The organism is Streptomyces lonarensis, from assembly GCF_012033735.1.
Classification (GTDB): domain Bacteria; phylum Actinomycetota; class Actinomycetes; order Streptomycetales; family Streptomycetaceae; genus Streptomyces; species Streptomyces lonarensis.
Window position 1 is genome coordinate 16,735 of record NZ_JAAVJD010000003.1, and the last position, 57,671, is coordinate 74,405.

A 57,671-nucleotide genomic window follows, 5' to 3' on the forward strand; every position below is an offset into this window, starting at 1 on the left:
GGCCGGGATCGACCCGGCCGCCGCGCCGCTGCCGTCCTCGCCCGGCTCCCCCGCACAGAGCTCCCCGACGGCCGGCACCGCCGCTCCGCACCGAGCGATCGGCTTCTTCATTCCGCCCGTCGGAGGCGCCTTCGAACACCCCGGAGCGTGATCGCCCTGGGCCGGGCCGACCGCAGCAAGCCTTCGATCCGGGCGCCGGTGTCACGATGCGGGCCGGTTTCGCCCCAGGGGTTTCCTCCCCAGACAATCAGTGGTCCGCCCCGTGCCGCACGGCGGCCCCCACGTCCCGCGACGGCGCCGACCGACGCTCTGCCCCGGGCCCTGCGCCATCCGCCCCGGCGAGGCGCACGGCAGACGATTCCACGAACTCCGGTTACCGGCACAATCGGTGGGACAGGTATGACCCGTAGCCACCGCGAAGCGGCCTCACCGCCGCAGTCGACCGTACAGCGCGAGAACCCACGCGGCGGTGCGCCCCGTCCCGGTCTCGGACACGGTCCGCGCCCTCGGGAAACGCTCCGGGGCCCGCAGCGAAGCTCGAGTCGGAAGGCAGGGCATGCCCGCACCCGGACCGTTCCAGCCGGACACGGAAGGCCCTCGTCCCGGTTCCGTCACCCTCCCTCTTCACACGTGGCGCCATTGGCTCAGCGACCCCTCGTTGAAGTCGACGAACTTCCCCGACGAGGCCCCCCAGCGGTACCCGGACGCCAGCTCCTTCGCCATCGGGCGGCCCTACGAGGAACTGTTCGACATCGCCGCAGTGCACCGGGACCTGGAGGAGTTCTGCCGGTACCTGGAGGCCGATCGGGGCCGGCGCCGGCCGGCCCGGCTGCGTGGGACGCTGACGGCCATGGTCGGCGACCCGGACCGCCCGCTCCCCGCCCTCACCCGGTTCCCCGAGCCGGGCTCGCGGGCGGGCGTGCCCGGAGCCACCGAGCCGTCCGGGAGCGGCACGTGGGGCGGTGCCGGATGACGGGGCCCGGAACCCCGGCCGGGGAAGGCGGCGGCACGGCGGCGCCGGCCACCCTGCGGGCCGGCCGTTTCCCCTACTTCGTCGCCGCGCGGGCGCTGTCGGTCTTCGGCGACATGGCAGCCGTCGCGGCCCTGGCCGTCCACGTCTTCCAGAGCACCGGCAGCGGCCTGGCACTGAGCGGACTCTTCCTCACCCGGCTGCTGCCCCGGCTCTTCGGCGCGTTCGCCGGGGCCCTGAGCGACCGGATGGACCTGCGGCAGTTGATCATCGGCTGCGACGTCCTGTCGGCGGCGCTGTTCCTGGTGATCGCGGTGGTCCAGCCCTCCTATCTGCTGCTCCTGCTGTTGCTGCTGATCTCGGAATCGGCCGCGACCATCGCGCTGCCGGCAGCCCGCACGATGGCGGTGCGGGCGCTGCCCGCCGAGGCCAGGACACGGGCCAACGGGGCGCTGATGGGCGGCATCACGGTGGGCTTCGCCCTGGGCTCCGCGTTCGGCGGTCTCGCGGTGGGGCTGTGGGGCTTCGAAGTGGCCATGTTCGTCAACGTGGCGACTTTTCTGGCCTCGGCCGGGCTCACCGCACTGATGCGGCGCACCCCGCCCCCGGCACGGGACGGAGCCGCACCCGGCGTCCTCGCCTCCACCGCACGGGGGCTCCGCACCCTGCGCTCGGACCGGCGGCTGCTCCTGCTTGCCACGGGCTTGGTGGTGGTGCCCTTCGGGGCCGGACTCGACCGGGCCGCGCTGGTGCAGCTGACCCAGCAGGACCTGTCGGCCGGTCCCCTCGGCTACGGGCTGTCGCTGGGTCTGATCGCCGCCGGGGCGCTGCTGGGCTCGGTACTGACCGGCCGCTGGCGAAAGCTGGACGCGACGGCGAAGGTCTTCCTCGGCGGCGTGGCCATCCAGGCGGTCGGCCACTTCGCGATCGGCGTCTCCCCCTGGTTCTCGGCGCTGGCGGTGGCCACTGTGATGGTGGGCTTCGGCAACGGCGTCGAGTCGGTCTGCGGTCTGACGCTGCTCCAGCAGCGCGCACCCGCCGAGATGGTCGGGGTGGTGATGGGCGTGGTGATGAGCGCGACCTTCCTCGCCGACGCCCTGGGGTCGATGGCCGGCGGCCCGCTCCTCGATCTCGTCGGGGCGCGCTGGACGTTCATGGCCGCCACCGGCGTCATGGTGCTCTGTCTGGCGATCATCGCCCGCTCCGGGCTGATGAGGGACGACGGGGACGATTCCCCGCCGCCGGCCGCAGCCACCGCAGAATCCGCCACCGGGACGGGCGGCCCCGGGAAGGGATGAACGGATCACCAGGTGGCCTGCAGAAGACAACTCCCCGGCGTGCAGCTGGCACCAGGCCGTCATGCGGACCCCGCTCGTCACGGAGCGGCGGTCCGAGCTTCGGCCTCGTCATGGTGTCGGTGGCGCCCGAGGCCTCCCCGTCGTCGGCCCAGCCGATGATGTGGCCACCGACAGACGCACCTGCCGTCAGGACATCCTCACGCTGACGCTCCGGCAACGAGGTGGCCGCCTTCACCCGCGAGAGGCGCCGCACGCCCCGCAGGCACGTGCCGCATCCGTCGTAGGGTCGTTCGATCGTGCTGAGGTCCGTGCCGCGGATGTTCTCTCCGTCCGAGCGAGCACCGTACGGAGAATCGGCGGCCACGCCCCCGCTGAACGATCTTGGTCATCCCAGGAAGCTGAGCCGCACCTGCCGGTCCGGGTTGTCGCCGTTGGTGTCGACGAGGCAGACGGACTGCCAGGTTCCGAGCGCCAGTCGGCCGCCCACGACGGGGAGGGTGGCGTGCGGCGGGACGAGGGCGGGGAGGACGTGGTCGCGGCCGTGGCCGCGGCTTCCGTGGCGGTGAATCCAGCGGTCGTCCGCCGGGAGCAGGTCACGGAGGGCGGCGAGCAGGTCGTCGTCGCTGCCGGCGCCGGTCTCGATGACGGCCACCCCCGCGGTGGCGTGCGGGACGAAGACGTTGAGCAGGCCGTCCTCGCCCGCCGCGACCTCGTCGAGGAAGCGGGCGCAGCGGTCGGTCAGGTCCACGACGACCTCCGAGCGGCCGGTCGTGACGTCCAGGACGGTGGTACGCAGGGCACTCATGCATCCAGGCTACGGGCGGCCCGGCGGTCACCGCTCGCGCGGGCCTGGCGGCGTGGCGGCGGTATCAGGGGGCTCAGGGGCATCGCGCCCCCTTCTGCCGCGGCCGGATCGCCGCTACCGTCCGTGGGAGCGCTCCCGCACGGTCCGCGGGGCGCCCGCCGTGCCGCGTCCCCGCGGCGGGGTGTGCCGTCGTCGTCCGGGCGGAACGTGGCGGCGGGGCCGGCTGAGCACCACGAGCACCATGAGCAGAACTCCCCCACGCCGAAGCAGGAAGAGGCATCTCGTGAAGAGCCGCTCACGCGCCTTACCGACCGCCCTGACCGCGCTGTTCGCCCTTCTGGGGCTCGCGGCGCTCCCTCAGGTCTCGCACGCCGCCCCACCGGCGGAGACCCTCCCGAAGAACCTCGCCGGCGGCGCCGTCGGCGCCACGACCGGCACGGCGACCGAGGCGGCGGACGCAACCGCCGCGTCCGTCGAGGACACCGTCGCGGCGATGCAGCCGGGGTGGAACCTCGGCAACACCCTCGACGCCACCGGCCCCGACGAGACGTCCTGGGGCAACCCGCGGGTCACCCGCGACCAGCTGCGCCAGATCCGCGACGACGGGTTCCGCTCCGTCCGCATCCCCGTGACCTGGACCCAGCACCAGGGGCCCGCCCCCGACCACACCGTCGACCCGGCGCACATGGCGCGGGTGGCCGAGGTCGTGGAGTGGGCCGTCGAGGAGGACCTGTACGTCCTGCTCAACGTGCACCACGACTCCTGGCAGTGGGTGATGGACATGCCGACCCAGCACGCTGCCGTCCTCAACCGCTTCACCGCCACCTGGGAGCAGATCGCGGAGGAGTTCCGCGACGCGCCCCAGGAGGTCCTCTTCGAGAGCATCAACGAGCCGTTCTTCGAGAACAGTTCGGGTGACGCGCAGAACGCGGCGCTGCTGCACGAGTTGAACTCGGTCTTCCACGGCCTGGTCCGGGACTCGGGCGGCGGGAACGCGACCCGGCCCCTGGTGCTGCCGACCCTGCACACCTCGCCGGAGCAGGCGCGGCTGGACGAGCTGGTCGAGACGTTCGACGAGCTGGACGATCCGGCGCTGATCGCCACGGTCCACTACTACGGCTACTGGCCGTTCAGCGTGAACGTCGCGGGCCACACCACGTTCGACGCGGTGGCGGAGTCCGATGTGGCGGACACCTTCGCCCGGTTGCGGGACACCTTCGTCGACCAGGGAATCCCGGTGATCCTCGGCGAGTACGGGCTCCTGGGCTTCGACCGGCACACGGGTGTCGTCCAACAGGGCGAGAAGCTGAAGTTCTTCGAGAGCTTCGGCTCCCACGCCCGCGCGTCAGGCGTGACCACCATGCTGTGGGACAACGGCCAGCACCTGGACCGCTCCGCACTGACCTGGCGGGACACCGCGCTCTTCGACCGTGTGGTCTCCAGTTGGACGACCGACTCCGCCACCGCCTCCAGCGACCAGGTGTTCGTGCCCAGCGGCGCGCCGGTCGAAGACGCGGAGCTGACGTTGCGGACGGCGGGTCACAGCCTGGTGGCGGTCCGGGAGGGCGGGCAGCCGCTGGCTCCGGGCACGGACTACGTGCTCTCCGGCGACCGGCTGACCCTGTCGGCGTCGTTGCTGTCCCGGCTGACGTCGGGCGGCACGGCGGGGGTGAACGCCGCGCTCTCCCTGGAGTTCTCCGGCGGGCTGCCGTGGGAGGTGCGGGTCCTGAGCAACGAAACGCCGGTGCTGTCCGCCGCGAGCGGGTCCACCGCGGGTCTCTCGGTGCCTGCCGCGTTCCACGGGGACCAGCTGGCGACGATGGAGGCGGTGTACGCGGACGGCGGCAACGCCGGGCCGCACGACTGGACCTCCTACAAGGAGTTCGGGGCGGCGTTCGACCCGGACCCGGGCGGGGGGACCATCACCCTCACCTCGGACTTCTTCGCCGAGGTCCGTGACGGCGCGACGGTCGTGCTGACCTTCCACTTCTGGAGCGGCGACACCGTCCGGTACGAGGTGACGCGCTCCGGTGGCGCGGTCTCGGGGGCGCCCCGCTGAGGTGGTGCGAGCCCGGCCCCGGCTCGGCCGTCAGCGGGTCCGCGGCGTAGGTGATCCGCACCACCCCGTCGGCGTGCCGCTCCACCCGCGCCGCCACGTGGAAGACCTCGGCCATCACGCGGGGGGTGAGGACGTCGAGCACCGGACCCGCTGCGTGGACCCGCCCCTCGTCGAGCACCACCAGCTGTTCGCAGAACCGGACGGCGAGTTCCAGGTCGTGCAGCACCGCCAGGGTCGTGACGCCGAGTCCCCGGATGAGGGCGAGCAGTTCGAACCGGGCGCGGATGTCGAGGTGGTTGGTGACCTCGTCGAGCACCAGCAGCTGGGGGTGCTGGGCGAGCGCCCGTGCGAGGAGCACCCGTTGGCGTTCACCGCCGGACAGCCCGGTGATGTCGCGCTCCGCGAGGTGCGCTGCCCCGGCACGTTCCAGGGATTCCGCGACCGCTTCGCGGTCCGCGGTACCGGGCCGGCCCAGCATGCCGTGGTGGGGGGTCCGGCCGAGGGTGACGATCTCGGCGACGGTGAGCCCTGCCGCCGTGGTGTCGCGCTCCTGGAGGACGGCTGCGGTGCGCCGGGCGGCCTCGCGGGCGCCGAGGCGCCAGACGTCGTCGCCGCCGACGGTCACGGTGCCCCGCTGGGGACGCAGCGAGCGGTAGACGGCCCGCAGCAGCGTGGATTTGCCGCTGCCGTTGGGCCCGACGAGCCCGACCAGCGCTCCGGGGGGCACGTCCAGCGTGACGTCGTGGACCACCGGGTGGTGGTCCAGGCAGACGGTGGCGCCGGCGACGGCGAGTCTCATGCGGTGTCCATTCCCTTGTTGCGGCGCAGCAGCCACAGGAAGAACGGGGCTCCCAGGAGTGCGGTGAGGATGCCCAGCGGTAGCTCGTTGGGCCGGTCGAGTGTCCGGGAGAGCAGGTCGACGAGGACCAGGTAGAGCGCGCCGGTGACGGCGGTGAGTGGGATGAGCCGCCGGTGGTCCGGGCCGGTGGCGAGTCGGACGAGGTGCGGGATCATCAGGCCGACGAAGCCGATCCCTCCGGCGACCGCGATGACCGTCCCCGTGATGAGGGCCGCGCAGACCAGGAGCGCCCCGCGCAGGCGGTGGACGTCGACACCCAGGGAGGTGGCCGACTCGTCGCCGGTGAGCAGGGTGTTGAGGAGTCCGCCGAGCAGGCTCAGGGTGACGGCGCCGGTGACCACGACGGTGGTGACCAGGGGCAGTTGGTCCCAGCTGGCGCCGGCGACGCTGCCGAGCATCCAGAACAGGACGGTCCGCAGCTCGGTCGGGGTGGCCCGCAGCTGCAGGTAGCTGGTGGCGGCGAGGAAGAGGTAGCCGATGGCGACGCCGGAGAGCACCAGGCGGGTGGGGGCCATCCGGCCGGCTTTGCGGCCCAGGGCGAAGACCATCGCGCCGGCGAGGAGCGCTCCGAGGAAGGCGGCGGTGGAGACGCCGACCCCACCGAGCACCGCACCGGAGGCAGTGGTCAGGGCGATGACCGCCCCGAGGGCCGCGCCGTGCGAGAACCCGAGCACCGTGGGGTCGGCCAGCGGGTTGGCGACGACCGCCTGGAGTGCGGCGCCCGCCACGGCGAGCCCGGCGCCCGCGACGGCGGCGAGCACGACGCGGGGCGCCCGGAACTCCCAGACGATCTGTTCGGTGGCGATGTCGGAGACGGGGCCGCCGCCGGTGAGCCGGGAGAGGACGATCCGCCAGACCTCGCCCGGCGGCACCTCGGCCGCGCCGATGCTGATGGCGGTGATCATCACGACCAGCAGCAGGGCGAGCAGGGGGAGCAGCAGCAGGAGGAGCGGGGGACGCGTCAGAAAGCGTCGGGGTGCAGCATGCGGGCGATCCGCTCGATCGCCTCGTCGTTGTCGGGACCGAGGTACGCGGAGTCCGACAGCACGGTGTACGTGTCGTTCTGGGCGGCCGGCCACTGGGGGAACTCCTTGAGCAGGTCCTGGGCGTAGGACTCGGCGTCGGGGTCGTTGAAGCTGATGACGACGAGAGCCTCGACGTCGGTGGCGGCGACGGTCTCGCGGCTGAGGTCGGCGAAGCTGCCGTCGGTGGTACCGGCGAAGACGTTGGTGCCGCCGGCGCTGGCGAGGATGTCGTCGTAGATGCCGTTGACGGCGACGGCGCTGAACTCATTGGCCCCCATCGACATGTTGGAGAAGAGCACCATGACGGCGGGGCGGTCCCGCCCCTCGACCGCGTTCTCCACGGTCGCGACGCGTTCGCGGGAGGCGGCGACGATCTCCTCGGCGGCTTCGGGCACGCCGAAGACGGCCCCGAGCTCGGTGAGCAGGGTGTAGCTGTCCTCGACCGTCATCGACGAGGTGTCCTGGTCGCACCCCTGGGGCGAGATGTAGGTGTCGGCCCCGACCGCGGCGAGGTCCTCGCGGGTGGCGAACCCGTTGGTGGAGTCGAAGCCGTAGGCGGTGGTGGAGAGGACGAGGTCGGGAGTGAGGCCGAGCATCGCCTCCCGGGGAATGTCGTGGGCGTCGTTGGTCTCCACTCCCCCGGTGGGGAGCCGGTCGATGGCCTCGGCCCGGCCGTCGATCTCGGACATGCCGTACGACTGCTGGTTGGAGACGATGCGGTCCTCCTGACCGAGGGCCAGGAGGGTGGACACCTCGGCGACGGACGCGCCGTCCATCACGACGACGCGTTCGGGCGGCTGCTCGAAGGTGAGGGTTGTCCCGCAGTTCTCCAGGGTGAGGGGGTACCCGCCGTCGGTGCGGGCCGCGTCGTCGTCGGCGGTGCTGCCCCCGGTGCCCGCGTCGTCGCTGCCGGCGCACGCGGTGCCCAGCAGGCAGAGGCCTGCGGCGAGCGCGACGAGGGGGTGGCGGGTTCTCACGGGGTGGCTCCTGACGGCCGGCGGGCTGGTACGCATTGGGTCGGCCCGCCGGGCCGTCTGGTTCCCGCGGGGGCGCCGGTTCCCTCGAAGGGGCCGGCCCCCCCGCGTCTCAGGGCGCGGACGGGGCCGGTAGCAGACCGCGGGCGACGCAGTGGTCCAGCTGACGGTGCACCAGTTCCCGGTCGACCGGGCGGTAGGGTGCGGCGGCCCCGGTGAACGCGCTGTGCAGCCGCTCGGTCAGCACGTGTCCGAGGCCGAGGTCGCCCCCGCTTTCGGCGGGGCCGCCGCCCTGCCTGCGGAGACCGCCGAGCGCGGCGCGCAGGGCGCGGGAGCGGTCGTCGTCCACCAGGCCGGGGGTGTCGAGCCAGTCGCCGATGCCGACCAGTTCGAGCGGGTGGCCGTAGGCGGTGGTCCACGCCGCGAGGTCCGCCAGTGCGAGCGGCCGGGTCGGGGCGTGGTGGTAGACCGCTCCCCCGCCGGGCGCGTCCCGCTCCAGGAGGGAGGCGATCGCGCGTGCCACGTCGTCGGCCGGTGTCCACACCTCGTGGGCGAAGAGCCGCGGCAGTTTCCCGGCCGGCACCGAGGCCCGCAGCACGCCGAAGAGGAAGTCCCGGGGGTTGACGGCGCCGGTGGCGGCGGCGCCGACCACCCGGCCGAGCCGGTGGACGGCGGCGGGCAGTCCCGCCTCGGCAGCCTGCCGCACCAGCTCCTCCGCGACCCACTTGGACTGCTGGTACCCGCCGGCGAGCCCGGGGTGCGCCGGCAGGAACCGCTCCGGAAGCTCGGCGGCGGCGGCCCGCGGCGGGGAGACCGAGAGCGTGGAGACGAGGTGGAACGGCACGCCCCGCGCGGCGGCGAGCCGCAGCAGCGAGCGGGTGGCCTCGACGTTCGGCCCGCGCAGCGCCCGGTACCCGCGCATCACGCTGACGTCGGCAGCGCTGTGCACCACGACGTCGAACGCACCGAACAGGTCGTCCGCCGGGCCGGACCGGCCGTCGGGATCGATCTGCTCCAGGTCGGCCGCGACCGGTGTGAGGCGCGCGCCCGCGGCGGGCAGCGGCAGCCCCAGCTCGGTGAGGACCGTGCGCAGCCGCTGCCCCGCGGCGGCGGCGTCAGGGGCGCGGACGGGGCAGACCACCTCGGCCGTGTCCCGGCGCAGCAGCTCGGCCAGCAGGTGGGCGCCGACGAAGCCGGTGGCCCCGGTGAGCAGGATTCGGCGGGCCGGAGCGGGTGGTCCTCCGCGCCCCTCGGACAGCAGGGCGGTGCCGGGTCCGGCCGCGACATCGGCGGTCGCCTCGGGCGGCAGCACGGGAGCGGGCGGCCGCTCCGCCGTGTCGGTCCCGGTGGGGGCGTCGGAGCGGCCGTTGCTCCCGTCCTCGGCATGCAGGAAGGCGGCGAGCGCCGCGGGGGTGGTGTGCTCGAAGAGCCACGGGACGCGGATCTCGCGCTCCAGCGCGGTGGAGAGCCGGTTGGCGGCGGCGATGGCCTGGAGCGAGTGGACCCCCAGGTCGAAGATGTCGGCGTCGATCGGCACCGGGGTGCCGCCGAGTACCTGCTGCCAGACCCCGGCGACGGCCCGGGCGAGCGGGGTTCCGCCGTCCGTCCCGCCCGCCGGAGGCGATCCGCCGGCAGCGGGCGCTGCCGGGTCGGTGGAACCGGCAGCGACCGAAGCGGCGGTCGCCTCGGTCGCCTGCCGGGCGGCGGCGCGGAGCGCGGCCCGGTCGATCTTGCCGTTGCGGTTGCGCGGCAGCCGGTCGGTGAGGTGGACAACGGAGGGGACGAGCGCGGCGGGCAGCGTGGCGCGCAGCAGCGCCCGCAGCTCCGCGGGGAGGCCGCCATGGCTCGTTCCGGCGGCGGGGACGACGTGGGCGGTCAGTCGGCGGCTGCCGTCGTCGAGGGTCTCCCCCACCGCCGCGGCCGCGCGGACCCGGTGGTCGGCGAGCAGCGCCGTCTCGACCTCGGCGGGCTGCACCCGGTGGCCGCTGATCTTGATCTCGTCGTCGGCGCGGCCGCGGTGGTGGAGGAGGCCGTCCTCACCCAGCTCGGCGAGGTCACCGGTGCGGTAGGCGCGGGGTGCGCCCGGAAGTTGCGTCAGCCGGGTGAAGCGGGCGTGGTCCGTGGCGGGGGCGTCGCCGTGGTAGCCGTCGGCGAGCCCGTCGCCGAGCAGGTACAGCTCGCCGTCGACGATCGCCGCGCTCACTCCGGGCAGCGGCAGGCCGATGGGGGCGCTCCCGGGCGGGCCGTGGTGCAGGTCGGCGACGGTGGCGACGACGGTCGCCTCGGTCGGGCCGTAGGTGTTGAGCAGCCGGACCGTGTCGGGCACCGCGGCGCGCCAGCGGTCCACCCGTTCGGGGAGGGCGGCCTCGCCGCCGATGACGACGGTCCGGACGGAGTCGGGCAGGTGCGCCTGGCCGGTGCTCAGGGTGTGGACCAGCTCGTGCCAGTAGGCGGTGGGCAGGTCCAGCACGGTGATCCGCAGCCGGCGGCAGGCGTCCATGAGGGACTGGACGGAGGACAGCATGGCGTCGGTGCGGATAACGACGGTGGCGCCGGCGCAGAGCGGGAGGACGATCTCCTCGACGCTGGTGTCGAAGTGGGGCGGTGCGAACTGGAGCAGGCGGTCCCCGGGGCGCAGGGCGTAGCGGTCGACGGCGCCGGCGGCGAAGGCGTCGAGCGCGCGCCGCGGGACGCTGACGGCCTTGGGGCGGCCGGTGGTCCCGGAGGTGTGCATCAGGTAGGCGGTCCCGGCGGCCGGGGGCGCGGCCGGCGCGGCGGCGGAGGGCGCCGCCCGCCAGTGCCCCGGGGTCAGGTGCTTGCCGGTGGCGGGGGCGGGGGCGTCGTCCGTGGTGACGGTGACCGCCGGGGCGAGGCCGTCGAGCATGGCGCGGAGCCGGGGCGCCGGGGCGGCGGGGTCCAGCGGGCAGTAGGCGGCGCCGGTCAGCAGGATGCCGAGCAGGGTGGTGACGGTGTCGGTCCCCCGGGGCAGCAGTACGGCCACGGTGGTGCCGGGCCCGGCGCCGTGGGCCGCGAGGGCGGCGGCCGCGGCGCGGGCGCGGTCGAGCAGTGCGCGGTAGCCGACCCGGTGGCCGTCGTGTTCCACGGCGACGGCGTCCCCGTCGGCCGCCGCACGGTCGGCGATCCGGTCGAGGATGCCGCGGGGCGCGGCCGGGTGGGGCGGGCCGTGCAGCACGGTGATGTCGTCGGCGGTCACGCCGCCGACCGCACGGTCGGGACGGGCGGGCAGCTCGGCGAGGAGCGCGCGGACGGCATTCGCCTGTGCCGCGAGCCGGTCGGTGTCGTAGAGCCGCGGGTTGGCGTCGACGGCGAGGCGGAGACCGCCGCCGTCGCCCCGGTCGTAGACGTTGAGCGCGAGGTCGTCCACCGGACCGGCGGAGACGTTGTGGGCGGTGCCGCGGTGGGCGCCGAACTTGAGGTCGTACCCGAACGGCATGATGTTGACGCCCGGCCCGGAGAGTCGGCGCTCCCCGCCGACCAGCCCGAGGTCGCGCCGCAGTTGCTCGTACGGGTAGCGCTGGTGGGGCAGGCAGGCGCGGATCTCGGCCGCGGTGCGGGCGGCGAGCTGCCGCAGCGTGTCGACGGGGGTCACGGCGATCCGCAGCGGGATCACGTTGCGGACCATGGCGGGGACCCGGAGCGCGGCCGTGCCGAGCCGGTTCATGACGGGCAGTCCGAGCACGACCTCGGGGGCGCCGGTCTCGCGGTGCAGGTGGGCCGCGAAGACCGCGGTCAGCACCTCCGGCCAGCCGATCGACAGCTCCGCGGCGAGGGCGCGCAGCTGTCGGGCGTCCGCGGCGGGCAGGTCGAACGTCTCGCGGAGGTGCCCGGGCGCGGGGAGTGCGGCGCGGTCAGCGGGGGTCGCGACGTGCGGCCGGTCGGCGAAGCGCTCCGTCCAGAACGCGCGGTCCCGCTCGCGGCGTTCGGACCGGCGGTAGGCGGCGTCCTCGGCGAGGACGGCCGCCAGGGGGCCGAACGGCGGGTCGGGCACGGGTTGGCCGGCTGCCAGCGCGGTGTACACGTCGGCGACGCGGCGTGCGACGAGGGAGAGACCGTAGCCGTCGAGGGCTATGTGGTGCACGCGGTGGTACCAGAGGAGCCGGTTCGGACCCAGGGTGAGCAGTGCGTGGCCGGAGAGCGGGCCGGTGGCCAGGTCGGCGGGGCGGCCGACGTCCCGGTCCATCCAGTCGTGGGCGGCGGCGAGCGGGTCGGGGGCCCCGCTCAGCTCCACGTGCACGACGGGGACCGGGGGGCCGTCGGCGACGGCCCGCGGGTCACCGGAACCGCCGGCGGGGTAGGTGGAGTGCAGCACCTCGGTCTCGTCGACCGCTCGGCGGATCGCCGAGCGCAGCAGTCCGACGTCGACGGACCCGTCGATGTCGATGTACTCGGCGGTGTTGTGGGCGGGGCTCGTCGGGTCGAGCTGCTGGCCGGCCCAGGTGCCTTCCTCGGCCGTCAGCAGGGGGCGTCCGGGGGGTGCCGCGGTCTCAGTCACGGGCCGGTCCGTCCTCGGCACCGTCGTGCGGCGCGACCAGGCGCCACCACGCCTCGAAGGAGGTGCCCTCGGCGAGGTCGAGGAAGGTGACGTCGGCACCCGCCGCGCGCCAGCGTTCGGCGAGGGTGTGGAGCCGCAGGGAGTCGAGGCCGGCGTCGAGGGGGTTCTCTGCGAGGTCGACCTCGTGCGGGTCCTGGTGGAGTTGTTCCGCGAGGTCGGCTCGGAAGGCGTCGAGGGTGAGGGGTGTGGTCACGGTGTCTCCGGTCCGGGTGGGGCGGTCGGTTCGTCAGTTGACCTTGCGGTCGGTGCCGGCCCAGAAGCGGTCGCGCAGCTGCCGGCGGAGGATCTTGCCGCTGGGGTTGCGCGGCACGCTGTCGACGAACTCGTAGCGGGCGGGCAGCTTGAAGGCCGCGAGCCGTCCGACGAGGTGCCGGTGGAGGTCCCGGCGGGCGGGTACGCCACCGGGTGCTGCGACGACGAAGGCGTGGACCGCCTCGCCCCAGCGGTCGTCGGGGACCCCCACGACGACAGCCTCGGCGACCCCGGGGTGGCTCTCCAGGGCGTCCTCGACCTCGGCCGGGTAGACGTTCTCACCCGCGACGATGACGGTGTCCTTGATGCGGTCCTGGATGTAGAGGTAGCCGTCCTCGTCGAGGTGGCCGGCGTCGCCGGTGTGAATCCAGCCGTCACGCAGGGTCTCCGCCGTACGGTCGGGCAGCCCGTGGTACCCGACCATCCGGGCGGGGGTGGCGAGGCAGACCTCCCCGACCCGGCCGGCCGGCAGCGGCGCGCCGGAGCCGTCGACGACGCGGACGCGCACCCCCGGGTAGGGGCGGCCGGCCGCCCGGGCCCGGCGGCGGCCGGGCAGGTGGTCCTCGGGCGGGAGGCAGATCGCGGTGTTGCCGGTCTCGGTGAGGCCGTAGATCTGGGCGAACTCGCAGCCCAGCAGCGCGAGGCTGTCGTCCAGCAGTGTCTCCGAGATGGGGGACCCGCCGTAGACCACCTTCCGCAGTGTCGTGAAGTCGTCCGCAGTGACCCCGGGATGGGTGGCCACCATACGCAGCATGGCGGGGACCACGCAGGCGGTGGTGACGCCGTGGTCCCGGATGCCGGCGACCGCCTCGCCGGGGGCGAAGGCGGGGAGCACGAGCAGCGTGGCTCCGGCGTCGAGGTTCTGCGCGGCCCACCACAGGCCGCCGATGTGGAAGCCGGGGATGCCGACCAGTGCGGTGTCCTCGGGGCGGGGGTCGATCCAGTGGATGCCGGCGCGGGCCATGGCGTCCTTGATCGCGAAAAAGCTGCGGTGCGCCAGCACCACGCCCTTGGGCAGGCCGGTCGTCCCGCTGGTGTACAGCTGGGCGACCGGGGTGTCGGGACCGACCGGCGGTGCGTCCTCGGGCGGCTGCGCGCCGCCCTCGCCTGCGGTGTTCTTCCAGTCGCCGTACTCGCCGTACTCGCCGCCGCTGCCGAGCCGGACGACCGACCCCCGGTAGGGGCTGGGCAGCCGGTCCAGGATGCCGGCGAAGGCGTCCTCGATCAGCAGCACCTCGCTGCCGGAGTCCGCGAGGATGTGGTGGACCTCGGGTCCGGTGAGCCGCCAGTTGACCGGCACGAGCACCGCCTGGGCACGGGCGCAGCCGAACAGGGTCTCGTAGTAGTGCTCCGACTCCTTGCCGAGGTAGGCGACGCGTGCGCCGGGCCGCAGCCCCGCGGCGCGCAGTGCGCGCGCCACGAGGCCGCTCTGGTGGTGGAGTTGTCCGTAGGTGAGGGTGCGGTCGGCGCAGCGGACTGCGGGGTGGTCGGGGCGGAGTCGCGCGTGGCGGGCGGTGAGGACGGCGAGGGTCCGGGCGGCGGGTGGTGCCGTGGTCGCTGTCATGTCGCGCTCCCGGTGCCGACGGCGACCCGGGAACGCCCGGCCTCCCGCGGCAGGTTGGTGAGGACGAGGGTGGCGGTGCCGTCGCACCGGCCGCCGGCCTCGTCGCGGTAGCGGTGGGACGTCGTGGCGAGGAGGAAGGGTGCGCCGCGGCCGGGGGTCTTCCGCTCGATCTTCTCGATGGTCAACTCGCCGGTGAAGCGGCGGGCGTCGACGGGTCGGCGGAAGTTGCCCGCGAACCGTGCGATGACGATGTCGGGCAGTTGGCGCTGCCAGAAGTCGTCGAGCGTCCACTCCGCGAGGGCGGGGTGGAGGTCTTCCTTGACGGCCTTCGCCACCAGGAAGTACATCATCTGGTTGTAGCAGATGTTGACCTCGACGGCGTTGAGGTGCCCGGTGTCGTCGATGTACCAGGACTCCGGGATCGACAACCGGGAGCGCACGGTGAGCGCTCCCTGCGCCTCGACCTCGACCTGTGCCGACTCGACGTACAGGCAGCGCCGCTTGTAGGGACGCAGCACCTGCTCCAGCAGTCCGTGGTCGGTCTCCCACTCCCCCACCCCGGCGGCCCCTCCGGTGACCGCCGGGGTGACCGCGGTGTGCGGGTGGTGTCCGACGGCGCTCACGCGGCGCCCAGGCCGTCGAACAGCGGCCGGCTGTCGTGGACGGTGACCCGGTGAGAGACGGTGGGTTCGGGGGCGGAGGTGTGGAGAGCCCGGTGGATGAGGCTGCGGTTGTCCCAGACGAGGAGGTCCCCCTTCTCGAACGTCTGGAGGTGGATGTTCTCGTCCCGGAAGGTCTCGTCGGTCTGGCCGGTCGCGGCGAAGAGCCGCGGCAGGAGGTCCTCGTCGAGCGGCCGGCCGTCCGCGTCCTCGATGCCGACGGTGAACCCCTCGCTCAGGTAGAGCACCGTCTCGCCGGTGAAGGGGTGGACGAAGGTCGCGGGCTGCACCACCGACGGGGTCTTGACCTCGACCTCCTCGATGATCTCCGACAGCGGCCGGTACACGTCGTGCGGCCGGATCTTGAAGTACTTGCGGACGGAGTGGCGGCAGCGGGCACCGGCGACGGCGTCCTTCAGCTCCTGCGGGAGCCGGCGGTGGGCGGCGCCCATGTCGATGAAGTAGGTGCCCCGGTTCTTCCTGGGGACCACCTGCGGGTGGATCAGCGTGATCCCGAAGGGGTCGGGCATGAACTGGTAGTCGGCGTGCCAGAACTTGCCCGTCCGGGGTACGCCTATCTGGCGGCCGCCCTCCGGCACGTTGGAGGAGACGAAGACCTCCGGGTGGTCCGGGTGGTGGTACATCGGCTCGTAGTAGGTCTCCGGGCGGCCGAGCCGCCGGCCGAGGGCGAGGAACTGCCCGGGGTCGAGGTGCTGGTTCTTCAGGACCGCGATCTTCCGGGTGTAGACCGCCTCCTTCAGCCGCTCGATGTCGCCCTCGGTGGCGGTGGTGTGGTCGAAACCGGTGACGTGGACGCCGAACAGGCCGGTCTGCTGCGGGGTGATCTCCATGAGCGGGCTTCCTTCCGGGGCGGGGTCAGCTGGCGGAGGCGGCGGTTTCGCCGGAGCGTGCGCGGTCGATCAGTTCGGCGGTGCCCGCGAGGGTGAGGTCGCCGTGGAGCTCGGCGTCGTCGATGTGGACGCCGAGGTTGCGTTCGACCCGCATCGCGAGTTCGACCAGCGTGAGCGAGTCGACGTCGAGGTCGTGGAGGGTGGCGCCGGGGGTCAGGTACTCCGTCGGCGCGTCGTGGATGCCGGTCAGGATGTCGACGAGGGCGTCGTAGGTGGTGCTCACGGGGTGCTCCTTCGGAGGTAGGGGCGGGGTGAGGGGGGGAGCTCCGGCCAGCGCAGCAGGCAGGAGCCCCAGGCGAGTCCGCCGCCGAACGCGGTCAGCAGAACGGTTTCTCCTGCGGCCAGTTCGCCGTGGGCGGCGGCGTCGGCGAGGGCCAGTGGCACGGAGGCGGCCCCGGTGTTGCCGATCTCGTGGAGGTTGCTGACCAGCCGGTCCGGCGGCACCCCCAGCTCGTCCGCGACGGACGCCAGGATGCGGAGGTTGGCCTGGTGCGGGACGAACCTGTCGACTGCGGCGGGAGCAACGCCCGCGGCGTCGAGGCTGGTACGGGCGGACCGGGTCAGGTGGGTCACCGCATGGCGGTAGACCTCGCGGCCGCGCATGGTGAAGTGGCCGTCGGCCCCGGCGACGGCCGCAGTGGCCGGGTGGCGACTGCCCCCCGCCGGGACGGTGATGAGGTCGCGGCCGGAACCGTCGCTGCCGAGGTCGAAGGCGGTGAGGGCGCCGGGTTCGCCGGGTTCGCCGGCGCGCAGCACCACCGCCCCCGCGCCGTCGCCGAAGATCGCCAGGTTGCCGCGGTCGTCGGGGCCGATGATCCGGGAGTAGGTGTCGGCACCGATCACCAGCACGCGGTCGGCGGCCCCGGCCGCGATGAGCCCGGCGGCGGTGGCCAGTGCGTAGACGAAGCCGGCGCAGACCGCGCCGATGTCGAAGGCGGCGGCCCCCGTGAGCCCCAGCCGGCCGGCCACGTCGGGCGCGGTCGCGGGGCAGGGGTGGTCGGGGGTGACGGTCGCCAGCAGCACGGTGTCGACCCCCGGGTCGCCGGAGTGCTCCAGCGCGGCGGCGCCGGCCCGTACCGCGAGGTCGGAGGTGGCGTCCTCGGGCGCGGCCACCCGGCGGCTGCCGATGCCGGTCCGGGTCCTGATCCAGTGGTCGCTGGTGTCCAGCCGGGCCGCCAGCTCGTCGTTGGTGACCACACGGTCCGGCACCCAGCCGCCCAGTCCGGCGAGGACCGCGGCACGGGCGGGGATGTCGGGGTTCACGAGAGCTCCTCGGTGTCGGGGGAAGCGGTCCGGACGCGCACCGCGCAGACCACCGCGAGCGCGACCAGGCAGCCGCCGGCCGTCAGCAGCGCGGCGGTGATCCCGGAGGACAGTGAGGTGGTGCCGGCGGCGGCGCCGGAGAGCCCGGCGACCGCGGTGAGCGCGGCGAGGCCGAGGGCGGTCCCGAGTTGCAGCGCGGTGGACGCCACCCCGGAGGCCGCCCCCTGCTGTGCGGCGTCGGCCCGGCGGGCCGCCGCCAACCACATGGCGGTCCACACCGCGCCCTGCCCGATGCTCAGCAGCACCAGCCCGGGGACGAGTCGGGCGTATCCGCCGTCGGCGGAGGCGGTGGCGGCCAGGGCCAGCGCGCCGACGGCACCCGCCAGCGCGCCGATGAGCAGCAGCGGCCGGACCCCCCAGCGGCCCGAGAGCCGGGCGGTGGCCTGGGTGGCGGCCGCGGTGACCAGGGCGGGGAGGAGGAAGGCGAGCCCGGTGGCGAGCGGGGTGAGTTCCTGCACCTGCTGGAAGTGGAGCGTGAGGAAGAAGGGGACCGCCCCGAAGCAGGCGCCGTACAGGGCGGTGACGGCCGCGACGGGAAGCAGCCCGCGGGAGCCGGCCAGCAGCCCCCTGGGGACGAGGGGGCGCGGGGAGCGGCGTTCGGCCAGGACGAACGCCGCGGCGCAGATCGCGGCGGCGGCGATCAGCACACCGGTGCCCGTCTGCCACCACCCGTGGTCGGCGCCCTGGGTGACGGCCAGGGTGGCGAGGGCGGCGGCGGCTGTGCCGCTGACGGCGGCGCGGGCGTCGAGCCCGCGTTCGGCGCGGGTCGGGGTGTCGGCGGGGAACGCCAGGACGGCGGCGGTCACGAGGAGCCCTGCCATGGGGAGGTTGACCCAGAAGACGGCCGGCCAGGAGAAGGCGTGCACGAGCACGCCCCCGAGCAGGGAGCCGCAGCAGAGGCCGGCCGCGCCCGCCGCCCCCCACATCCCGTGGGCGCGGGCGCGGGCCGGGCCGGAGAACGTGCCGTTGAGCAGGGCGAGGGCCGCGGGGAAGAGCAGCGCCCCGCCGATCCCCTGGACGGCGCGGACGGCCACCAGCACGCCCGCGTCACCGGCGAGGCCGCCGACGGCGGAGGAGGCTCCGTACAGCGCAGCGCCGAGGAGGAACATGCGGCGGGCACCGAGCAGGTCGGTCGCCCGGCCGCCGAGCAGCAGCAGGCCGCCGGTGGCGACGACGTAGGCGTTGACGATCCAGGTGAGTCCGGAAGGACCGACGGCCAGGTCGGCGCCGATCCCGGGGAGGGCTACGTAGACGATGCTGAAGTCCAGAGCGATCATCAGCTGTGCGCCGGCGAGCGCGGCCAGGGCGAGGCCGGGCCGGGTCGCTGTCCGTGCCGGTGGTGCCAGGGCGGTGCGCGTCATCAGGGTTCCCGGGGTCGGGGAGGACGCCGGCAGCGGCCGGCGCGGGTGGAGGCGTGGCACTCCGGGGGCGCCGGGGAACGGCGCACCGGGACGGGCCCTATTCCGTCGGGATCGGGGCCCGGGTCACGGGAGTAGATCGTGCTGCGCGGTTCCCGGGACAACAAGCAACGGTGACGCTTTTCGGACCGGTCGCGTCACCGCACCGCCGTGCGAGCTGTGGTCCGTACCAGCGGAATCGCGTTCACATCGCGTTCGAACGGAAGACGTATTCATCGCGCCGCCCCCACGGCGAAACGGTTCGGAAACATCGCGGGTGACGACGTATCCGTGGATAGCCCGAGAATTCCTACCGAACAACGACCTCGGCGCACCGGAACCGCGCGTTCCCACCCCGCGCGGATTGGCCGGAAAACGACCTGTACAGTGCACGGACATACCTGTCGGCACCACGCGACCATTCAACGACAGTCGCACGGGCACCGGGGTGAGTTCCCGTAGTCAGCTATGTCACAACTGGTTTGACGCCCGGGAAGAGAATACCCCGGGACCGCGCGCGGAGATCCCACTCGCGCGCCCCCGGAAAGCGACGCAGAACACCCCCGGACCCACTACGGGTCCGGGGGCGCCGGCGGTGCTGTCGGCCGTCAGCCGTCGCCCATGAGGGCGCGCACCTCCGTGACCAGGACCGTCAGCGCCTGACGCTCGGCCGGCGTGGTCTCGGGATGCCAGAGGTCGACGAGCAGGCACGTCCGGGTCCCGCCTCCGTCGTTGCGGGCGGAATGCCGGAACGAGTAGTCGAACAGCAGGCATCGCCCTTCCTCCCAGGCGCGCCGTTCACCGGCGACCGTGAGAGAGCAGCCCTCCGGAATGCTGACGGCGAGGTGAAGGTTGATGGAGAAGTTCCAGAGGTCGCAGTGGTCCGCGATCACGGTCCCGGGAAGCAGCGTGGAGAAATGACTTTCGAGGAGCGGGCACAGAACGCCTGCGTCGACACCGGCACGCTCGACCACCCGGTGCGCGGTCGGCACCAACTCCGCCGCGCCCTTCGCCATGGCGCCCTGCCGGAAGAGATAGACGGCGCGCCAGTCGTCCTGGTTACCCAGATAGTGGTCGTAGCGCCCGAAGCGGTCCCGGCGGGAAGCCCAGGATTCGGTGATCTCGCGCTTGATGTCCCCGTGCGCGGCTTCCAGTTCCCGTACCAGGGGCAGCAACTCCGGATATGCGTAGGGGTCGTGCCAGGGTTGCTGCGATATGCCGGGCAGCACCCAGCGGGCGTCCCGCTGCAGCGGGTGCCGGCCGGCGGTGCCGCCGCGCATCATCTCCTCGACGCGCGCCAGCGAAGCGGCGCCGTGCTCCGCCCTGATCGCGGCGAACGCCTCGTCGATCTCCGGGGTCATGCTCCGGTCCTCCTCAGTGGCCGCCGTCGGGGTGCCCCCGGCGAGGCGTCCCGTGGACAGAGAGTCGGACCGGCCCGCTGCCGGGTTCCCGGCGGCTTCCCGACTCCGCGTGAACGGTCGGCGAACGGGTGGAATGCGCGGTGGTGCGGGGCGTGCGGGGCGCGCGGCCGTGGCGGGCGCCCGGGGGTGCACCGCCGGGCGGACGGAGCGACGGCGGTCCGCGACCCGTCACGGCCGGCGGCGGCCGCCCGGTGTGGCGGTACAGGAAGCCGGGAAGAGTCGCGGCGTCACGGAGTGAGAACATGAGCGCACTATGCGACTGACCGGGGCGGTGCGAGGCGTCAGGGCAGCGGTGTTCGCCGGTGTCTGCGTGGTCCTCGCACTCGTCGGGCACGTCCACGCCTCCGGCGCGCCGGTACCCGTGCCGGTGGCTCTCGCGGCCTTCGCGGTGGTCGCCGGCGGGGCGTGGGCGGTGGCCGGCGCCCGCCGCGGGCCCTGGGCCGTCACGGCGGCGGCCGGCGGTGTGCAGCTCGCCCTCCACCTCGCCTTCTCCGCCGGACAGGGCGCGGCGCGGGCCCCGGCCCCTGGCTCCTCGCCCGACCCGGTGGTGGAGACGGCGCGCTCCTTGCTGTGCGGCGCCGGGACCGGCCCGGCGCTCACCCACGACGAGGCCATGCGGATCGTCCTCGCCGCCGGGCTTCCGCTGCCCGACCACGACCACGCCGCGGCTCTCGCGGCGTCCGCGTCCGACCACGGCGGGCACGCGGTGCACGCCGCCTCGGCGCTGCCGGGGTCCCATTCGGGGGCCATGCTCCTCGGCCACGTGCTGGCCGCGGTGCTGTCCGGGCTGTGGCTGGCCTGGGGCGAGCGGGCCGCCTGCTCGCTCCTGGCGCAGGTCGGTCCGTGGCTGCTCGGCCCACTGTGGGCGCTGCTCGGCCCGCTGTTCGTGCCGGCGGCCCCGCCGGCACGGCCCGGCGTCGTGCTGGACCGTCCGCTGCCGCCGCTGCGGACGCGGTTGCTCCTGCACGCGGTGATCTCCCGGGGGCCGCCACCGGCCGGGGCTGTCGGCTGACGACAGCGGGCACCACCCGGCGCCGGGTACGGCGCCGGCGGGCCGGGCCGTGCTCGCGGCCCGGCGGCACCCGGGCGGTCCGTGCGTCGGGCCGCCTCCCCACCGCATGTGACGAGGTCACCAGTGATCACACCTGCTGTGCACACCCCTGCCCTGCCGACGGCCCCGCAGGGCCGGGTCCCCGCGCAGGGCGTCCCTCCCGAACAGGCCGGCGGACGCGCGGAACGCCGGAGCGCGGGCGGCGACCCCGACCGGGGCCGCACCCTGCTCGCGCTGACCGCCGCGCGCACCGGCAGCCCCGACGACGTCGCACGCTTCGTGGCGGCGTTCGACGCGGACGTCCGCCGGTACATCGGATTCCTCCAGCCCGACACCGACGGGGTGGAGGACCTCGCGCAGGAGACGATGCTCCGCGCGCTGCTGTCGCTGCACCGGTTCGAGGGCAGATCCTCGGCGAGGACCTGGCTGCTGTCGATCGCTCGGCGCACGGTCGTCGACAGCGTGCGCCGGGCGTCCGCCCGTCCCCGGCTCTCCGACGCTGCCGACTGGCAGCGGGAGGCGGAGTGGCGTCAGGCCCGCAACGTCCCCGGCTTCGACGAGGGGCTGGCGCTGCGCGGGCTGTTGGAGAGCCTGTGCGCCGAACGGCGTGAGGCGTTCGTCCTGACCCAGCTCTGGGGCGTGCCGTACGACGACGCCGCGGCGCTGTGCCGCTGCCCGGTCGGCACGGTGCGTTCCCGGGTGTCCCGGGCGCGGGCGGAACTGCTGCGGCTGTTGCGCGAGGCCGAGGAGCATTCCCCCGCGCCGGTCCCCGGTGAGGACGCCGGCGTGGCGGCCTGACGGGCCGGACCGCGGCGGCCGGCGCGCCCGTGCGGGGCGTGCCGGCCGCCCGGACGCGGCTCCGGACGGCCAAAGGCGCGCGGCTCCGCCGGCCGCTTCCCGGAGCGGGGCTCCGGTCAGAGCGAGGGCCGGGTCACCACCGCGGTGACGGGGATCTCGCCGGACTGCTGGAAGGTCAGCACGAAGTCGACGCGCTCCCCCTCGGCGAGCGGCCGGTCGACGGTGAGCATGACGTTGGGGGTGAAGGGGCTCATCTCCAGCGTCGAGTCGGCCGGGACGGCGATCTCCGGCACCATGATCATGCGCCCGGCGCCCTCGGTCAGCTCCCGGTCGCCGAACATCGCCTCGCCCCGGACGCTGCGCACGGCGACGATGCGGTCCTCCGAGCCGCCCGTGTTGGCGACGTCGAAGAAGGCCCCGGTCGTCTGCTGGGTGTCGAGGATCGGCAGGAAGACCCGGCCCTCGGCGACCCGGATGTCGGCGGGGCTGCCGGCCTGGCCCGTGGCGGTCCAGGCCGCCAGCCCGGCCAGGGTGAGGCCGCCCGCCAGCAGCGGGGCGAGGGCGGCACGGGCGGCGGTGAGCAGCCGGGGCCCCCGGGGTGCTCGGGCCGGTCCGGCCGGGTCGCCGGTGGGCGGTGCCTCGATGGGGGCGGTCACGAGACGCTCCTCGGGTCGGGGCGCCGGGCGCGGACGGGCGAAGGCTGCCAGGTCCGCAGGCGCAGGCTGTTCAGGACGACCACCAGGGAGCTCACCGACATCGCTGCGGCCGCGACCATGGGGTTGAGCCAGCCGGTGGCGGCGAGCGGCAGGGTCACGGCGTTGTACCCGAAGGCCCACGCCAGGTTGGTGCGGATGGTCGCGAGGGTCCGCCGGGCCAGCGCCGCCGCGTCCGCGAGGGCGGCGAGGTCGCCCCGGACGAGGGTCACGTCGGCGGCGCCGATGGCGGCGTCCGTCCCGCTGCCCATCGCGATGCCGAGGTCCGCCGAGGCGAGGGCGACGGTGTCGTTGACCCCGTCCCCCACCACCGCGACGCGTCGGCCCTCGGCCCGCAGCCGCGCCACCAGGCGGGCCTTGTCCTCCGGGGCGCAGCGGGCGTGGACCTCCTCGATCCGCAGCTCGGCGGCGACGGCCCGCGCCGGGCCCTGGCTGTCCCCCGTGGCGAGCACCGGCCGCATCCCGAGCCGGCGCAGCCGCTCGACCGACCGGTAGGCGCCGCCGCGCACCACGTCGCCCACGCCGATGACGGCGGTGGGGGCGCCGTCGATGGCGACGAGCACCGGGGTCAGCGCCTCGGCCTCGGCGCTGCGCACCGCTGCCCGCAGTTCGGCGGGGAGCGGCACGGCGTCGTCCACGGCGGTGACCGCCACCTGCCTGCCGTCGACGACGGCGGCGACACCGAGACCGGGGGTGGCGACGAAGCCGGTGGCGTCCGGCAGTTCACCGGCGACCCGCTCCGCGTGGTCGACCAGTGCGCGGCCCACGGGATGTTCGGAGGGCCGCTCGGCGCCGCCGACCAGCCGCAGTACCTCGGTCTCCCACGCCGCGCCGGCGGCCGTCGCGCAGCGTACGACGGTCATCCGCCCGGTGGTGAGGGTGCCGGTCTTGTCCAGGACGACCGTGTCGACCCGTCGCAGCGCCTCCAGCGCGCGCGGTCCCGAGACCAGCACGCCGAGCTGCGCGCCGCGGCCGGTGGCCGCCATCAGCGCGGTCGGGGTGGCGAGCCCCAGGGCGCAGGGGCAGGCGACCACCAGGACGGCGACCGCGGAGGTGAGAGCCGCCTGGGTGTCGGCACCGGCGCCGAGCCAGAAACCGAGCACGGTGACGGCGACGGCGAGGACGGCCGGGACGAAGCCGCCGGCGACGCGGTCGGCGACCCGCTGGGCGCGGGCCTTGCCCGCCTGGGCGTCGGCCACGAGTCGCGCGATGCGGGCCAGTTGGGTCTCGGCCCCGACCGCGGTGGCCCGTACGTGCAGCAGTCCGCCGCTGTTGACGGAGCCTCCCAGGACCGCGACGCCCGGGCCGGCCTCCACCGGTTTGCTCTCCCCGGTCATCAGGGAGACGTCGAGGGCGGAGGTGCCGCGTACCACGACGCCGTCACCGGCGACGCGTTCCCCGGGGCGGACCACGAACACGTCGTCGACCGCCAGCCGGTCGATGGGGACGGTGTGCTCCAGACCGGCGTCGTCCCGGACGGTGACCTCGCGCGGCGCCAGCGCGGCGAGCGCGCGCAGTGCGGCACCGGTGCCGTCCTTGGCGCGGCGTTCGAGGAACCGCCCCAGCAGCACGAACAGCGGCACCGCGGCGGCGGCCTCGAAGTAGATGTGGGCGACACCGTCGGAGGCGGAGGGCAGGAAGCTGAACGGCATCCTCATCCCGGGCTCGCCCGCCCCGCCCAGCAGCAGGGCGTACACCGACCAGAGGTAGGAGGCGCAGACGCCGAGGGAGACGAGGGTGTCCATGCCGGCGGTCGAGTGGCGCAGCCCGCGCAGCGCCGCCCGATGGAACGGCAGCGCGCTCCAGGCCACGACGGGTGTGGTGAGGACCAGGCAGACCCACTGCCAGTAGGTGAACTGCCAGGCGGGCACCATGGACAGCGCCATGACGGGGACGGTGAGCGCGGCGGTGGCGGCCAGCCGCAGGCCCTCCCGCGGGTCCGCGTCCCCGCGGTCGGCCGGCGGTTCCTCCGCCGCCGGGGCGGCGCCGTAGCCGGCGGCCTCGACCTGCTGCACGAGGACCGCGGGGGCGATGTCGGCGGGGTGGCTGACCCGGGCGATGCCGGTGGCCAGGTTGACGCCGGCCGTGACGCCGGGGAGGCGGGCGAGGCGCTTCTCGACGCGGTTGACGCACGCGGCACAGGTCATGCCGGTGATGGTCAGGTCGGTCGTGAGCCCGGGGGTGGTGGGTGCGCTCACCTGGCGCCCCCGTGGCCGTGACCGCCGTCCTCGACGGTGGCGGCCGGACCGGCGCCCGGGTGCATGCCCGGGGCGACGGGGCCGAGCAGCGCGCCGGTGGCGAGGGCAGTGGTGAAGAGGAGCGCGAGCAGCGCGGTGAACCCGAGGGCGGGCGAGCGCAGGACCGCGACGGCCGAGGGTGGGCGGGCGGACGACTGGTTCATGGACGGTTCTCCGGGCAGCGGTTCGGACGGCCGGCCGTGGCACGGCGGGGCCGGCCCGTCGGCGTGCGCCGCAGCGGGCCGGCACGTGCGGGCCGGTGCGTGATGGGTCGTCCGGCCGGCGGCCGTGGTTCCCGCCCCCTCTCACGGGTCTCGATCCGCTGTCAAGACCCTTGCGCCGTGCGCACGTCCGCGGGCGGCGGCGCGCCGCCTCGTCGTGGTCGGCTCGTCCTGTCCGGCTCAGAGGGCCGCGACGAACTCCCGGGCCCGTGCCGTGATGCTCTCCCAGTCACCCGCGGCGACCGCGGCCGGCGGCACGACGTCGGAGCCCGCGCAGACGGAGAGCGCGCCCGCCCGCAGGAACTCCGCCGCGTTGCCGGCGTTGACCCCGCCGGACGCGACCAGGGGGACCCCGGGGTACGGCCCCGCGAGGTCCCGGAAGTGGCGGGGGCCGAAGGCGTGGGCGGGGAAGATCTTCACCGCGGTGGCGCCGAGGTCCAGTGCCCGGCCGACCTCGGTGGGGGTGAGGGCGCCCATGACAACGGGCAGGGAGCGGTCGTGGGCGACCTCGGCAACCTCGGGGCGCAGACCGGGGGTGACCAGGTAGCGGGCTCCGGCGTCGGCTGCCGCCGCGGCCTGCTCGGCGGTGGTGACGGTGCCGGCACCGACCAGCACGCCGTCGCCGTGGTCGGTGGCCCGGCGCAGCAGGTCGTCCAGCCCGGGGGTGGTGAAGGTGAGTTCCACCCATCGGATGCCGCCCGCGCGCAGTGCTTCGCACAGCGCCACGGGGTCGGGGACGACGGGGGCGCGGACGACGGCGATCACGCGGTCGGCGGCGAGAGCGTCGAGGGTGGTCGCGGGGTCGGTGGCGTGGCTCACGGGGCGGTGCTCCAGGACGAGTCGGGTGCGAGGTGCGGGTCGAGTCGGTGGCGGGGCGGCATGCGGGGGACGTCGTCGGTGGTGGTCAGGGCGGCGCGCGCGGCGAGGTGGCCCAGCCGCAGTCGGGCGGACTCCGGTCGGTTCTCGAGCAGGCCCGCGAGGTACCCCGCGGCGAAGGCGTCGCCGGCGCCGACGGGTTCGACGACGTCGACCCGCGGTGCGGGGACGAACACGGTTCCCGCCTCGGGGGTGTACGAGGTGGCGCCGATGTCGGCGTCCTTGACCACCACGCGCGGCGCCGCTCCCAGGAGCGCGCGGATGTCGTCCGGCTGCTCGGTGCCCCAGAGCGCGGCCGCCTCGTCGCGGCCGACGAGGACGAGGTCCGCGGCGCGTGCGAGTTCCAGCAGCAGGTCGGCGGCCGGCTCGGGGGCGTCCCGCCAGAGCGCTGCGCGGTGGTTGACGTCGAAGGAGAGCAGCGGGCCGGGGACGGCCCGCTCGACCAGCAGCGAGCGGAGGAGGCGGCGGCAGCTGCCGGAGAGCGCGGCGGTGATGCCGGTGACGTGGACGACGCGGGCGGCCCGGAGGAGGTCGGGGGCCGGGGGCTCGGGACCCAGGGCGGAGGCGGCCGAACCGGCGCGGTAGTAGTGGGGCCGGGTGGCGCCGCCGACCGGTTCCTTGACGTACAGGCCGGTCGGTCGGGCCGGGTCGGTCTCCACCGCGTCCGTGGCGACGCCGAGGGCGGTGAGGTCGGCGAGGACACGCCGGCCGAAGGGGTCGTCACCGACGCGGCCGAGCCAGGCGGAGCGGTGGCCGAGTCCGGCGAGGGAGGCCGCCACGTTGGATTCAGCGCCGCCCGTGCGGAGGTTCAGCGTGCTGCTGGCGTGCAGCGGCTCGGGGCCGGGCGGGGTGAGGACGGCCATGGTCTCCCCCAGGCAGACCACGGCGGGCGGGGGCGGCGCTGCTGCCGCGGGGCTGGCGGGGTGCACACGGGCTCCAGGGGCGGGTGGGCGGTCCCCGGTGGGGGCTCTCGGCCTCCCGCCTGCCGCGGGAGCGGGCGGTGTCGGCCACCGGGTCCGGCGCGGTGGAGCGCCGGGCGTCGTTCGGATCGACGGGGAGAACCTACCCGCGCTGCCCTCCCGGCCGCCAGGAGCATCCGCGGCCGTGGGGATCGACGGGCCGTCCCGGGGTGCCGCGGCCGGCAGCCGGTCAGCCGTCCTCCCGGCGGTGGCGCGCGCGGTACCAGGCGACGGTGGCGGCGAGCCCTTCGTCGAATGCGTGGTGCGGACGGTAGCCGAGTTCGGTGGCGGCCTTGGTGGTGTCGACGCTGTAGCGCAGGTCGTGGCCCTTGCGGTCGGAAACGTGATCGACGCGGTCCCAACCGGCGTCGCACTCGGCGAGGATTCTCGCGGTCAGCTCGGTGTTGGTCAGTTCGGTGCCGCCCCCGATGTTGTAGGTCTCGCCCGGACGTCCGCGCCGCAGGACCAGGAGCAGCGCGCGGCAGTGGTCCTCGACGTGCAGCCAGTCGCGGCTGTTGCGTCCGTCGCCGTACAGCGGCACTCGGCCGCCGCTCAGCAGCAGGGTGGTGAAGCGGGGGACGACCTTCTCCGGGTGCTGGTGCGTCCCGTAGTTGTTGGAGCAGCGGGTGACGCGTACGTCGAGCCCGTGGGTGCGGTGGTGGGCGAGCGCGAGGAGGTCCGAGCCGGCCTTGGAGGCGCTGTACGGGGAGCTGGGGTCGAGCGGCGCCGTCTCGGAGGCGGACCCGTGCGGGATCGAGCCGTAGACCTCGTCGGTGGAGACGTGGACGAAGGTACCGGTGCCGTGGCGGACCGCGGCTTCGAGGAGGGTGTGGGTGCCCAGGACGTTGGTGGAGACGAAGTCGGTGCCGCCGGCGATGGAGCGGTCGACGTGGGTCTCGGCGGCGAGGTGGAGGACGGCGTGGTGTCCGGGGAGCAGCCGGTCGACGGTGGCCGCGTCGCGGATGTCGCCGTGCACGAAGGTGAGGCGGGGGTCGTGCGCCACGGTGGCGAGGTTGGCGCGGTCGCCCGCGTAGGTGAGGGCGTCGAGGACGGTGACGCCGGTCAGGTCGGTCGGTCCGTCGGCGCCGAGGAGAGTACGGACGAGGTGGGAGCCGATGAAGCCGGCACCGCCGGTCACGAGGATGCGCATGCGGTTCTCCGGGTCTCCGGGGCGGGCGGTCAGGAGGTGATCTGCACCCGGCTGTGGTCGCCGACGACCAGGCAGTGGGCGCGGGGCGCCTGGGGGGCGCCGGTGATGTGGGCGTCGCGTCCGATGAGGGAGCCCGCGATCCGTCCGGCGTGTTCGATGCGGGCGCGGCCGAGGACGATGGAGAACTCGACCTCGCTGCCGTCGATGACGCAGCCCTGGCCGACGGAAGTGGAGGGGCCGACGTAGGAGTCGGTGACGACGCTGCCGCCACCGATGACGGCGGGTCCGACGATGCGGGAGCGGACGACGGTGGCGCCCTCCTCGACCCGGACCGGGCCGACGAGCTGGCTGGCGGTGTCGACGCTGCCGAGTTGCGCGGGACGCAGCCCCTCCAGGGCGGAGCGGTTGGCCTCCAGCATGTCGGCTGCGCTGCCGGTGTCCTTCCAGTAGCCGGTGATCACCGTGGCGCTGACGACGCGCTCGTGCTCCACGAGCCACTGGATGGCGTCGGTGATCTCCAGTTCACCGCGGGCGGAGGGCCTGATGGCCTGCACCGCGTCGTGGACGGCCGGGGTGAACAGGTAGATGCCGACCAGGGCGAGGTCGCTGCGGGGGGCGCGGGGCTTCTCCTCCAGCCGCTCGATGTGTCCGTCGGGGTCGAGCTCCGCCACCCCGAAGGAGCTGGGGTCCGCGACCTTGGTGAGCAGGACCCGGGCGTCGGGTCGTTCGGCGCGGAAGTCGGCGACGAGTTCGGTGATGCCGCCGATGACGAAGTTGTCGCCGAGGTACATGACGAAGTCGTCGTCCGCGAGCCACTCCCGGGCGACGAGCACCGCGTGGGCGAGCCCGAGGGGCGCGCCCTGCGGGATGTAGGTGACGCGGGCGCCGAAGCGGGACCCGTCGCCGACCGCCGCCTCGACCTCGGCGGCGGAGTCCCCGGTGACGATGCCGATCTCGCTGACGCCCGCCTCGACCAGCGCCTCGATGCCGTAGAACAGCACCGGTTTGTTGGCGATGGGGACCAACTGCTTGGCGGAGGTGTGGGTCAGGGGACGCAGCCTGCTGCCGGTCCCTCCCGCCAGAACGAGTGCCTTCACCGTGTCACTTCCCCTGGGCGTAACGGAGACAGGCCAGCAGGGTACGGGCCTGGACGTTGAGGTACCCGCTGTGCCGGGTGAGGTCGGCGAGCCGGCCGACGGTGAGCCACCGGAAGCCCGGGGGCCCCGGTCGGGGGCGTCGGCCGCGGTCGCCTCGACGATCATGCACCGGCTCTCGGCGCGGAGGAACCGCCCGCCTCCTCGGAGTGGACGGCGCTGTACCGGATTCGTCCGGGGTCCGCCGCGAGCACGGTGTCGAGGAACAGGGGCCGGGCGTGGGGCAGTCCGGCGTAGTTCTGCGGGGTGCACTGCACGGTGGGCGCGATCTCCACCGAGTGGGTGAGCCCGCCCTCGGCACGGGCCTGCGCCAGGACGTGCGGGACGCCGCCGATCCGCCGGAGCAGGAACGCCGCGACGCCCTGCGCCACCGGTTCGAGGAGCGGCTGGGACCAGGTGCCGACTTCCCGGTTGCCGGCCCGTACCGAGACGCCCACGACTTGGAAGTACCGTCCCTCGTCGTGCTCGACGACGGTGGCGGTGCGGGTCCATCCCCGGACCTCGTCGAGTCCGACGGGTTCGGCGCTCAGCCCGCGGTCGGTGCGCCGGCAGCTGAGCCAGGAGCGCACGTCGGTGTCGGAGTGCAGCGCCCGCTCCCCCGTGTCGTCCGCGGGCAGGCAGGCGAGCACGGTCCGGGCGTCCATGGTGACCACGTTGTCGTGGCGCAGCAGTTCACCCAGCTGCCCCAGGGTCAGCCAGCGGAAGTCCTCGTGGTCGGGGACGGCGTCGCGGGTCTCGACGACCATGTTGCGGTTGTGCTTGTTCAGGAACCAGCTGCCGTGCTCGGACTGCAGGACGTCGGCGAGGACACGGCCGGGCACGGGCCGCGTGAAGTACTCCAGATGGCGGACGGGCGCCCCGCGGTGGGCTCCGGTGTAGTTGCTGTGGGTGGCCTGGACGGTCGGCGAGAGCTGCACCAGCCCGGGGTTGCCGGGCTCCATCTTGGCCTGCATCAGCACGTGCGGGACGCCGTCGAACTCCTTGAGGAGCAGGCCGAGGATGCCGGTCTCGTTCTGCCGGATGACGGGCTGGCTCCAGTGGGGGAAGGCGCCGCCTCCTCCGGTGACGCGCAGCCCCTGCACGGCGAAGAACCGTCCGGTGCGGTGGGCGAGGTCGCCGGTCACGGGGTGGAATCCCCAGCCGTCCAGCGCGGCGAACGGGACGCGCTCCACCCGGTGTCGTGCGCGCCGCGTCGCTCGGCCAGCCAGGCGTGCGCATCGTCTGCGGCCGGATGGGCGGTCTGCGACCGTGCGATGCGCCGCGCGGTGGAGCGGTCCACCCGCTCGGTCAGCATCACGCCGGTCCCACCACGGCGATCTGCTCCAGTAGGGACGAGAGCGGCGGGCGCCGGCATGGCCTCGATGCCGTCCCGCAGCGTGCCGGCGGCCTCGCGGTAGGAGGCGTCGGAGAGGAGGGTGGTGATCGCCTTCCGCAGGACCTGGGGGTCGTTCTGCTCCGGTGGCGGCTCGACGGTGATGCCGGCGCCGGTGGGGGGCAGCATGTCGCCGTAGGCGAAGGCGTCGTTCATCTGGGGCAGGACCAACTGGGGGACCCCGTGGCAGGCGGCGGTGGTGGTGCCGGTGCCGGAGCCGCCGTGGTGCACCACCGCCGCGCAGCCGCCGACGATCAGCTGGAGCGGGACGGGGTCGATCAGGTGGACGTTCTCCGGTACGGGGCCGAGTTCCTCGCGGAACCGCTCCGGGACGGTGGCCACCGCTTCGGTGCCGGCCATGTCCTCGAACGCCGTGAGGATGCCGCGCAGCAGCGGGACGCCGTTGAGCGCGAGGGTGTGGGTGCCGAGCGAGACGAGGACGCGCCGGTCGGTCTCCGCGTCCGGGCCGCCGCGCGCCGCGGTGCGCGCGAGTTCGGCCGGCAGTCCGTCCGGCAGCGGCCCGGGCCCGTTGTAGGGCACGTAGCGGACCGGGATGCCGGGGTCGCCTCGGGGACCTGGAGGCCGGGCGGGCTGGGGTCGATCACGGCGGCACCGTCGGGGAGGTCGGTGAGACCGAGGGGTTCGTACAGTGGTCGGAGCGCCTCGCGGGCGCCGGGGGCGAACCGGTGCGAGAGCGGATCGATGCCGTAGCGGTGGCGGACCACGGGGACGCCGAGGGCCGCCCCCACGGCGAGCGCGTTGTACTCCAGCGCGTCGCAGACGATCAGGTCGGGGCGGTGGTCGCGGACCAGCCGCAGGTAGCGTGGGAGGACGTCCTCACTGTGCCGCTGCCAGGGGGGTGGGAACCCGTCGATGGCGTCGACGGTCCAGCGGCCCATCCACTCGGCCGGGCGCAGCCCCGGGCGGAGGAACTCCTCCAGAGCGTCCTCGATCCCGGCGTGCTCGCCGACGCTCACCGCGTTGAGCCCGGCCCGCTCGACGGTGTCCAGCAGGTTGGGTTGCACGGCGACCAGCGGGTCGTGGCCGGCCGCGCGCAGCGCCCAGGCGAGCGGCACCATCGGCAGGAGGTGGGTGCTGGAGGGGTGGCGATCATCAGGACGCGCATGGGGGCGCCTCGGTGGCAGCGCGGCGGGTCGGACCGGACGGGTCGGGCGCGCGAGGTGTGGTGGGCGTCGGGTGGCGGCGGGGTGGACCGCCGCGGGCCGGGGCGGTGGTGGGACGCTCTCGGTGGCGGTGCACGGGGACGCCGAGGGGCGGACACGTCGGGGCCCGGCGGGCCGTGCCGTGCTCTCCGTGGGCCACGTGCTGGTGTCCTTTCGGCGGGCGCGCCCGGGGCGGACGGCCGGTCGGTGGGGACGGCCGGCCTGCGGTGGTGCGTGGCGCCGGGCCGGTCACGGCGGGTACTGTCCGGCCCGTCGACGGGGCGCGGGAGCGGGTCCCCCCGGCGTGGCACCCGGGTCCCGCGCAGGGGCGGGGAGCGACCGGTGGCCGGTCCACCGAGCCGTTCAATTGCACGGTGAACCGCACTGGGGAATCCACTAGAGTGCTGCCGCCCCGCCGGGCAGCCCGGTCGGATCGCGACGGAACAGCAGGTCGGAGGCGGTGCGCGCGGACGGCGCCACCGACGGCGGCCGGGCGGCTGAGGGTCGGGGCCGGCGGTGGCGTGCCGCCTCGTTCCGGGCGGACGGCACAGCGGACCGCGGCGCGAAAACGGGCGCCATTGCCACACATTCGGGCAGCCGATGCCCGGTTCGTCCTGCCCGGAGCAGTACCGCCGGAGCCCGGTCGACGGCCGGTGGCATGCCCCCGTGACGCCTGCGGGACTTCTGGCCGCCGCCACCGGAAAGCGACCAACTCACTCGAATCGGCCGTGTTCCGGTACGGATTTGCGGTTAACCGGAGCGGGCGGGGAAAAGCACGGCGGGTCGGCTTGCCATTGGCCACCGGGCCCCACACGCGAACACCCCGGCGACCCGCACAAGAGCAGTCAGGGCGGCCGCGGGCTCGGACAGCGGACGGGCACCGCGGGATCATCGGCGGCGGTCCCCAGCGGCGGGCATATATTCGTTCCGGCTATTCGCTCCTTCTCGGAAACGACGATGCCCCCGCACACACTCGTGTCGCCGCGCAGACCTCGGGGCGAGGCGGGCGACGGCGACACGGGCGTGGGGGGGGACGGGCGACGGACGCTGCTACGGGCGAGCGGGAGGAACGGGTGGCCGGACGGGCGGAACGGGGATCACTTGATGAAGTCGTCCACGACCCGGGGCGGCCAGGCTCCGACGTTCAGGACGCCCATGGAGTAGGCCCGGGAGACGAGGGCGGCGCGGTTGGGGACGCGCAGCTTCCGCAGCAGGCCGGTCACGTGGTACTCGACCCCTTGGCGGCTGAGGTAGAGGCGCGAGGCGAGCGGGATGGTGGACAGCCCGGAGGCGATGCCTTCCAGAATCCGCGCGTCGATCTCACTGAGCAGCTTCTTCTGACTGGTCAGCACGTTGGCGTTCTCGGTCGCCTCGTCGCCGGCCGAGTGCATCGAGACCACGATGGCGTCCGAGTCGGGGGTCCCTCCGCTCACGACGGAGGCGGTGAGGGTCCCCGTGAAGGGGGCGTCGTCGGCACCGACGGCCACCACGTGCGAGACGAACCGCTGCCGCTTGCCCTCGACGAGGCGGGAGAAGTGGCGGACCAGGGGCTGCCGGATGCTGGGGTGGACGAGGTCGGGGAAGCTCCTGCCGCAGACGTCCCCGCCGGCGGGGTCGGCGAAGCGACGGCAGAACTCCTGGCTTGCCTGGCGGACGGTCAGCTGCGGGTCGAGCGAGGCCATGAGCCCGGCGCGCGCGTCGGCGGGGACGGCCCGCGCCCGCGGCGCACGGGTGGGGGTTTCGGCGAGAGGAGCCACTGTCACGGTTCCACCATCCTTTCAGTGGGTGAAAACGGTGGTGCGCGAAGCCCAGAGAAAATGAAGAGAAATTGAATGAATCGAAAAGAAGCAAGAGTGAATTTCTCTGATAATGAGGCTAGTAAGAACGAGGTACACGGTCAACGGAGCAGAACTCCGGGACCGCTAACCCCGTGGTCGCCGTACCTCGGGGTTCGGTGGGCCGAACCCCGCACTTCGGTAGGGCAAACCCGGCACTACGGGCAACCCGGCGCTGTGGAACCGCGTTCGGACAGAAGATGTTTGAGGTTCGCGTGAGCCGTACCGCGGTGCCCGTACGGGCGTCGCGGCGCCCCTGGGCACGGTTCGGCCCCCCGAACGACACCCGCGGGGGGGGCCGGGAAGAGCGGCGGGAGCGGCGCTCAGCCGGGAAGCGCGTCGACCAGTTCCTGGCGTCCCGCGACGCCCAGCTTGCGGTAGACACTCGTCAGATGCTTCTCCACCGCACGCGAGCTGACGCCCAGTTCGGTCGCGATGTCGCGGTTGGTGAGCCCTCGACCGACCAACGACACCACCCGCCGCTCGCTCGGCGTCAGGGTGGTCGTGATCGGCACGGTGACGCTGTCGAGGCTGCGGCCGGCACTCTGCGCCAGCCACGGGACGCCGCAGTCCCGCGCCACCGCCGCGGACTCGCGCAGCGCTGCCTCCGCCTCGGGTCCGTTGCGCAGCCGCCGACCGAGCACCACCAGGGTCCGCGCCAGTTCCACGCGGTACGGGGAGGACCGCAGCACCTCGACCGCCTCGCGCAGCACCTCCACCCCTTCGCCGCGGAGCATCCAGCCCTTCATCCGCAGCACTCGGCCGAGATGGGTGGGCGCCCCCCAGGACCGGGCCCACCGCAGCTCGTCGTCGACCAGGGCGCGGGCCGCGTCGTACTCCCCCAGCCGCTGGTGGAGACCGATGGCGTGCAGCCGCCAGGGGAGCATCGAGGAGTTGCGCCACCCGGCGTTCTCCAGTTGGCGGCCGCAGGTCAGCAGAGTCTCCAGCCCCTTGCGGCGCGCGCCCGACTCGGCGTCGGCGGCCGCGCGGAGGATGCGCGTGGTGACGCCGAACAGCAGGCCCGCGTCGCGCCGTTCCTCCGTCTGGGCGAGCAGCCGGCGCGCGAGCGCGCGGTCCCGCAGCTCCATCGCGACCCACCCCAGGTGCATCACCGCCGCGTCGGACCAGGTGCGGGCGTCACCGGCGAGAGCACGTTCCACGTGCTCCCGGGCCTGGGCGGGACGACACGTCGCCATCATGACGAACGCGCGCTCACCCGAGAGCTCCACCTCGTCGGCCTCCGTCCCGGGGAGGCGGGGCCCTCGCTGCTCACCGGCGAGCCACGACTCCGCGCCGCCGACCGACTCGGCGGTGAAGAGCGCCGTCATGACGAGCGGCAGGGTGGTGCGCGAGTGGGCGGCGGTCGCGGGCTCGCGTTCGAGGATGCGGTTGGCCGTCGCGGCGATCTCCGCGGCGGGGACGGTGCCGCTGAGCGCGGCCGCGCACAGCAGGACCGCGACCAGCTCCCGCTCCGCGGCGCTGCCCACGGCCGGCGCGTCACCCAGCGACCGCAGCCGTGCCACCGAGGCGGCCAGCTCGTCGGGGTGCTCGTGGGCGCTGTGGCGCCGCCGGGCCTCCAACCGCAGCGTCAGCTCCGCGGTGACGGCATCGCGGTGGCCCGTCGCCGCGAGGTCGTCCGCCGCGCGCTCGACCAGCTCCACCGCCGACGGACTCGCGGCTCCCAGCAGCCGCGGCGGCACGCGCAGCGCCGCTGCGGCCCGGTCGCGCGGCGAGCGCAGCAGCGCCACCGCCTGGGCGACGTGCCGCTCGCAGGCGTCCCGGTCGGTGCCGCGTTCGGCCGCCGCGAGGTCCAACAGCACCTGGGCGCGGGTCTCGTCGTGGGAACGGCTGTGCAGCAGCGCGCGCCGCAGGTAGCGGGCGGCGTCGGTGAACCGGCGTTCCCGGAGGGCCTGGTCGGCGGCGGCGCGCAGGACCGCGACCGACCAGGGCCGGCCCGGGTGGACCACGGCCAGCAGATGGGCGGCCACCTCCTCGGCCGGTCGGCCGCAGCGGTACAGCAGGTCGGCGGCGGCGTCGTGCGACGCCTCGCGCTCGTCCCGGCTCAGGTAGGAGTCGATCGCGTGGCGCACGACGCCGTGGACCAGCCGCACCTCCCGGCCCGCGGTGAGGATGCCGGACTGCACGAGTGATCGGCGGGCGGCCGCGAACCCGACCTCGTCCACGCCGGCGAGGCGCGCGAGGAGTCCCGGGTCGCTTCCGTCGCCCAGAGCGGCCACCGCGGCGGCGACGTCACGCACCGCGCGGGGCTGTGCCTGCAGGTGGACGGCGACGCGGTCCCGGGCCGCCGGCGGGCAGACCTCCCGGACCGCACGCGCCGCGCGGGCGGCGGCGTCCCCGTCGGGCTCCTCGGGGAACGGCTCGGGCCGCAGCGCCTCGCTCACCGTCGTCGCCAGCAGCGCGTTGCCGCCGGTGGCCTCGTGCACGGCCCGGACGAGCGCCGGGTGGGGGGCCGCGCCGTCGTCCCCGGTGAGCAGCAGCCGGACGGTGCCCGGGGTCAGCGGCCCCGGGCGCACCACCTCGTCGGCCGCGGAGACCACCTCGCGCACCAGGGGGCACCGCGCGCGGTCGTCGCCGTCCGCGAAGGTGCACACCACCAGTACGGGGAGCCCGGACATCCGCCGGGTCAGGTGGCCGAGCCACCGCAGGGACAGGTCGTCCACCCAGTGGAGGTCGTCCACGAGGAGCAGGAGCGGGCTGCCGCCGGCGGCGGCGAGCAGCGCGTGCGTCGCCCGGAGGATCTCGGTGGTGACCCGGCCCGCCTCGCCGGGCCCGGGGCGTTCCTCGGCGTCGAGCAGGTCGTCGAGGCGTCGGGCGGCCGCCACGGCCGGCCCGTCCACGGGGCCCGTCAGGAACTGGTCGACGAACTGGCGTGCCACGCCGAAGGGGAACCCGCGTTCCGCGCGCGACGCGTTGAGCCGCACCACGCGGCTCCCTGCGGGCGCGAGTGCGGGCAGGTGGCGCAGCAGCGCCGTGCGCCCGCAGCCGAGAGGGCCCGCCAGGAGCAGCACCCGGGGGTTCCGTGCCGTCGCGGCGAACGCGGCCTCGACCCGGGCGAGAGCGACGTCCCGGTCATGAAGCATCGGCGACCGGACCTCCCCGGAAGGCGGGCAGCCGGTGGAGTTCCTTCCGGCCGTCGATCCCGAGCTTCCGATAGGCGTTGGAGAGACGCAGTTCGACGGTGCGCCGGCTGACGGCGAGCCGTTCGGCGATCTGGCGGTTGCCGCTGCCGCGTGCGGCCAGCCACAGCGTGTCGCGCTCCGCTTCGGTGAGGTCGTCCCACCCCGCGTCCTCCGCGCCGCCCGCCGGCGGCGCGGCCGCTGCGCCGCGCACCGTCACCGCGGCGGTCCTGCCGGGGGCGCGGGGCACCGCCAGCGGGGTCAACCGCCTCGCGGTCTCGGCGAGTCTGCCGCCGGGGCCTGCGCTGGTGACGAGAGCCACCAGATGGAGTGAGCGGGCCGCGGCCGACGCGTCGCCTGCGGCGGCCTCCGCCCGTGCCCTGCGGACCAGGCTCCAGCCGTAGGACAGCCGGGCGGGCGAGTGCCGCAGGAGCGCGGTGGCCTCCCGCAGCCGGAGCAGGGCGTCGGCCGGTGCCTCCCGGGGGTCCCGTGCGGCCCACATCCGGGCGGTGCCGCGGCCGGAGGCGGTGCCCCAGCGGTCGGCCAGGGCGATCTCCTGCTCCCGCAGCCGCCGGGCCTCGTCGAGGTCCCCGAGCGCGGCGGCGGCCTCCGCGGCGACGGCACGCCACGCCACGCCGGCGGGGTTGACCCACTGCCGGCGCAGCAGCAGCCGGCCGCTCTCGCGTGCGAGCCGCAGCGCCCCCTGCATGTCTCCGTCCTCGGCGGCGACGCGGGCGCGGGCGCACAGCAGGGAGGACCACCACACGCCGTCCTCGCCGCCCGGGGGAACGGTGGTGTCGGCGTACCGGCGGGCCCGGTCCGGCCTGCCGGTCTCGAGGTGCAGCAGGATGCGGGTGGCCAGCAGGTCGGGCAGGGCCATCGGGTGCCAGTGCGCGGCGGGCAGCGCCCGTTCCGCGCCGTCGAGGTCGCGCTCCGCGTCCGTCAGCCGCGCCGCCCGCAGGTGCAGGTTGGCCCGGACGGTGAGGACGCGGGCGGCGATGCTGCGCAGGTTGCCCCGCCGCGCGTCGGCGAGCAGGGCGTCCAGTGCGTCGACCGCGTCGAGTTGGTCGTCGGTGGCGACCAGCGCGCCGCAGGCGGCGAGGCGCGGCATCAGCAGCGTGTCGGGGCCGGTCCGGGAGAGCGCGCGCCGTGCCAGCCTGCGCGTGGTGGCCGCGTCGTGGCCTCGGGTGGCGAGCTGCCAGGCCCGGGTGGCGGCCTGGGCCGCGTGGCCGGGGTGGGCCGGCAGCGGCGGCACGGCCGGGACGGTGGGCTCCCGGTCCTCGCGCACCGAGGCGGCGAGCCAGAACAGCGAGACGAGATCGGCCCGTTCGGCGGGCCCGCAGAAGGGCAGTGCCTCGGCGACGGTGCGCCGCACCCAGTCGCTGTTGCCCCGGGCGAAGCCCAGGTCGACGGCGCGCGCCCGCAGTCCGGCGGTGGGCGCGGGCATCGGGCCGGGCTGCGGGCCGCCGGGCCGCTCCCCCACCGGTTCCTGGGGCTCCGGCGTGGCGCCGCGGACCAGTTCCTCCAGCCGCCGCTCGCCGGCCTCGGGCACCGCCAGGGCCTCCACCGCGGCCAGTTCCAGCGTCAGCGCACCGTGCACCGCGGCCTCCAGCGGCTCCTGCAGCGCCCGGCCGAGGAGGGAGCAGGCCCGGTCGTGGTCCTCGCGGCGCAGCGCGGCGGTGCTGCCGCGCCGCAGCAGCGGAACGACCCAGGGCGCGCCCAACGGCGGCGACCGCAGCAGCAGATGGGCGATGTCCTCGTCATCGACCCCGGCGGCGTGCGCCGACGCGGCGGCGCGCGCGTGCAGGTCGGCCCGCCGGTCGGCCGGCATGTCCTCGATGATCCGCGCCTTGGAGGCGGGGAAGCGGATGTGCACCTTGTCGCCGACCGGCAGGGTGAGGCCGACGCCGTCGAGGAGTGCGCGCAGCCGCTCCTCGGGCATGCCGCCGCCCGCCAGCGAGCGGGCGCGGGTGAGGTCCAGCAGATCTCCGCAGACCGCCAGCGCGCGCAGCACCGCGGTGACCTCGTCGGGCAGGCCGTCGAGCGCGCCGACGGTGTGTTCGCCGACCACCTCGGCGGCCACGGCGTGCAGCACGGGCAGTTCGGACGCGACCGGGCGGTGCCCTCGGGAGGTGAACTCCCGCAGCACGTCGCGGAGGACGGCGGGGTTGCCGGCGGTCGCCGCGGTGAGGGCGACGACGAACTCCGGGTCGCCGGAACGGCCGCAGGCGTCGCGCACCGCCGTGGCCACCCCGCGGTCGGAGAGGGCGGGGACCACCGCGCGCCGCACCAGGACGCCGTGGCGCGGTGCGGTGTCCCGGTCCCAGCCCGAGCCGGGTGCGGTGACGTGCCCGGTGCCGGCGCTCACGAGCACCGCCAGCGGTGTGCGGGGCCTCAGCCGGTGCAGCAGCGCGCGGAGCCAGTCGCGGGAGGCGTCGTCCAGCCACTGCACGTCCTCGACGACGAGCAGCGCGGGGCGGCGGCGCACCGCGTGCATCAGGCGCGACAGCCCGGGCAGTCCGCGCTGGTCCGCCACCCGGGCCGGCGCGTCGAGCGCTGCTGCCACCGAGGCGTCGCCGGGCCCGAGCAGTTGCTGCACCACGCCGTAGCGGAGGTCGCCCTCCGCGGGGCTCGCCCGGCCGTGCAGCACCTCGATCCCGGCGGCGGCCGCCCTGCAGGCGGCACGGCGCAGCAGCGCGTTCTGGGCGTGCCCGGGGCGTCCCCCGAGGGTGAGCACGGAGGCCGCTCCAGCGGCGAGCCGCTCGTGCACCTCGTCGATGTGGCGCTGCGCCAGGCGGTACTCCCCCGGCGTCGCAGGCTCGCCGTGGGCGCCGGGCGGGCAGCCGGGCGTGCAGGACCCCGGAACGTCGGGCTTCGTGCTGCTGGTCACCGCTGCCTCTCATCCGTCCGTGTCGGCGTGGACCGTCGTTCGGGGTGTACGGGGGGCGAGCAGCCGGCCGCCGGGCGCGGTGACGGCCCGCAGGCCGTCGGCGAGTTCGGCGCGACCGGCGATGCCGAGCTTGCGGTAGACGCTGGTGAGGTGGGTCTCGACGGTACGGACCGTGACGAACAGCGTCTCCGCGATGGCGCGGTTGCTGGCTCCGCCGGCCGCGAGGTCGGCGACGGTGCGTTCGGTCGCGGTGAGCAGGTCGAGCGGCGAGGCGGTGGGCCTGCGGACCCGCCCGCCGGCGCTGACGAGGAGGGTGCGGGCGGTGGCGCCCAGCGCGGTGGCGCCGCAGCGCTGGGCGAGGTCGATCGCGGCGCGCAGGTGCTCGCGTGCGGCTCGGGGTTTTCCCTCGCGCAACTGTGCCTGGCCCAGCAGGTGGTGGGCGCGGGCCTCGGCGGCGCGGGCCGGCGAGGCGGCGAGCAGTTCGGTGGCGGCCGCCAGGTGGGCGGTGCCCGCGGGTCCGGTGGTCGCCACTCCGAGCGCGAGCCGGGCCAGCCCGCGGGCGCGGGTGGTGCCCCAGCGCTCGGCCTGCTCGCGGCCGAGTTCGGCCAGGCGTCGGGCCTCCTCGTGGCGGTCCAGGGTGGCGAGGAGCACGGCCGCGTCGACCCACCAGGGCAGGTGGGCGGAGTTGCGCACGTCCAGCTCCGTCATGGACCGGCCGCAGTGGAGGAAGAGCTCCAGCGCGCCGGTCAGGTCGCCCCGGGCGGCGCGGACCCGGGCGCGGGCGACGAGGTGCCAGTGGTACTCGACGACGCTGCGGCCGAGTTCGTCGTGGTCCACGCCGTCCAGCAGCGCCTGGGCGCGGTCCTGCTCGCCGCGTTCGACCAGGACCGTCGCCAGTGCCACGCGGGGCAGGATCGTTGCGGAGCCCCATCCCTGCCCGCTGATGGTCTCCACCGCGGCGGCGGCGTCGGCGAGGGCGTCCGGGTAGGCGCCGACGCCGTGGTTCAGGAGCGAACGGATCGACAGTGCCCGTGCCCGGCCGGCGAGTGTGGCGTGGTCCTGCCCGTACTGGACGAGGCGGTCCAACGCGCAGCGGGCGTCCTCGACCTCGTCGGTGAGGGTGAGGCCGAAGGCGGCTGCCAGGAGCGACCAGCTCTCGGTGGCGGTCGCCGCCGACCGCAGCGCGCGCCGGGCGTGGGTGCTGACGGCCGCCGCTTCGGTGCCGCCCAACGCGGTGAGCAGGCTGACCGTGGCGAGGGTCTGCCGCTGCGCCGGGGTGTCGCCCGGCGGGGGCGTCAGCCGTTCCGCGCGGCTGCGGGCGGCGGCGAGCGCCGTTCGGTCGCAGGTGCCCACGAGCAGCAGCGTCGACTCGGCCAGGTGGCGGAGTTCCTGCTCCGCGGGGCCGCTGCCGTTCGCCGGGGCGGAGTCGAGCTCGGCGAGCACCTCGTCGAGGACGCGCAGGCCGTCGGCCGTGCGGTGCGCGGCGATGGAGACGCGGCCGTACAGCACCGCGACACGCGCCCGTTCGCCGGAGTCCACCGCCAGCGGGAGGGCGTCCGCGAGGAGCCGCAGGGACTGGGGCGGGTCCGTCTCGGCGAGGAGGCGGGCGAGTTCGAGGCGCACGGCGACGCTCTCCGGTTCCAGCTCCAGGACGCGGCGCAGGCAGCGGCGGGCGCGGTCGGGCGCCGCGCGCCGTTCGGCGTGAGCGGCGGCGTCCCGCAGCACACCCGCCATCCACGGCTGGTCGAGGACGGGCAACTGCAGCAGCTGGCAGGCGAGTTCCTCGGAGGACCGTCCCGCGTCGCTCAGCAGGAGCGCGGCGTCGGTCCGCAGCCGGGCGGCGGTGGCTCCGTCGAGCCCCGCGAGGACGGAGGCGCGCACCATGTCGTGGGCGAAGTCGTCCCGGTCGGCGGCGATCACACCGGCCCGCCGCAGCACCCGCAGTCCTTCCCGGACGGTGGCGGCGGGCACTCCCGCGAGGGCCGCCAGCAGTTCCGCGGGTTCCTCTCCGAGGACGGCCACCGCACGGGCGACGTCCCCCACCCAGGGCGGGCGGTGCTCCAGGACCTCGCGCACCGAGCGGGCGAGGACGTGGCGGCCCATGTCGGCGGCGCTGCGTTCGCCCGCCTCGTCTGGTCGGACGCCGTGCGCGCGCAGTTGGCCGAGCAGGCGGGTGAGTGTGCGGGGGTTGCCGCCGGACACGGCGTGGACGCGGTCGACGAACGTGTCCTTGCCGACCTGTCCGAACGCGTCGCGCACGAGGTCGGCCGCCTCCTCCCGATCGAGAGGGGCGAGGCTGATCGGCAGCGGTCGGCGCTGGGTGGTGATGTCGGCGAGGACGGCGGGGGCGGCGGGTTCCGCCTCGGACCGGCAGGCGAGCACGACGAGGACGGGGAGGTGGTCGGCGCGCCGCAGGAGGAAGTCGATCCAGGTGAGCGAGAGCGGGTCGCAGCGGTGCACGTCGTCGAGGAGCAGGATCAGCGGCCGGTCCCACGCCAGGGCGGCCGCGTGGCGGTACAGGTCGCGCAGGACGGACTGGACCGCGGCGCCGTCGGGGGCGCCGGACCCCCTGCCCGGCTTCGTGGGTCGCCCGGCCAGGGCGTCGGCGGCGGGGCCGGGCGGGGGTGCTGCTCCGGTGCCCCCGGGCTCCGCGGGGCGCTCCGCGAACAACGCGCGTAGACCGCTGTAGTCCCCGGGCCCGTCGCACGCGCCGTACAGCACCGTCGCGCGGCGGCAGCTGTCGCTCGCACGGAAGCGGCGCAGCAACTCGGTCTTGCCGGAGCCCGCCCGACCGTAGAGGGTCACGAGTCGGGCGCCACCGCTGCGGGCGTCCACGGCCCGGGCGGCGAGGGTGGAGAGGGCCCGGTCGCGGTCGGACGGCGCAGCCGACGGGCCGCGGGTGACGAGACGGTTCCGCATCGCGCGCTCCCTCCGTCTCGTCCCCAACAACATGCCTGCACCGTGCCGTTGTCCCCGGCGGCACGCGCTGCCGCGCGGCAGCAACCCGCGATGTGGCGGCCGACACATTCCCGGCGGCCCGGCGGGGCGAGCAGGTCACCGGTGGCAGCACCCGTCCCGCCGCGGCGCGGCCGAGCGCGCCGTCCGGGGCCGCCTGCCCCGCCCGGCGGCGGGGTCGGCGGGTTCCACCGCGGACCGGCGGTCGGCCCGTGGGCCGCCGTGGCGGGACGGCCGGCCGCGCACGGCGGGGTTCAGCCGGCGGCGGTCAGCCGCTCGCGCAGCAGGGCGATGATGGCCGGCCCCTGCGCGCTGAGGAAGAAGTGCCCGCCGGGGAAGACCCTCAGGTCGAACGGGCCGCCGGCGTGACCGCGCCACGCCTCCGCCTCCTCCAGCGAGGTCTTGGGGTCGCTGTCGCCGGTGAGGACGGTCAGCGGGGCACGGACGGTGGCCTCGGGCGGACACCGGTAGGTCTCGATGGCGCGGTAGTCGCTGCGGATGGCGGGGAGGACGACCCGCATGACCTCCTCGTCACCCAGGAGCGAGGCGTCGGTGCCGGCGAGTGCCTTCAGCTCCTCGATGATGCCGTCGTCGTCGCGGCGGTGCACCGTCTCGGGCCGGGTGGACGAGGGTGCGCGGCGTCCGGACGCGAAGAGGTGCGACACCTCGCCGCCGTCCCGTTCGATACGGCGAGCCACCTCGAACGCGAGGGTGGCGCCCATGCTGTGGCCGAAGAGGACGGTGCGCCGGGGGCGCTCCAGCAGCGGCCGGAGCGCCTCGTGTATCCGGTCGGCGAGCGCCTGGATGTCGCCGATCCCCGGCTCCTTGCGGCGGTCCTGGCGTCCCGGGTACTGCACCGCGAACACTTCGGCGTCCGGCGAGAGCTGGGCGGAGACCGGAAAGTAGAAGGAGGCCGAACCTCCGGCGTGCGGGAAGCAGACGAGCTGGGCGTCGCTCTCGGGAGCCGGGTGGAAGCACCGGGCCCACAGGCTTTCCTCGGTGGACGTCGTCATGTGGGGCTCCTCCTGGTGACAGACCGTACGGACTGTCGATTATTCAGCATGCGCTTCCGCACTCATAGCGTGGCGGCATGAAAGAGAGTCAGCGTCCCCTCGGGTCCGGTTTCACCGCGGTTTCCACGGCCGACGGGGTCATCGCGGGGGTCGACCTGCGTGGCAGGAACGTCGTCATCACGGGAGGCCACGCCGGGATCGGCCTCGAAGTTACCCGTGCCCTGGCCCGTTCCGGTGCGTCGCTGACCACGGTCTCGCGCGATCCCGACCGCGCCGAGCAGGCACTGGCGGGGGTCACGAAGGTGGAGGCCGACCGGCCGGACCTGCTCGACCCGGCCCTGCTCGACACCTTCGCCGCACGGTGGCTCGCGACCGGCCGTCCCCTGCACCTCCTGATCAACAACGCCGGTCTCCAGCACCCCGGGAACGGACCGTGGACGCCCGCGGGTACGAGGTGCAGTTCGCGGCCCATCACCTCGGCCACTTCCAGCTGACCACAAGGCTGCTGCCCGCCCTGCGCACCGCCGGCGGCGCACGCGTCGTCAACGTCACCTCCGGCGCCTGGCGACTCGGTGATGTCCGCTGGGACGACCCGCACTTCGCCGCCGGCTACGATCCCCTGGTGGCCTGTGCCCAGTCCAAGACGGCGAACGTGCTCTTCACCGTCGAGCTGGACCGTCGCTGCGCCGAGGACGGCGTCCGCTCCTACGCGGCCCATCCGGGCATCGTCGTCGGCACCGGCCTCAACGGCGCCGCGGGCGAGGAAGCGCTGCGGGCCATGGGGCTGATCGACGAATGGGGCCGGCCGATCATCGACCCCGACCGTGACCGGAAGACCCCGGCGCAAGGGGCTGCCACCATCGTGTTCGCGGCGGTCAGCCCCCTCCTCGCCGACATCGGCGGTGCGTACCTGAGGAACAGCGACATCTCGGAACTCGACGACGAGCCGGCGCCCTTCGATCCGGAACACCCCAACTCCGCTGTCCCCTCGCATTCCATCGATCGCGACTCCGCGCGCCGGCTGTGGAAGCTGAGCGAGGAACTGATCAAGGCGTGACCGACCGTCGCGCCCTGGAGCTCCCCCCTGGTTCCACGGACCTGGTCGATGCGATGCCTTCCTCGGAGTTGCAGATCACACGGCTCGGAACTTGGGGAGCTGGTTGTACCCGATGGCGGGATCGTTCGAGCGGTGTTCGAGGATCAGCGCCTTCTCGCGTGCGTTCACTTCGCTTCTGGGGGCGTCCTCGGACTCCCAGAGGATCTCTTTCCTGATGGTGAAATCACGGAGTGCTTCGCGGTCGGTGTCGTGTTCCAGCAGCCGCTTGGACGGGCTCCCGAAATACCTCAGTCGATCGTCGGTGCGATCCTGCCCGATGTAGATCTTCCCGTTGGGGTAAGTGATCTTGTACACGACCTTCACAGCTCCACCCTGGCGAGCGGTGGAGGGGCAGTGCTGTGGTTCGGGCGAACCCGTATGTACCCCTGCATTGCACGGGAGCGGGGGATGTCCCGTCCTCGCTCCCGTATCGTGTGGAGCGCCATGACTGACATCACACTGTTGCTCGTCGACGACCACCCCGTCGTACGGGACGGGCTGCGCGCCATGTTCACCGCGGCGCCCGGTTTCACGGTTCTCGGGGAATCGTCGAGCGGCGTCGAGGCCGTGGATCTCGCGCTGAACCTCGATCCCGATGTCGTCCTCATGGATCTGCGGATGCCGGGTGGCAACGGCGTCGATGCCATCGCGGGGCTGGCGCGCCGGGGTTCCCGTGCCCGGGTCCTCGTTCTCACCACGTACGACACGGACACCGACACGATCCCGGCGATCGAGGCGGGCGCGACCGGCTACCTGCTCAAGGACGCACCGCGTGACGAGCTGTTCGCCGCCGTGCGCGCCACGGCCGAGGGGCGTGCCGTCCTCTCCCCCGCTATCGCCTCCCGGCTGGTCAGCGCCATGCGCGCCCCCGCGGCCCCCGCCGAGGAGTCCCTGACGGCCCGCGAGCGCGAGGTCCTCACGCTCGTCGCGCGGGGCACGTCCAACCGCGAGATCGCCGCCGAGATGTTCATCAGCGAGGCCACCGTCAAGACGCATCTGTCGCACGTCTACGGCAAGCTGGGCGTCAAGGACCGGGCCGCGGCGGTCGCCACCGGTTACGACCGGGGCATCCTCGGCCGTCCCTGACGACCTCCTGGGCGCGCTGTTCCTCTTCGGCGGGACGGAAGCGCGGACCGCCGGTCATCGCCGGATTTCCGGTCGGCGGGCATGGCATGCCGGGGAGAACCGGGACCCACGACAGCGGAACGCCCCCGTCCCGGGCCCCGGAAAGGCCCGCGAGCGGGGGCGGTCGCAGCCGGTGGTGTCAGGCGAGTGCGCCCTCTGCCGTGCTGGTGGCCCGGCCGAGGGTGGGGGCCGTGACACGCATGGTGGTGGGGACGGGCCTGGGGCCGGCCACCAGGTGGCGGAACTCGATGCCCGCGCGCTCGGGGTCGGTACCGGCGGTGGGCAGGCCGGTGAGGCAGTCGCACGCGTCGTCGGTGAAGCCCGCGAACCGGTAGGCGACCTCCATCATCCGGTTGCGGTCGGTGCGGCGGAAGTCGGCGGCCAGGTGAACGCCGGCCGCGGCGGCCTCGCCGATCAGCCAGTTGAGGAGGATGGACCCCGCGCCGAAGGACACCACACGGCAGGAGGTGGCCAGCAGCTTCAGGTGCCAGACGCGCTCGTGGTAGCCGAGCAGCAGCACACCGACGGCGCCGTGCGGGCCGAAGCGGTCGGTGAGGGTGATGGTGAGCACCTCGTGCTCCGGGTCGGCGAGCAGGGCGCGCAGGTCGGCGTCGGAGTAGTACACGCCGGTGGCGTTCATCTGGCTGGTGCGGAGGGTGAGTTCCTCCACCCGGGAGATGTCCGCGTCGTCGGCGGGCTTGATCTCCATGACCAGTTCGAGTGAGCGCAGGAACTCCTCGTCGGGGCCCGAGAAGCTTTCGCGTTCCGCGGTACGGCGGAAGCCCGCCTGGTACATGTCGCGGCGGCGGGTGGCGTCGACGGTGACGACGGCGGGGCTGAACTCGGGGAGGCTGGGCAGCTGGGCGGCCTGGACGGCGTCGTAGCAGCGGACCTCGGGGTGGTGGTAGGCGACCTCGGCGCGTTCGGCCGGCTGGTCGTCGATGAAGGCGATCGTCTTCATCGCGAAGTTCAACTGGTCGGCGATCTCCTTGACCGACTGGGACTTGGCGTGCCAGCCGATCTGCGGCAGCACGAAGTACTCGGCGACGCCGAGGGCGGTCAGCCGCTCCCAGGCGTGGTCGTGGTCGTTCTTGCTGGCCACCGCCTGGAGGATGCCGCGGGCGTCGAGCGCGACGATGGTGTCGCGTATCGCGTCGGGCAGCACGACCTCGCCGTCCTCCAGCAGGGTGCCCTGCCACAGGGTGTTGTCGAGGTCCCAGACCAGGCACTTCACGAGGGTGGGTGCATCGGACACGGATCTCTCCTTCGAGGGCTCTTTGTCGCTGCGTGGTGGAAAGGTGACGGCGAGGGTGGTTCAGACGGTGTCGAGGACGTGCCGCGCGAGGATGAGCTGGGAGATCTCCGTGCTGCCCTCGATCAGCTCCATCGCCTTGGCGTCCCGGTAGGCGCGGGCCACCACGTGGCCGTCCGTGAAGCCGCGGGAGGCGAGCACCTGGACGGCCGTCGCGGCGCCGCGCGTGGCGTGGGTGGCGGCGACCTGCTTGGCCAGCACGGCGGCGACGGGCGCGTCGGCGGCGCCGCGTTCCCACTGCTCGGCGGCGTGGCGGCAGACCTGGGTGGCGATCCGCTCCGAGGTGTACAGCTCGGCGAGGTGCCGGGCGACGAGCTGGTGCTCGGCGATCGGGGAGCCGCCCTGCTCACGGGTGCGGGCGTCGGCGGTGGCGGCGGCCAGGCAGCCGCGCAGGATGCCGGCGCAGCCCCAGGCGACCGACATCCGGCCGTAGGAGAGCGCGGTGGTGAAGAGCAGCGGGAGCGGCTGGCCCCCGCCGCCGAGCACGGCCCGCGCGGGGACGCGCACGTCGTCGAGGACGACGCGGCTGTGGGTGGCGGCGCGGCAGCCGAGCGGGTCCTTGACCTGCTCGATGCGGACACCGGGGGCGTCCGTGGGCACCACGGCGGCGGCGCCGCTCGGGCCGTCGCCGAACAGCCCGTAGACCACGATGACATCGGCGTAGACGGCGCCGGTGATCCACATCTTCTCGCCCGAGACGAGCGCGTCGCCCGTGCCGTCGTCGGCCGGGCGGATGCGGGTGGCGATGCCGGCGAGATCGGAGCCGGCGCCGGGTTCGCTGAAGGCCACGCAGGCGAGCCTGCCGCTCGTGAGCTGCCCGAGGTAGTCCCGGCGTTGCTCACGGTCGCCGAAACGGAGCACAGTGGCGGCCGCGATGCCCTGCACCGTCATGATGCTCCGCAGCGAGCTGCACAGGGCGCCCACGTGGGCGGTCAGCTCGCCGCTCGCGAAGACGTCGGCGCCGGGCCCGCCGAAGCGGGCCGGCACCTCGGCGCACAGCACGCCCATCCCGCCCAGCTTGCGCAGGACATCCACGGGGATGAGGCCGGTGGTGTCCCAGGCCGCCGGGCCGTCACCGACGAGCGCGTCGATCGCGCCGGTGTCGATGCTCATCCGGCCCGGCTGCCGTCCTCGGCCCCTTGCAGCCGCTGCACGAGGGCGGACATGGCACGGACACTGCGGAAGTTGTCCATGGACAGCTCGGGGCCGACGATCTCGATGTCGTACTCGTCCTCCAGGTGCACCACCAGTTGCAGGGCGAACATGGAGGAGATGACGCCCGTGGAGAAGAGGTCCTGTTCGGCGGAGGGTTCGGTACCGGTCCGCTCGGTGAGGAAGGCGGTCAGCTCCTTCTCGAGGGAGTCGCTGCCCGTACCGCCTTGCGCGGCAGTCATCGTGTGTGCCTTTCCGTAGCCGAGTGGTAGTTGTAGAAGCCGCGGCCGGTCTTGCGGCCGTGGTGCCCGTCGCGGACCTTCTGGAGCATCAGCTCGCAGGGGTCGCACTCGGGGTCGCCGGTGCGTTCGTGCAGGACGCGCAGGGAGTCGACGAGGTTGTCGATGCCGATCAGGTCGGCGGTGCGCAGCGGTCCCGTGGAGTGGCCGAGGCAGCCCTCGAGCAGGCCGTCCACGGTCTCGGCCGTGGCGACGCCCTCCTGGACGAGCATCGCCGCGCGGTTGATCAGCGGGTGCAGCAGCCGGTTGATGACGAAGCCGGGCGCGTCGTTGATCACGAGCGCCTCGCGGCCGAGCGTGTCGAGCAGGGCGCGGACCGCGGCCATGGTGGCCTCGCTCGTCGCCGTGCCCCTGATCACCTCGACCATCTTGATGAGGTACGAGGGGTTCATGAAGTGCACGCCGACGAGTTCGTCGCCGCGGGCGACCCAGCCGGCCATCTCGTCGACCGGGATGCAGGAGGTGTTGGAGATCAGCAGGGTGCCGGGGGCGACCGCGGCGGAGATCTCGCCCAGCACCTTGCGCTTGACCTCGTCGATCTCCACGACCGCCTCGATGACGGTGGTGGAGCCGGCCAGGTCGGCCGTCGAGGTGGTGGTGGTGAGGGTGCCGCGGGGGCGGTCCGCCGGGAGGGCGCCCATCAACTGGGCGTGCTTGAGTTTGTGGCGGATCGTCCTGCGGGCCGAGGTCAGGATCTCCTCGTCGACGTCGACGAGCGTGACGTCCACGCCGTGGCCGAGGGCGAGGGCGGAGATGTTGGTGCCCATGACGCCGGCGCCGACGACGCCGAGGCGATGGCCCTCGGCCTGCTGCTCCTGTTGGTCAGTCATCGTCCCTGTCCTGAGTGGCGGAGAAGTGCGTGGCAAGCCAGGATTCGACGGCCCGCGCCGTGGTTTCGGCGCGGGAGCCGATCATGGAGAAGTGGTCGCCCGGCACGGCCGCCGGGGTCACATCGCCCGAGTAGGCCCACGGGGCCCGGACGAAGTCGGCCGCTCCCACCTGACCGTCGGCGCTGTCCGCGTGGCGGACGAGCAGGGTCGGCAGGTCGCCGGCGTGCGGCAGGTGGGCGCGCCAGTCGAAGTCATAGTAATGGGCAAAGGCTGTCAGCCAGTCATCCCCACCTATGCCGTCCACCCCGGTGCTGCCGCGGTTGTTCTCCAGCACGGCGGCCGGCAGTTCGGCGAGCAAGTCGTCGGGCACACCGGCCATTTCGGGAGTGAACGTGTCGAGCAGCACGAGCGCCGCCGGCGGCCGGCCGCGGTCGGTGAGGCGGGCGGCGAGCGCGTGCGCGGTGAGTCCGCCCGAGGAGTAGCCGACCAGGACGAACGGCCCCGCGTCCGCGGCCGTCTCCGGCGCGGCGAGCACGGTCTCGACGTAGAGATCGAGCAGCGCGTCGGGACTCGCGGCCAGCGGCTCGCCCGGGGCGTAGCCGGGGACCGTGGCGGCGAGGATCTGCCGCCGGCCCTGGAAACCGTGGGCGAGGCGCACGAACTCCTGCGCGTCGGCGGTGGCCCCGAACGACGGCAGGCAGATCAGTGTGGGTCCCTCGGTGCCGCGGGCGAGCGGCACGAGGGGCGGGAAGCCCGCCAGTTCGGCCGGGCTGTCGAAGGAGGGACGGAAGGCGGCGAGCCCGGTGATCATCCGCATGGCGTCGGCGCCGCGCCCGCTCCGGTGGGCGCTGGTGTAGAGGGCCGTGAGGGATTCCGAGATGGTGGCGCCCGCGTCGGGCGTGCCCGCCAGGTCGCCGCCCTCCGTCCCGGACGGGTCGGGGAGCACGAAGCGCCGGGCGGGCCGGTCCGCGCCGTCCTGCCCCGCCGCGTCGGACGCGAGCCGTTCCCGCAGGTGATCGGCCGTGTCGATCGGGGTGGGGTGGTCGAGGGTCAGCGGCCCGGTCAGGCGCAGGCCGGTGACCCGGGCGAGCCGGTTGCGCAGCTCGACGGCCGACAGGGAGTTGAAGCCCTGCTCCAGGAAGGTGGCGTCGGGCTGGACGGCCGCCGCGTCGGGGTGTCCGAGTACGGCGGCGGCGTGCTCGCGCACCACGTCGAGCAGGACCGTCGCCCGTTCGAGCGGGGACGGGGCCGCGGCGAGCCGCTTGCGGAGCGCAGCGGCCTCGGGCGACGCCCCGGGGTTCTCCTCCTCGGCCGCCGCGGCGCGGATCGCCTCGGGGAGGGTGGAGAGGAACGGGCTCGGCCGGTAGAGGGTGTAGGTCTCCAGGAAGCGGTTCCAGTCGATGTCGGCGACGACGAGGTGGTCCTCGCCGTCGTCGAGCGCCTGGGCGAGGCCCTGGATGCCGCGCTCGGGCGCCATCGGGCGCAGGCCGTAGTCGCTGAGCTCGTCCCCAGCGTCGCCCGCTCCCATGCCGCCGCCGCCCCACAGGCCCCAGGCCACGGAGGTGCCGGCGAGGCCCTCCGCGCGGCGCCGCGCCACCAGCGCGTCCAGGGCGGCGTTGGCCGCGCCGTATGCCGCGAGGATGCCGCTGCCCCAGACGGCCGCGCCGGAGGAGAACACCACGAAGGCGTCCAGGTCGAGACCGCGCTCGACCGACAGCTCGTGCAGGTGCACCGCGCCGCCGACCTTCACCGCCGACGCGGCCACCAGGTCGTCGGGTGTCAGCGTGACGATGGGCGCGCCGTGTTCCACGCCGGCCGAGTGGACGATCGCGGAGACCTCGGGGCCGGTCGCGGAGGCGTGGTCGAGCAGGGCGCCGAGCGGCGCGCGCGCCGACACGTCGCAGGACAGCACGTCCACCGCGGTCCCCGCCAGGGCGAGTTCGGCCGCGAGCACCGCCACACCCGAAGCCGCCGGACCCGAGCGGGAGGTCAGCACCACCCGCGGGACACCACGCCCCGCCAGCAGACGCGCCGTACGACCACCGATCATCCCCGTACCGCCCGTGATCAGCACCGAGCCGCGCGGCACGAACGCCTCAGCCGACGCGGCGTCCGCCGCGCGAGGAGCGTGCTCAAGACGCCGCGCGTACGCGCCCGAGGCACGCAGCGCCACCTGGTCCTCGCCACCGGGCCCGGCGGCGAGGACGGCGATCAGGCCGGCGCCGACGACCTCGTCGAACTCCGCCGGCACATCGACCAGACCGCCCCACTGCCGCGCCAGCTCCAGACCCGCCGTCTGGCCCAGCGCCCACACCTGGGCCTGCGCCACGCTCGGCACCTCACCCGGCAGCACCGCCACGCCACCGCGCGTCAGCGCCCACACCGGCACCTCGAACCCGCCGTCCACCACCGCCTGCACCACACCCGCCGTGGCCGCCACGCCCGCGGGCGCGCAGTCGCCGCCAGGCACCGCCGTCTCGTCGAGCCCGAGCAGCGACACCACACCGCGCAGGGGGCTTCCGTCGGCGGCGTCCGCGACGGCGGCGCCGAGTACCGCGCGGTCCGTTCCGTCCACCTCGACGATCCGCACGTCCGCGCCGCCACGGCCGCCCACCGCACGGGCCACCTCGGCCGCGAGACCGGCCTCGGCGGTGGAGGTGAGCACCAGCCACAGCCCCGAAAGGCCGCCGCCGGAGAGGGAGCCGAGCGACTCCCAGATCACCCGGTACCGCAGGCCGGCCGCGAGGTCCGTGCCCGCGCCGGGCACCCGGTCCGGGTACTCCGGCCAGTACCTGCGGTGCTGGAACGCGTACGTCGGCAGCTCGACCGGACCGCCGGCCTCGGGCAGCACCGCCGTCCAGTCCAGCGGCAGCCCCCGCACGAACGCCTCGCCGAAGGAACGCAGCAGCCGGTCCACGCCACCGTCGTCACGCCGCAGCGTGTCGATCAGCACCGGGTCGGGCAGGTCGGCCCGCGGCACGAGGACCTCCTCGACCGCCGTGAGCAGCACCGGGTGGGCGGAGACCTCCAGGAAGGTGCGGTGGCCCGTCGCGGCCAGCGCCTCGACGGCCTCGCCGAAGCGGACCGTGCGCCGCACGTTCGCGTACCAGTACTCCGGGCCCAGTTCGGCGCCGTCGACCAGGCGCCCCTCCACCGTGGAGAAGAAGGGGACCTCGCCCGTGCGCGGGGCGATGCCCGCCAGGGCGGCCGGCAGGGTCTCGGCGAGCGGCTCGCACAGCCGCGAGTGCGCCACGAACCCGGTGACGGGCACCCGCCAGCGCATCGCCCGCCGCTTGCGCAGCAGCCGCTCGAACTCCACCATCGCCTCGGGCTCCCCCGAGGCCACGGTCGCGAGCGGCGAGTTCACGGCGGCCACGGACAGGCGCCCGGCCCAGGGCTGCATCAGCTCCTCGACCTCGTCCGCCGGCAGGACCACGGAGAGCATGCCGCCCTCGACCCCGAGTCCGGTCAGCAGCCTCGCCCGCACCGCGACGACGCGCGCCGCGTCCTCGCGGGAGAGGATGCCCGCCACGGTCGCCGCGGCCACCTCGCCCTGGGAGTGGCCCACGACCACGTCGGGACGTACGCCCGCGGCCCGCCACACGGCGGCGAGCGAGACCATAACCGCCCACAGCACGGGCTGCATCACCTCGGCCGCCTCCAGCGAGGGGGCGTCCTGCGCGCCTTCGAGCACCGCATACGCGTCCCACTCGACGTAGGGCGCCAGCGCCTCCACGCACCGGGCGAACTCCGCGGCGAAGACCGGGGACTCGTGCACCATCCGGCGCCCCATCCCGGCCCACTGCGAACCCTGGCCAGGGAAGACGAACGCCGTGCGACCCGGCCCGCCGGTCGGGATGGTGCCGACGGCAGCCGCCGCGTCGGGACGCGACCCGGCGACGGCGGCGAGGGTCTCGGCCAGCGCGGCGCGGCCTTCGCCCACCACGACCGCCCGGTGCGGGAACCGGCTGCGGCGGGTGACCAGCGCGCGGGCGACGGCGGCGGGTCCGGCCCCGTCCGTGTCGCGCGCCAGGGGCAGCACGCGGTCGGCCTGGGCGGCCAGCGCCTCAGGGCCGCGCGCGGAGATCACCCAGGCGGTGACGTCCACGTCCCGGCCGAGCAGCGGCACTCCGGCCGCCGTCTCCGGGCCGGCGGGGGCGCCCTCGTCCGCCGCGGGCTCGGCGGGGGGCTCCTCCAGGATGATGTGCGCGTTGGTGCCGCTGATCCCGAAGCTGGAGACGCCCGCGCGGCGCGGCGCGCCCTCCCTGGCGGGCCAGGGCCTGTGCTCGGTGAGCAGCCGCACCCGGCCCGAATCCCAGTCGATCTGCCGGGAGGGCTGCTCGGAGTACAGGCTGCGCGGCAGCGCCCCGTGCCGCATCGCGAGCACCATCTTGATGAGCCCGGCGACGCCGGCGGCACCCTGCGCGTGCCCGATGTTGGACTTGATCGACCCCAGCCACAGCGGCCGGTCCTCGGGGCGGTTCTGCCCGTAGGTGGCCAGCAGCGCGCTCGCCTCGATCGGGTCGCCGAGCACGGTGCCCGTGCCGTGCGCGTCGACCGCGTCGACCTGGTCGGGCGTGAGGCCGCCCGAGGCCAGGGCGGCGCGGATCACGCGCTGCTGGGCGAGGCCGCTCGGCGCGGTGAAGCCGTTGGAGGCGCCGTCCTGGTTGATCGCGGTCCCCCGCACGACCGCGAGCACGGGGTGGCCGTGGCGGCGGGCCGCGGAGAGCCTCTCCACGGCGAGCATGCCGGCGCCCTCGCCCATGCCCATGCCGTCCGCCGAGACGGAGAACGCCTTGCTGCGCCCGTACTGGGACAGGCCCATGCCGGCGCCGAAGGCGAACGCGCTCGGGGCGGCCATCACGGTGACGCCGCCCGCGAGGGCGAGATCGCACTCGCCCGAGCGCAGCGCCTGGCAGGCCAGGTGGAGCGCGGCGAGCGAGGCGGAGCAGGCGGTGTCGATGGTGAGCGAGGGGCCTTCGAGGCCGAGGTTGTACGAGACGCGGCCGGAGAGCACCGCGCCGCCGTCGCTGACCGGGGTGCTCTCGCCCAGGTCGGCCGTGCTGCCGTCGAGCGCGTGCGTGTAGAGCTGCATCCAGCCGCCCACGAACACGCCGGTGCGGGAGCCGCGGAGGCCGATCGGGTCGATGCCGGCCCGCTCCAGCGCCTCCCAGGAGATTTCGAGCAGCAGCCGCTGCTGCGGGTCCATGGCCAGCGCCTCGTTCGGCCCGATACCGAAGAAGGCGGGGTCGAAGTCGGCGGCCTCGTGGACATAGCCGCCTTCGAGGCCGAACGCGGTGGTCATGTCCCAGCCGCGGTACTCGGGGTAGGGGCTGATCGCGTCGGTGCCGTCGGCGAGGAGCTGCCAGAGCCTCTCGGGCGAGGTGGCACCGCCGGGGAGGCGGCAGCCCATGCCGACGATGACGATCGGGTCGTCCTCGTCGGCGGGAGCGTGCCGCGGCGCGACGGCCGCCTCGGCCGCGGGCTCGGCGACGCCGAAGAGGTCGCCGTGCAGCTTGTCCGACAGGGCGGTGACGGACGGGTAGTCGAAGACCACGGTGGAGGGCAGGCGCAGGCCGGTGGCCTCGCCGAGCCGGTTGCGCAGGGCGACAGCCATCACCGAGTCGAAGCCCAGGTCGCGGAACGCCTGCTCGGGATCGATCTCCTCGGCGTCGCCGTAGCCGAGCGCCGCCGCGGCCTCGGCCCGGACGGCGGCGACGAGCGCGGCCTCCCGTTCGGCGGGCGGCAGCGCGGTCAGGCGGCGCACCAGCGGCGGCGCATCCGCGCCGGTCTCGGCGCTCTCCTGCTCCGCCTCGGCCGCCGCGGCGCGGATCGCCTCGGGGAGGGTGGAGAGGAACGGGCTCGGCCGGTGCAGCGTGTAGATGGGGAGGAAGCGCTCCCAGTCGATGTCGGCGACGACGAGGTGGTCCTCGCCGTCGTCGAGCGCCTGGGCGAGGCCCTGGATGCCGCGCTCGGGCGCCATCGGGCGCAGGCCGAAGCCGCTGAGCTGCTCCCCCGCCGCGCCGCCGCCCATGCCGCCGCCGCCCCACAGGCCCCAGGCCACGGAGGTGCCGGCGAGGCCCTCCGCGCGGCGCCGCGCCACCAGCGCGTCGACGGCCGCGTTCGCCGCACCGTACCCGGCGAGCACGCCGCTGCCCCAGACGGCCGCGCCGGAGGAGAACACCACGAAGGCGTCCAGGTCGAGACCGCGCTCGACCGACAGCTCGTGCAGGTGCACCGCGCCGCCGACCTTCACGGAGGAGGCCGCGGACAGGTCGTCGGTCGTCAGCGTCGCCATCGGCGCGGCATGCTCGGCACCGGCCGAGTGGACGACGGCGGAGACCTCGGGGCCGGTCGCGGAGAGGTGGTCGAGCAGGGCGCCGAGCGGCGCGCGCGCCGACACGTCGCAGGACAGCACGTCCACCGCGGTCCCCGCCAGGGCGAGTTCGGCCGCGAGCACCGCCACACCCGAAGCCGCCGGACCCGAGCGGGAGGTCAGCACCACCCGCGGGACACCACGCCCCGCCAGCAGACGCGCCGTACGACCACCGATCATCCCCGTACCGCCCGTGATCAGCACCGAGCCGCGCGGCACGAACGCCTCAGCCGACGCGGCGTCCGCCGCGCGCGGAGCGTGCTCAAGACGCCGCGCGTACGCGCCCGAGGCACGCAGCGCCACCTGGTCCTCGCCGCCGCGCCCTCTCGCGAGGACGGCGATCAGGCCGGCGCCGACGACCTCGTCGAACTCCGCCGGCACATCGACCAGACCGCCCCACTGCCGCGCCAGCTCCAGACCCGCCGTCTGGCCCAGCGCCCACACCTGGGCCTGCGCCACGCTCGGCACCTCACCCGGCAGCACCGCCACGCCACCGCGCGTCAGCGCCCACACCGGCACCTCGAACCCGCCGTCCACCACCGCCTGCACCACACCCGCCGTGGCCGCCACGCCCGCGGGCGCCCAGTCGCCGCCAGGCACCGCCGTCTCGTCGAGCCCGAGCAGCGACACCACACCGGCGAGACCGCCACCGCCCGCACCCACGGCGTCCGCCACGGCGGCGCCGAGTACCGTCCGGTCCGTTCCGTCCACCTCGACGATCCGCACGTCCGCGCCGCCACGGCCGCCCACCGCCCGGGCCACCTCGGCCGCGAGACCGGCCTCCGCCGACGACGCCACCACCAGCCACAGCCCCGAAAGGCCGCCGCCGGAGAGGGAGCCGAGCGACTCCCAGATCACCCGGTACCGCAGGCCGGCGACGGCGTCCCCGCCGGCTCCCCTGACCCGCTCGGGGAACTCCGGCCAGTACCTGCGGCGCTGGAACGCGTACGTCGGCAGCTCGACCGGACCGCCGGCCTCGGGCAGCACCGCCGTCCAGTCCAGCGGCAGCCCCCGCACGAACGCCTCGCCGAACGAACGCAGCAGCCGCGCCGCTCCCCCGTCGTCACGCCGCAGCGTGCCCACCGCGACGGGCGCCTGCCCGTCGGGTCCGTCGGCGATCGCCGGGGTCAGCACGGGGTGGGGGGACGTCTCGATGAAGGTGCCGTGTCCCGAGGCGACGAGGGAGCGCACGGCCCGCTCGAACTCGACGGTCTCCCGGAGGCTGGCGTACCAGTAGTCGGGCACGAGTTCGGGACCGGCGATCATGTCACCGCTCATGGCGGAGATCATGGGGATGCGCGTCTCGCGCGGCGAGATGCCGTCGAGGACGGCCAGGATCTCCGCGCGCAGCTCGTCGACCTGGGGGCTGTGCGAGGCGTAGTCCACGGGGATCATCCGGGCGCGCACCGACTCGGGGCACGCCTCCTTGATCTCGCGCAGGGCGTCGGGGTCGCCGGAGACGACCGTCGCCCGCGGTCCGTTCACCGCCGCGACGGACAGCCGCGCGCCGAACGGGGCGATGCGCTCGCGCACCGCCTCGGCCGGCTCGGCGATCGACAGCATGCCGCCGCGGCCGGCCAGCGCCTTCAGCGTCCTGCTGCGCAGCGTCACGACCTTGGCCGCGTCGTCGAGGGACAGGATGCCCGCCACGGCCGCGGCGGCGATCTCGCCCTGCGAGTGGCCGACGACCGCGTCGGGAACGACGCCGGCCGCCTGCCAGACCGCGGCCAGCGAAACCATCACGGCCCACAGCGCGGGCTGGACCACGTCGGCGGCCTCGAACCCGTGCTCACCCGCGAGCACAGCGTCGAGCTCCCAGTCCACGAACGGCGCGAGCGCCGCCGCGCACTCGGCGAGCCGCGCCGCG

Annotated in this window: 41 protein-coding genes and 2 pseudogenes (1 of these 43 running past the window's edge); 8 read left to right on the top strand and 35 right to left on the bottom strand. The window is 74.8% G+C overall.

Translation table 11 applies throughout. The features are described 5' to 3' along the window. Positions 1 to 658 precede the first annotated feature (658 nt). Complete coding sequence (locus HCN56_RS00930) at positions 659 to 973, top strand: hypothetical protein (protein WP_167967478.1); 315 nt, start codon at positions 659 to 661, stop codon at positions 971 to 973. Further along, positions 970 to 2,268 carry an MFS transporter gene (locus HCN56_RS00935; RefSeq protein ID WP_167967479.1) on the top strand — a complete coding sequence of 433 codons (1,299 nt, stop codon included), beginning with the start codon at positions 970 to 972 and terminating at the stop codon, positions 2,266 to 2,268. Before HCN56_RS00930 ends, HCN56_RS00935 begins: the two co-directional genes overlap by 4 nt. A 385-nt stretch (positions 2,269 to 2,653) precedes the next feature. On the opposite strand, the gene HCN56_RS00945 is transcribed toward HCN56_RS00935, so the two are convergent. Next, the gene (locus HCN56_RS00945; protein ID WP_167967480.1) at positions 2,654 to 3,073 is read right to left on the bottom strand and encodes a YjbQ family protein; all 420 of its coding nucleotides are present in this window, start codon (positions 3,071 to 3,073) and stop codon (positions 2,654 to 2,656) included. A 493-nt stretch (positions 3,074 to 3,566) separates the two neighbouring features. On the opposite strand from HCN56_RS00945, the pseudogene HCN56_RS00950 reads away from it, so the two are divergent. Continuing rightward, positions 3,567 to 5,060, top strand: a pseudogene (locus tag HCN56_RS00950) (cellulase family glycosylhydrolase); the annotation flags it as partial. On the opposite strand, the gene HCN56_RS25990 reads toward HCN56_RS00950, so the two are convergent. From HCN56_RS25990 to HCN56_RS01010, 12 genes are all read right to left on the bottom strand, one after another. Further along, positions 5,002 to 5,931 carry an ABC transporter ATP-binding protein gene (locus tag HCN56_RS25990; protein WP_245245790.1) on the bottom strand — a complete coding sequence of 310 codons (930 nt, stop codon included), beginning with the start codon at positions 5,929 to 5,931 and terminating at the stop codon, positions 5,002 to 5,004. The pseudogene HCN56_RS00950 and the gene HCN56_RS25990 sit on opposite strands and share 59 nt — an antisense overlap. Further along, positions 5,928 to 6,896: a FecCD family ABC transporter permease gene (locus HCN56_RS00960; protein ID WP_167967482.1), complete on the bottom strand. Its 969-nt coding sequence runs from the start codon at positions 6,894 to 6,896 to the stop codon at positions 5,928 to 5,930. Before HCN56_RS00960 ends, HCN56_RS25990 begins: the two co-directional genes overlap by 4 nt. Positions 6,897 to 6,952: 56 nt before the next feature. After that, positions 6,953 to 8,029: an ABC transporter substrate-binding protein gene (locus HCN56_RS00965; RefSeq protein ID WP_167967483.1), complete on the bottom strand. Its 1,077-nt coding sequence runs from the start codon at positions 8,027 to 8,029 to the stop codon at positions 6,953 to 6,955. Positions 8,030 to 8,102: 73 nt separating this feature from the next. Next, positions 8,103 to 12,503, bottom strand: coding sequence for a non-ribosomal peptide synthetase (locus tag HCN56_RS00970; RefSeq protein WP_167967484.1), 4,401 nt, complete (start codon positions 12,501 to 12,503; stop codon positions 8,103 to 8,105). Further along, positions 12,496 to 12,756, bottom strand: a complete 261-nt coding sequence (locus tag HCN56_RS00975; protein WP_167967485.1) for a phosphopantetheine-binding protein — start codon at positions 12,754 to 12,756, stop codon at positions 12,496 to 12,498. The genes HCN56_RS00970 and HCN56_RS00975 overlap by 8 nt, the downstream gene beginning before the upstream one ends. 33 nt (positions 12,757 to 12,789) lie before the next feature. Further along, complete coding sequence (locus HCN56_RS00980) at positions 12,790 to 14,379, bottom strand: long-chain-fatty-acid--CoA ligase (protein ID WP_167967486.1); 1,590 nt, start codon at positions 14,377 to 14,379, stop codon at positions 12,790 to 12,792. Further along, positions 14,376 to 15,002, bottom strand: a complete 627-nt coding sequence (gene scoD, locus HCN56_RS00985) for a (2E)-enoyl-ACP glycyltransferase (protein WP_312870979.1) — start codon at positions 15,000 to 15,002, stop codon at positions 14,376 to 14,378. The genes HCN56_RS00980 and scoD overlap by 4 nt, the downstream gene beginning before the upstream one ends. After that, on the bottom strand, positions 14,999 to 15,889 hold the full coding sequence (gene scoE / locus HCN56_RS00990; protein WP_167967487.1) for a (3R)-3-[(carboxymethyl)amino]fatty acid oxygenase/decarboxylase: 891 nt from the start codon (positions 15,887 to 15,889) through the stop codon (positions 14,999 to 15,001). Before scoE ends, scoD begins: the two co-directional genes overlap by 4 nt. Positions 15,890 to 15,914: 25 nt before the next feature. Further along, on the bottom strand, positions 15,915 to 16,172 hold the full coding sequence (locus HCN56_RS00995; RefSeq protein ID WP_167967488.1) for an acyl carrier protein: 258 nt from the start codon (positions 16,170 to 16,172) through the stop codon (positions 15,915 to 15,917). Next, positions 16,169 to 17,212, bottom strand: coding sequence for a beta-ketoacyl-ACP synthase III (locus HCN56_RS01000; protein ID WP_167967489.1), 1,044 nt, complete (start codon positions 17,210 to 17,212; stop codon positions 16,169 to 16,171). The genes HCN56_RS00995 and HCN56_RS01000 overlap by 4 nt, the downstream gene beginning before the upstream one ends. Continuing rightward, complete coding sequence (locus tag HCN56_RS01005) at positions 17,209 to 18,633, bottom strand: MFS transporter (protein WP_167967490.1); 1,425 nt, start codon at positions 18,631 to 18,633, stop codon at positions 17,209 to 17,211. Before HCN56_RS01005 ends, HCN56_RS01000 begins: the two co-directional genes overlap by 4 nt. Positions 18,634 to 19,277: 644 nt before the next feature. Further along, complete coding sequence (locus HCN56_RS01010) at positions 19,278 to 20,030, bottom strand: aspartyl/asparaginyl beta-hydroxylase domain-containing protein (protein WP_167967491.1); 753 nt, start codon at positions 20,028 to 20,030, stop codon at positions 19,278 to 19,280. A gap of 313 nt (positions 20,031 to 20,343) precedes the next feature. On the opposite strand from HCN56_RS01010, the gene HCN56_RS01015 reads away from it, so the two are divergent. Both HCN56_RS01015 and HCN56_RS01020 read left to right on the top strand, forming a co-directional pair. Continuing rightward, entirely contained in the window at positions 20,344 to 21,102 is a 759-nt protein-coding gene (locus HCN56_RS01015; RefSeq protein ID WP_167967492.1) for a PE-PGRS family protein, read from the top strand. 138 nt (positions 21,103 to 21,240) lie between these two features. Then, the gene (locus HCN56_RS01020; RefSeq protein ID WP_312870980.1) at positions 21,241 to 21,939 is read left to right on the top strand and encodes a sigma-70 family RNA polymerase sigma factor; all 699 of its coding nucleotides are present in this window, start codon (positions 21,241 to 21,243) and stop codon (positions 21,937 to 21,939) included. Between the two features lie 116 nt (positions 21,940 to 22,055). Here the strand turns inward: HCN56_RS01020 and HCN56_RS27115 are convergent, their stop codons facing one another. From HCN56_RS27115 to HCN56_RS01090, 16 genes and pseudogenes are all read right to left on the bottom strand, one after another. Then, the gene (locus tag HCN56_RS27115) at positions 22,056 to 22,595 is read right to left on the bottom strand and encodes a copper chaperone PCu(A)C (RefSeq protein ID WP_167967494.1); all 540 of its coding nucleotides are present in this window, start codon (positions 22,593 to 22,595) and stop codon (positions 22,056 to 22,058) included. Then, positions 22,592 to 24,799, bottom strand: coding sequence for a heavy metal translocating P-type ATPase (locus tag HCN56_RS01030; protein ID WP_167967512.1), 2,208 nt, complete (start codon positions 24,797 to 24,799; stop codon positions 22,592 to 22,594). Before HCN56_RS01030 ends, HCN56_RS27115 begins: the two co-directional genes overlap by 4 nt. 47 nt (positions 24,800 to 24,846) lie before the next feature. After that, on the bottom strand, positions 24,847 to 25,053 hold the full coding sequence (locus HCN56_RS01035) for a hypothetical protein (RefSeq protein WP_167967459.1): 207 nt from the start codon (positions 25,051 to 25,053) through the stop codon (positions 24,847 to 24,849). A 237-nt stretch (positions 25,054 to 25,290) separates the two neighbouring features. Continuing rightward, positions 25,291 to 25,929, bottom strand: a complete 639-nt coding sequence (locus HCN56_RS01040) for a bifunctional 4-hydroxy-2-oxoglutarate aldolase/2-dehydro-3-deoxy-phosphogluconate aldolase (RefSeq protein ID WP_167967495.1) — start codon at positions 25,927 to 25,929, stop codon at positions 25,291 to 25,293. Further along, entirely contained in the window at positions 25,926 to 26,915 is a 990-nt protein-coding gene (locus HCN56_RS01045) for a sugar kinase (RefSeq protein WP_312870981.1), read from the bottom strand. The genes HCN56_RS01040 and HCN56_RS01045 overlap by 4 nt, the downstream gene beginning before the upstream one ends. A gap of 220 nt (positions 26,916 to 27,135) precedes the next feature. Then, entirely contained in the window at positions 27,136 to 28,095 is a 960-nt protein-coding gene (rfbB, locus tag HCN56_RS01050; protein WP_167967496.1) for a dTDP-glucose 4,6-dehydratase, read from the bottom strand. A gap of 29 nt (positions 28,096 to 28,124) precedes the next feature. Beyond that, positions 28,125 to 29,192, bottom strand: a complete 1,068-nt coding sequence (locus tag HCN56_RS01055) for a glucose-1-phosphate thymidylyltransferase (protein ID WP_167967497.1) — start codon at positions 29,190 to 29,192, stop codon at positions 28,125 to 28,127. Between the two features lie 4 nt (positions 29,193 to 29,196). Next, the gene (locus tag HCN56_RS27120; protein ID WP_312870982.1) at positions 29,197 to 29,361 is read right to left on the bottom strand and encodes an NDP-hexose 2,3-dehydratase family protein; all 165 of its coding nucleotides are present in this window, start codon (positions 29,359 to 29,361) and stop codon (positions 29,197 to 29,199) included. After that, positions 29,354 to 30,421 (bottom strand): NDP-hexose 2,3-dehydratase family protein, encoded by a 1,068-nt coding sequence (locus tag HCN56_RS01060; RefSeq protein WP_312870983.1) that lies wholly within the window; start codon positions 30,419 to 30,421, stop codon positions 29,354 to 29,356. The genes HCN56_RS27120 and HCN56_RS01060 overlap by 8 nt, the downstream gene beginning before the upstream one ends. Continuing rightward, a complete protein-coding gene (locus tag HCN56_RS27125) occupies positions 30,370 to 31,161 on the bottom strand; it encodes a glycosyltransferase (protein WP_312870984.1) in 792 nt (263 codons plus the stop codon). Before HCN56_RS27125 ends, HCN56_RS01060 begins: the two co-directional genes overlap by 52 nt. A 41-nt stretch (positions 31,162 to 31,202) precedes the next feature. Further along, positions 31,203 to 31,700: pseudogene (locus HCN56_RS27360) on the bottom strand (glycosyltransferase family protein); the annotation flags it as partial. Positions 31,701 to 32,881: 1,181 nt separating this feature from the next. After that, positions 32,882 to 33,547, bottom strand: coding sequence for a LuxR C-terminal-related transcriptional regulator (locus HCN56_RS01070; RefSeq protein WP_312870985.1), 666 nt, complete (start codon positions 33,545 to 33,547; stop codon positions 32,882 to 32,884). 395 nt (positions 33,548 to 33,942) lie between these two features. After that, entirely contained in the window at positions 33,943 to 36,720 is a 2,778-nt protein-coding gene (locus HCN56_RS01075; protein WP_167967498.1) for a helix-turn-helix transcriptional regulator, read from the bottom strand. Then, positions 36,710 to 39,646 carry a helix-turn-helix transcriptional regulator gene (locus HCN56_RS27130; protein ID WP_167967499.1) on the bottom strand — a complete coding sequence of 979 codons (2,937 nt, stop codon included), beginning with the start codon at positions 39,644 to 39,646 and terminating at the stop codon, positions 36,710 to 36,712. The genes HCN56_RS01075 and HCN56_RS27130 overlap by 11 nt, the downstream gene beginning before the upstream one ends. A 9-nt stretch (positions 39,647 to 39,655) precedes the next feature. Then, the gene (locus HCN56_RS01085) at positions 39,656 to 42,565 is read right to left on the bottom strand and encodes a helix-turn-helix transcriptional regulator (RefSeq protein ID WP_167967500.1); all 2,910 of its coding nucleotides are present in this window, start codon (positions 42,563 to 42,565) and stop codon (positions 39,656 to 39,658) included. A 290-nt stretch (positions 42,566 to 42,855) separates the two neighbouring features. Beyond that, the gene (locus tag HCN56_RS01090) at positions 42,856 to 43,614 is read right to left on the bottom strand and encodes a thioesterase II family protein (RefSeq protein ID WP_280923207.1); all 759 of its coding nucleotides are present in this window, start codon (positions 43,612 to 43,614) and stop codon (positions 42,856 to 42,858) included. A 77-nt stretch (positions 43,615 to 43,691) separates the two neighbouring features. Between HCN56_RS01090 and HCN56_RS27135 the strand changes: the two genes are divergently transcribed. Together HCN56_RS27135 and HCN56_RS27140 are read left to right on the top strand one after the other, a co-directional pair. Continuing rightward, positions 43,692 to 44,108 carry an SDR family NAD(P)-dependent oxidoreductase gene (locus HCN56_RS27135; protein ID WP_312870986.1) on the top strand — a complete coding sequence of 139 codons (417 nt, stop codon included), beginning with the start codon at positions 43,692 to 43,694 and terminating at the stop codon, positions 44,106 to 44,108. After that, positions 44,048 to 44,671 carry an SDR family NAD(P)-dependent oxidoreductase gene (locus HCN56_RS27140; protein WP_312870987.1) on the top strand — a complete coding sequence of 208 codons (624 nt, stop codon included), beginning with the start codon at positions 44,048 to 44,050 and terminating at the stop codon, positions 44,669 to 44,671. The genes HCN56_RS27135 and HCN56_RS27140 overlap by 61 nt, the downstream gene beginning before the upstream one ends. A gap of 75 nt (positions 44,672 to 44,746) precedes the next feature. Here the strand turns inward: HCN56_RS27140 and HCN56_RS01100 are convergent, their stop codons facing one another. Next, entirely contained in the window at positions 44,747 to 45,034 is a 288-nt protein-coding gene (locus HCN56_RS01100) for a GIY-YIG nuclease family protein (protein WP_167967501.1), read from the bottom strand. Between the two features lie 120 nt (positions 45,035 to 45,154). Between HCN56_RS01100 and HCN56_RS01105 the strand changes: the two genes are divergently transcribed. Further along, the gene (locus HCN56_RS01105) at positions 45,155 to 45,796 is read left to right on the top strand and encodes a response regulator (RefSeq protein ID WP_167967502.1); all 642 of its coding nucleotides are present in this window, start codon (positions 45,155 to 45,157) and stop codon (positions 45,794 to 45,796) included. A gap of 178 nt (positions 45,797 to 45,974) precedes the next feature. Here HCN56_RS01105 and HCN56_RS01110 read toward each other — a convergent pair whose 3' ends face one another. The 5 genes in view from HCN56_RS01110 to HCN56_RS01130 are tightly spaced (at most 60 nt apart) and all read right to left on the bottom strand, a layout consistent with a single transcriptional unit that may run on beyond the window. Continuing rightward, positions 45,975 to 47,090 (bottom strand): HAD-IIIC family phosphatase, encoded by a 1,116-nt coding sequence (locus HCN56_RS01110; protein WP_167967503.1) that lies wholly within the window; start codon positions 47,088 to 47,090, stop codon positions 45,975 to 45,977. A gap of 60 nt (positions 47,091 to 47,150) precedes the next feature. Then, positions 47,151 to 48,260, bottom strand: a complete 1,110-nt coding sequence (locus HCN56_RS01115; RefSeq protein WP_167967504.1) for an acyl-CoA dehydrogenase family protein — start codon at positions 48,258 to 48,260, stop codon at positions 47,151 to 47,153. Then, on the bottom strand, positions 48,257 to 48,541 hold the full coding sequence (locus tag HCN56_RS01120) for an acyl carrier protein (RefSeq protein WP_167967505.1): 285 nt from the start codon (positions 48,539 to 48,541) through the stop codon (positions 48,257 to 48,259). Before HCN56_RS01120 ends, HCN56_RS01115 begins: the two co-directional genes overlap by 4 nt. Beyond that, positions 48,538 to 49,428, bottom strand: coding sequence for a 3-hydroxyacyl-CoA dehydrogenase family protein (locus HCN56_RS01125; protein ID WP_167967506.1), 891 nt, complete (start codon positions 49,426 to 49,428; stop codon positions 48,538 to 48,540). The genes HCN56_RS01120 and HCN56_RS01125 overlap by 4 nt, the downstream gene beginning before the upstream one ends. Next, positions 49,421 to 57,671: the 3' portion of an SDR family NAD(P)-dependent oxidoreductase gene (locus tag HCN56_RS01130; RefSeq protein ID WP_167967507.1), read on the bottom strand. Its footprint extends 1,850 nt past the window's final position; 8,251 of the gene's 10,101 nt are visible here — the last part of the coding sequence; the start codon falls outside the window, past its right edge; the stop codon is at positions 49,421 to 49,423. Before HCN56_RS01130 ends, HCN56_RS01125 begins: the two co-directional genes overlap by 8 nt.

Bases quoted from the DNA above. Each gene is read 5' to 3' on its own strand.
- HCN56_RS00935 (WP_167967479.1), top strand. From the start codon at position 970: ATGACGGGGCCCGGAACCCCGGCCGGGGAAGGCGGCGGCACGGCGGCG.
- HCN56_RS00945 (WP_167967480.1), bottom strand. From the start codon at position 3,073: ATGAGTGCCCTGCGTACCACCGTCCTGGACGTCACGACCGGCCGCTCG.
- HCN56_RS25990 (WP_245245790.1), bottom strand. From the start codon at position 5,931: ATGAGACTCGCCGTCGCCGGCGCCACCGTCTGCCTGGACCACCACCCG.
- HCN56_RS00960 (WP_167967482.1), bottom strand. From the start codon at position 6,896: ATGATCACCGCCATCAGCATCGGCGCGGCCGAGGTGCCGCCGGGCGAG.
- HCN56_RS00965 (WP_167967483.1), bottom strand. From the start codon at position 8,029: ATGCGTACCAGCCCGCCGGCCGTCAGGAGCCACCCCGTGAGAACCCGC.
- HCN56_RS00980 (WP_167967486.1), bottom strand. From the start codon at position 14,379: ATGACAGCGACCACGGCACCACCCGCCGCCCGGACCCTCGCCGTCCTC.
- scoE (WP_167967487.1), bottom strand. From the start codon at position 15,889: ATGGAGATCACCCCGCAGCAGACCGGCCTGTTCGGCGTCCACGTCACC.
- HCN56_RS01005 (WP_167967490.1), bottom strand. From the start codon at position 18,633: ATGACGCGCACCGCCCTGGCACCACCGGCACGGACAGCGACCCGGCCC.
- HCN56_RS01010 (WP_167967491.1), bottom strand. From the start codon at position 20,030: ATGACCCCGGAGATCGACGAGGCGTTCGCCGCGATCAGGGCGGAGCAC.
- HCN56_RS01015 (WP_167967492.1), top strand. From the start codon at position 20,344: ATGCGACTGACCGGGGCGGTGCGAGGCGTCAGGGCAGCGGTGTTCGCC.
- HCN56_RS01030 (WP_167967512.1), bottom strand. From the start codon at position 24,799: ATGACCTGTGCCGCGTGCGTCAACCGCGTCGAGAAGCGCCTCGCCCGC.
- HCN56_RS01035 (WP_167967459.1), bottom strand. From the start codon at position 25,053: ATGAACCAGTCGTCCGCCCGCCCACCCTCGGCCGTCGCGGTCCTGCGC.
- rfbB (WP_167967496.1), bottom strand. From the start codon at position 28,095: ATGCGCATCCTCGTGACCGGCGGTGCCGGCTTCATCGGCTCCCACCTC.
- HCN56_RS01075 (WP_167967498.1), bottom strand. From the start codon at position 36,720: ATGCTTCATGACCGGGACGTCGCTCTCGCCCGGGTCGAGGCCGCGTTC.
- HCN56_RS01085 (WP_167967500.1), bottom strand. From the start codon at position 42,565: ATGCGGAACCGTCTCGTCACCCGCGGCCCGTCGGCTGCGCCGTCCGAC.
- HCN56_RS01090 (WP_280923207.1), bottom strand. From the start codon at position 43,614: ATGACGACGTCCACCGAGGAAAGCCTGTGGGCCCGGTGCTTCCACCCG.
- HCN56_RS27135 (WP_312870986.1), top strand. From the start codon at position 43,692: ATGAAAGAGAGTCAGCGTCCCCTCGGGTCCGGTTTCACCGCGGTTTCC.
- HCN56_RS01105 (WP_167967502.1), top strand. From the start codon at position 45,155: ATGACTGACATCACACTGTTGCTCGTCGACGACCACCCCGTCGTACGG.
- HCN56_RS01115 (WP_167967504.1), bottom strand. From the start codon at position 48,260: ATGAGCATCGACACCGGCGCGATCGACGCGCTCGTCGGTGACGGCCCG.
- HCN56_RS01120 (WP_167967505.1), bottom strand. From the start codon at position 48,541: ATGACTGCCGCGCAAGGCGGTACGGGCAGCGACTCCCTCGAGAAGGAG.
- HCN56_RS01125 (WP_167967506.1), bottom strand. From the start codon at position 49,428: ATGACTGACCAACAGGAGCAGCAGGCCGAGGGCCATCGCCTCGGCGTC.